Genomic DNA, 56,786 nt, shown 5'->3' on the forward strand with positions numbered 1-56,786 from the left:
TCGAAGCTCGCCCCGACCGCGTCGCGCGCCTCCTCGACCGCCGCGTTCAACTCGGCCGTGCTGGCCAGCGCGACCGGAGATGTGGTAGCTGTCTTCATGGTGCTGCTCTCCGTTTGGATTGGACACCCCGAGCCTACGGCTCAGCGAGAGCAACGCCACCCCTCACCCCACGAAGTTCAACATCGGGCGGGACATTCCCCGAGGAAGGTTAAAGCCCATAACGCTGAAAAGCGTCTTCTCGCACCGCAAGACGATGCGGCGGAGGTTCGATCCTTTGGAAGCAGTTTTCGACCTTGTGACGCTCGACATAAAGGTCGAGATCGAGGAATGGCTTGACCGCGCGGGATGGCTGGCTTGGATATGGGCCTGTGCTCCACGGCCTCCTTTGATCTTCTTGCGCAAGGCGGCCGAGTCATGGGCGGCATCGGCAATAATGTGGCAAACGCCCTCGAAGCCGTCGATCAGCGCGGTGGCCTGTGAGCAATTGCCACGCTGCTCGGTCGTCGGGATCAGTCTCACCGGCAACCCCAGCGCAGCGACGGCAGCGTGGATCCTGATCGGCAACCCACTATGCCGACCTCCGAGGCCGTGATTTTGAGCCCCTCTTCCGTCCGCCCCGTCCGCGAGGGCTGTGCATTTTGCATGTGGTGCTATCAATCAGGACATATTCCAAGTCGGGTTTTTTGCCTAATGGCTTGAAAAAGACGATCCCAAGCCCCGTCATGGCCCGGCGTCGGAACCGCGATGCACGCCTGTTCGCCTGACGAATTCAGTAGGCCGTCCGCGTTAACCACAGGACCGCATCCGCAACCGGCCGATTGTCCGCACGGCGGACCTTCGCGCACCGGAAGGTGCCCCTCGATCCGCACCCGTTGTTCATCGTTCAATGTCCGCAAGAGGCCTCTGTTTTTCGATCTTGAAGCACAACTCGCCTCACATGGGGCCCTGAATGCAACAAAACCTAGCCGAGCTTGGCCGCTCCGCTCAGATCGGTCGCCTGGTCCAACGCCAGCAGCGCTTCCGGCGCGGTCAGGCTTTCGACGGCGGGCTGGCGGAAGCGCAGCATCACGCGCCCCCCTCCAAGATGCGAAACCGCCCAGCCCAGAAGCTGACCCTGTGGGCCAGCCAACGCGCCGCTGGCGCGCGGCGCATCCTTGTCCTGCAGCGCCGCACACAAGGCCGCATGACCCGCACCGGCAGCGCGATTTCCGGCCCAGAGTGTCATCGCCTCGGGCAGATCGGTCGCAGCATCGCCCCAAAGCGCGCGATAGGCCTGGTTCGCCATCACCATCTTGCCACCAGGGGCAAAGACGACCAGAGCATCCTCGATCCCGTCCAGCACATGGCTGCCCAGCATCAGCTCAGCCCGGAATTTGCGGGTCAGGCTGACCTCGGACGTGATGTTCTCGAACAGGAATGCCACTGCACCATCAGGATGCGGGCGGCCTGTCACGCGATAGGTCTGGCCGCCGGGAAGGGACCAGGTCTCGACATGGTGGCCGGTCGCGGCGGCGCTTTCCAGGTTGGCCATGTGCTGACGCCAGCTGCGGTAATCCCTGGGCTCGGGGACCATGCGCTGTTCACGCAGTTGGTCGAGAAAGTCGAACAAGGTCGGGCGCGCGGTCAGAAAGCCTGTCGGCAGGCCGGTCAGGTCGATCAGCGCCGGATTGAACAATTGCAGGTTTCGCTGCCGATCAAAGATTGCAAGCCCGATCGGCAGATCGGCAAAGGTCTTGGTCAGGGTCTGCACGAATTCACGCAGGCTGCGTTCGGCACGCACCGCCGCATCGGCGGGCAGGGCGAACATCATCACCTCGTTCCCCATCCGGTGGCTGTGGCAATCATACCAGGAGACGATGCCGTTATCCTCGAGCGCGGCGCGGCGGGTCGCGGTCCCGGCGCCGGGAACGGGCTTCGGCGCGTCCAGAAGGCGCGGCAGGGGCCAGCCCAGAGCGCCGTCGGCCCGAGCCTCGGCACGGCGCAGATAGGCGGCGTTCGCCCAGGTGATGCGCTCGTCCTCGTCCTGGCGCCAGACCAGCATCGGTGTCTGGTCCAGCGCGCGGCGCAGCAGGTCCAGCTCTTCCTCCATCGCATGAAGCGACATCGAATCGACCACGATGCCCGCATGTTCGGCCTGGGGATCGGTGACGGTCAGCCGCCACATCCGGTCGCCCAGATCCTCGGCCACCAGCCGCAGGGTCGCGCTGCCCCGCCCCTCGGTCCCGGTCATTTCGATCCGGCCCAGCCGTTCAAGCTGACGCATTCGGGCGGGCGCCTCGGGGAAGCGGGGACCAAGCCATTGCTGCAGCCGCGACCAGTCGTCGCCCGGCGCGCCGATCCGGTCCAGAAGCCCGCGCGCGGGGGGCGTGGCGTCGATCAGGCGAGTCTGGCGAAACAGGAACACCATTGGCTGGATCGCCGCATCCAGACGATCGCGCGCCCCGGCGCCAGAGCCGCGGTGCACGCCTGCGACATTCCACAATCTGATCGTTGCCACCGCCAGGATCACAGACAGGGTTCCTGCCAGAACTGCCGTGGCGACCAGACCGATTCCTTCGCTCAACATGCCCAGCCCTCGTGCCTGTTGCAGACCGCTTTGCGGCGAATGTTGCACAGCTTGCTTAAGAATGGGTTAAGCGATCAGCGGTCGATATGCGGATTTTCCGCCAGAGCAAGTCGGTCTTCGGCCCGGATACGGTCCAGAGGCCAGCGGACAGAGACGATGGCGCCCGGTCCGCCATTGCCGAAACTGAGCCTTGCGCCCGACCGTTCCAGCAGCGTCTTGGCGATGAAGAGGCCAAGGCCCATCCCTTCGTAGCTGCCGCGCTGCGCCTCGGCCCGGCGCGAGAGATAGGGATCGCCAAGCCGGGACAACAGCGCAACGGGAAAGCCCGGACCATCGTCGCGAATCGTCACGCCAAGGCTGGTCCGGGTCATCTGGGACTCGACCACCACGCGGCTTTCGGCGAAATCGACGGCGTTCTGAATCAGGTTCCGCAGCGCGTGGATCACCGCCGGATCGCGCCGGATCACCGGACCGTCGGCCTTGATCTCGACCACGGGGCCGCGTTCGGCATGAGGGGCTGCGGCATCCTCGATCACGGCGCGCAGCGGGGCTGCGCGCATGTGCAGGTCGTCCTTGCCCGCCCGGCCCATGCTGCGCAGGATCTCGGCACAGCGATCGGCCGAGGCCTTCAGCGCTGCGGCATCGGCGCACAGGTCGGGGCGGTCCTGCAATTCGTCGGCCAGTTCGCCCGCGATCAGCTTGATTGTGGCCAGCGGTGTGCCCATCTCATGCGCCGCGGCCGCGACGACCCCGCCCAGATGTTGCAGCCGCTGCTCGCGCGACAGCGCCATCTGGGTGGCGAAAAGCGCGTTCGATGTCGCCTGCAATTCCGCCGTCACCCGGTGCGCGTAACCCGCAAAGAACACGACGCCGATGACCAGAGCGACCCAATGGCCCAGCGCCAGGATCGGCTCCATCCGCAGGATCTCTCCGTCGGGGCCACGCAGGGGCAGGCCGAACAAGGCCGCGACCGAGATCAGCGCCACCGTCGCCAGGCCCAGCGCCAGGACCTGCCGCCCCTTCAGCGAGGCCGCCGCAATCGTCACCGGCGCCAGCACCAGCAGCGCAAAGGGATTTGCCATGCCGCCGGTCAGCGCCATCAGCGCCGAGTTCTGCACCAGGTCGAAGCTGAGCTGCGCCACTGCTCGCCCCGGCGAGGTGCGTTTCGGCGGGCGCAGAAACAACCACAGGTTCATCGTGATCGAGGCCGCGATCAGCAGCAGGACCGGCGTCTTGACAAAGCCGATTCCCATGAGCCACGCCACGATGACCGCCGCCATCTGGCCGCCGATGGCAAACCAGCGCAGCAGCACCAGCGTGCGGATACGGATGGGTTCGGCCTTGTGCTGGTCGGTCATCACGACCGGCGCTTCAAGACTGGCCGCGGCCTGGGCGTTTTCCGTCATCGTGATGTCCCTGCGGCGGTCTGTGCCTTGATAACGGCGGCACGATCAGCCATCAATGCGCCGAATTGGCGCGCAAGGATGGTGAAAGTCATGGCTGATCGCAAGATCCTGATGTTCGGCGCTGCGGCGGCAATCGGCGTTCTGGCGGCCGGGGGGCTGTTTCTGACCCAGCAGCGCGCCGGTGATCCCCTGGCGCAATGCCGGGGCAGCGCCGTGGCCGGAGGCATGGACAGTTTCGGCACCGACTTCACCCTGACCCGCCATGACGGCCAGCGCGTCACCCAGGACGAGGTTTTCACCAAGCCCTCGCTTCTCTATTTCGGCTATACGTTCTGCCCGGATGTCTGCCCCCTTGATACGGCGCGCAATGCCGAGGTGGAGCAGATCCTGGCCGCGCGCGGCGTCGATATCCAGAATGTTTTCGTTACTGTCGATCCGCGTCGTGACACAGCCGAGGTTCTGGCCGATTATACCAGCCTGTTTTCCGACGACATGATCGGCCTGACCGGTTCGGACGAGGAAATCGCGCGCATCAATCAGGGCTGGCGAAATTACTACAAGGCCCATGACGAGGAAGATCAGCAATATTATCTGGTCGATCACATGACCAATACCTATCTGGTCATGCCCGGAAACCGGACGGTAGAGTTCTTCTCTCGCGAGGCAACGGCCGAGCAGATGGCCGACCGCGTGGGCTGTTTCGTGGATGCCCTGTCCTGAGGAACCGCGCAGGCGGCGCCCGAAAAGAGGATCGGTCGCAGCGGCCCTCTGGCACAGGGACGACGTTTTGTCGCAACTCTTTGCCTTGCAGGTCGTGGGTCACTACATCTCGTTTCTATCATTCAGAGGCGCGCGATGGACAATGTGACCCACCCGATTGGACCCGATCCCAGTCTGCTGCTGGTCGATGATGACGAGATCTTCGTGACACGCCTGGCAAGGGCGATGGAAAAGCGTGGCTTTCAGACGGAAACCTCGCTCAGCGTTTCGCAGGCCTTGCGCCAGATCGAGCGCAAGGCCCCGGCCTATGCCGTGGTCGATCTGCGTCTTGAGGACGGGAACGGCCTGGACGTGGTCGAGGCCGTGCGCGAAAGGCGCGAGGATGCCCGGATCATCGTGTTGACCGGGTATGGCGCCATCGCGACGGCCGTTGCGGCAGTCAAAATGGGCGCCACGGATTATCTGGCCAAACCCGCTGACGCGAATGACGTGACTTCGGCGCTTCTGGCCAGCGGAGAAGTTTTGCCTCCGCCGCCCGAGAATCCCATGTCTGCCGACCGTGTGCGGTGGGAGCACATCCAGCGCATTTACGAGCAATGCGATCGCAACGTCAGCGAAACGGCGCGCCGACTTCACATGCACCGCCGCACGCTTCAGCGGATCCTGGCCAAAAGAGGACCACGCTGATTCAGGCGGATGGTCAAATTACCACGTCCTGAAATATAAGAGCAGGACGTTTTGGGGGCAGCCGGTTCGGGGGCCTGAAGCCTTCAGAAAGCGGCTTGGCGGGGGGCGGCGCGGGGGGCGGCGTCTGATGGCGAAGCGTTCTTTCTGGCTGTGGCGGGCTTCGGTTCCTGCGGCCTGAACGTCGCACCGCAGTCACGCCGACCAGAACTATTTTCGTCGGGGCCCTTCCATCAGGAACTGGCGACGGGGGGCAGAGGTCTGCGGCTATTGCCAGGTGGAATACCGCATCGACCTGCCGATCACCGATATCCTGCCAATTGCGCGGGGCGAGGTTCATCCGTTCCGTGCCCGGGTTCGCCAGCAAACGGGCTTCGTGCCGAGATGGAACCTTGCCAAGGTTCTGCTGAGGCCGGACGGGCAGATCATTGTCATCTTGAGTTCCTTTGCCCAGCCGGGCGCAGAGGCGATCCCTCAGCGATTCGCGCCGCATCTGCGCGGCAGAGCCTCTACCACGGCACTGTCTGACCCTTCCAGTCGCGAAAGCTGCCCGTATCCTCGGGGGTCAAGGTCTCGATCACGCCCAACAATGCGCGCGCGCTTTCATCGGGGGTGATCGTCGGATAGCGCGCGGCATATCTTGCAGTCAGTGGCGTGGCCACCGTGCCGGGATGCAGCGCGACCAGCACGGCGCGGGGATTGCGCCGCCGCCACTCGATCGCGGCGGTGCGAATGATCTGGTTCTGCGCGGCCTTGGCGGCGCGATAGGAGACCCAGCCCCCCAGGCCGTTATCTCCGATCGAGCCGACTCGCGCCGAAAGCGAGGCCAGCACGGGCCGCCCCTCGCGCGACAGAAGCGGCGCGAAGTGGCGGATGACCAGCGCGACACCCGTGGCGTTCAGCGCGAATTGTGCGGCCATGGCATCCGGGTCCAGCGCGTCCATGGTCTTTTCCGGCTGATGCCCGTCGATCACCAGCGCCCCGGTTGCGTTGAAGATCAGGTCGAATCGGCGATCCGCCAGCGCCTGCGCATGGGCAGCAACGCTTTCGGGGCGTGTCAGGTCCAGCCCGTCACCGCTGCGCGACAGCCCCGTGACCGCCACCCCCGAGGCGCGCAGGCGATCCATCAGCGCCGCGCCGATTCCGCCCGAGGCCCCAAGGATCAATGCCCTTTCCATTCTGCCCTCTCCTCTGTCAGGATTTCAGCTGCTCGTAGGCCGTCAGCGCCCGCGCGCGCCCCTTCTCCAGCGAAATCGAGGGCATGGCCCGCCGCGTCAGGTCGATCTGCCACGAACGCGGCGCGGCGTCGGCGAAATCGCGCGCGCCCTGGCCTGTCGGTTGCATCCAATGGTCGCGATAGGCGCATTGCGGATCGAACTTGTCGCCCTGACTTTCGGGATTGAAGATCCGGAAGAAAGGTGCGGCATCCGGCCCGCAGCCCGCCACCCACTGCCAGTTCATCGCATTCGAGGCCGGATCCCAGTCGGTCAGGCAGCGCGCGAACCAGTCCAGCCCGACGCGCCAATCGGTCAGCAGGTGCTTGGTCAGGTAGCTTGCGGTGATCATCCGTACGCGGTTGTGCATCCGCCCCGTTGCGTAAAGTTCTCGCATCCCGGCATCGACCATGGCGACGCCCGTCTGGCCGCGCCGCCAACATTCCGCATCGGCATTGTCGCGCTTCCACGGGAAGCGGTCCCATTCCTCGCGCCAGCATCGCTGATCCATCTGCGGCGATTCGTGCAGCAGGTCGCGGGCGAATTCGCGCCAGGCGAGTTCCGACAGAAAGCCTTCGGCGCCCGCCCGGCCGTCCTGAAAGGCGGGCAGGGTGCGGTGCCAGACGCGCCGGGCGCTGATCTCGCCCACGGCCAGCGCATCGGCCAGACCGGATGTGGCGCGGGGCCGGAAGGGGTGATTGCGATGGGTGTGGTAATCCCGCAGCGGGCCATCCAGAAATTCCGACAGCCGTTGATGCGCCTCGTCCTCGCCGGGGCGGGTATGGCGGGCGACCACGTCCCAGCCTCGGTCCATCGCCGCCCGCGCCTCGGGCCAATCCAGGCCATCGCTGTGGGGCCAGTCGTCGGGCGAGGACAGGCGGGGCGCTTCCTGCGGCGGAGCGATGTCCTGCTGGCGCAGCGCCTTCCAGAAGGGGGTAAACACCTTGTAGGGTCCACCCGTCTGCGTGCGCAGGCTGGCCCGTTCCACCAGATCGGCCAGCGGATGCAGATGCAGGCTGGCGCCGCCGCGCTCGACCGCCGCCCGAAGCCCGTGATCCGAGGCAAAGGGAAAGCCGGTGCTGGCATGAACCTGCCTCGCGCCGGTTTCGCGCAGAACGGCCTCGATCACCTCGGCGGGGGGGCCGCGCCGGACGATCAGGCGGCTGCGGCGCTGGCGCAGACTGGCGTCCAGACGCGGCAGCGACAGGGCCTGTCGCATGGCGCTGGCCGGGTGGTCCGCGGCTTCGGCCGGATCGAGGATCACCAGCGGGATCACCGCGCCCGCCTGGGCCGCCGCGATCAGCGCGGGGTGATCGTCAAGACGCAGGACGCGCCGGAACCAGCAGATGACCGTCATGTTTGCCCCCTTCCGTTGCATCACCACGCCCGAAAGCGTCGAAAAGTTTCCCGATCACGCCCTGCTTTCGGCGGCAAGGGGATGCGTGCCATTGTCACACCGGGCTGGGCTGCTATAGCTGTCGGCCTGACAAGGCCAGCACAAGGATGCCCCACAGCGTGACCGAAACGCCGCCAGGAACCGGGCTTGTCTCGCTGGTCTCTGCCGGGCCGGGCGATCCCGAATTGCTGACGCTGAAGGCCGCGCGGCGTCTGGCCGAGGCCGAGGTGGTCCTGTTCGACGACCTTGCCTCTGGCCCCGTGCTGGATCACGCCAATCCGGATGCCGAACTGATCGCGGTGGGCAAGCGCGCGGGCCGTCCCTCGGCGCGGCAAGAGGCCGTGAACCGCCTGATCCTGGACCACGCCCGGTCGGGGCGCCGCGTCGTGCGGCTGAAATCGGGCGATGCGGGCATTTTCGGGCGGCTGGAGGAAGAGTTGGTCGCGCTGGCGCAGGCCGGTATCCCGTTCGAGATCGTGCCGGGCGTCACAAGCGCCAGCGCGGCGGCAGCAGCAGCAGGGATGCCGCTGACGCGGCGCCTGACCGCGCGGCGGCTGCAATTCGTCACCGGCGCCGATGTGACCGGCCAATTGCCGCAGGATGTGAACTGGGCGGCGCTGGCCGATCCGCAGGCCACGACGGCCGTTTTCATGGGTCAACGCAGCTTTCCCGCGCTGGTCGCGGGCCTGCGCGCGCATGGCCTGCCGGGCGATACGCCTGCCCTGTTCGCCGAGGCGGTAGGCCATCCCGGACAGCGGCTTGAGCCGACCACGATCGAGGCACTGGCCCGGCGGCTGGAGGGTGTCGTACCCGACCAGCCCGCGCTGATTCTCTATGGCCCCCTTGCCTTGGCCGAGGCGGGAAAACAGGCTTGACCCTGCAAGATCCTCCGATCTGCTAAAATGCAAGCAAAAGCGGGTCTGTTCAGCCTGCGGCGATGCCCCCATCCTGTGAGTGCCTGGCCGGTTCCGTCCGGGTTCATCACGGGCATTGAACACCATGATTGCCTATCGCCACGTGACAACCTTCGGTGTCACGCAACAACGTTGGCTGTCCAAGGTCACCGATCTGGCGATTGCTGGATCGGATGGGCGGTTCATGCTGTTCGCCGCCACTCATATCGGCGGCGGAGTGACCAGCTATGCGATCAGCGATCCCGACTTGCCGCTGCAATTGCTGCGAAACCGGGCCTATCTGGACAATTTCACCTATTCCGGCGCGCCCGAGATCACGCTGCTGTCGCTTGGCGGGCGCAACCTGCTGCATCTGGGTCAATTGGGCGGCGCGACCAATCTGGGGCTGGCCTATCGGATCGACAATGGCGCGTTGCCCAATTTTGGCACGGCCTTCCCCTCGGGCCTGCCGCCGGGCCGGATCACCGCGATCGAACAGCTGTCGCTGCCCGGGGGCGAGTTCGTGCTGATCGCGCAGGGCGGGCTGACGCTGAGTCTGCATCGCGTCGCTGCGGATGGCGCGCTGACGCGGCAATCCTCGCTGACGATCCCGATGCCGGACCGGGCCATGCCCGGCGCCCAGATCGACCGGCTGGCCGTGGCGCAGGCCGAGGGCCAGACCATCGTCGTCACGATCTCGGGGAAGGGCAATTTCCTGTCCACGCATCTGGTTTCGGATAGCGGGCATATCGGGCCGGGGAACCTGCATGTTGCGGCGCGGGGAATGGGATACGACCAGCCCTCGCAGTTGAAGGTGGTCGAGGTGGGGGGCAGCACCTTCGTCATTCTGGGCGGGGGCGGGTCAAGCTCGATTTCCGTTTTCCGGCTGGATGGGCAGGGGCGTCTGACCGGCACCGATCACATCATCGACGAGCGCACGACCCGCTTTCAATCTGTTACCGCCATGGAAAGCGTCGTGGTGGACGGCCGCAGCCTGCTTTTCGTGGGCGGTGCGGATGACGGGATTTCGGTCTTCACGCTGATGCCCGACGGGCGGCTGCTGCACCTGCTGACCATCGAGGACACGAACGGCACCACGTTGGCCAATGTCAGTGCGATCCGGGCGCTGGTGGTCGAGGGGCGGGTGATGCTGTTCGTAACCAGCGCGACCGAGACAGGGATCACGCAATTTGTCTTTGACCCCGGCCGGATCGGTCTGACGCGCCAGGTCGGCGCGGGCGCCCAGAATGGCACCAGCGGCAATGACCTGCTGTTGGCGGGCGCGCAGACCACGCGCCTGTCGGGCGGCGCGGGCGATGACATCCTGGTGTCCGGGGGGCGCCCCATCAGTCTGACGGGCGGCGCCGGGGCCGATCTGTTTGTCGTGACGCGCACGCGCGGCACCGTTACGATCACGGATTATGAACCGGGTATCGACCGACTGGACCTGTCCCTGCTGGGCAATATCCGCAGCATCTGGCAGTTGCGTTTCATTCCGACCAGCACCGGCGTCATGATCGTGGCGGGCGACATGGTGATCGACGTGCAGACCCGCAACGGCCGGTCGCTGACCATCGCCGATTTCTCGAACGAGATGCTGTTCCCGGTCGCGCATTACCTGCTGCCGGAAGTGGACCCGTCCCGTATCCGCCCCGAGGACACGCCCTCGGATATGCCCGAATGGATCTTTGGCACCGAAGGCCCTGACCTGCTGCTGGGTGGTGCCCGTCCCGAGATGATCAACGCGGGGGCTGGCAACGACACCGTCTCGGCCGGGGGTGGCAATGACACGGTGCGCGCGGGGGCGGGCAATGACGTGGTGCGCGGCGGGGACGGCAACGACCTGATCTTTGGCGGACCGGGCAACGACACGCTGTTCGGCGATGCAGGCAATGACACGCTGCACGGGGACGAGGGGAATGACACGCTCTATGGCGGCGACGGTCATGACGTGCTGTATGGAGGGGCCGGGGACGACCTGCTTTATGGCGGCAACGGCAATGACCGGCTGTTCGGCGGCAGCGGCAACGACACGCTGTCGGGCGAGGACGGAAACGACTACCTTGAGGCGTTGCAGGGCAACAACCGCCTGTTGGGCGGGCCGGGCAACGATACGTTGGTCGCGGGGGCGGGGGCCGATTACCTGAACGGCGGCAGCGGCAACGACCTGCTGCGCGGCGGCGCCGGCAATGATACGCTGTTGGGCGGGGACGGCAACGACACGCTCGAAGGCGGTGATGGCAATGATTCGCTCGAAGGCGGCGCGGGCGATGACGTCCTGTTCGGGGGGGCGGGCCGCGATACGTTGCACGGCGGGGACGGCAATGACGTGCTGTGGGGCGGGGATGGCGACGATCTGTTGTTCGACGATCAGGGCAACAACCTCTTTTACGGTGGCGAGGGGAATGACACGATCCGCGCAGGGGCTGGCCGCGACCGGATCTTTGGCGGCGAGGGGAATGACCTGGCTTTCGGCGGCGACGGCAACGATGTCATTGATGGCGGGCCGGGTGACGACACGCTGCATGGCGGGGCGGGCAATGATCGCCTGATCGGCGGGGCGGGCCATGACCGGCTGTTCGGCGGACCGGGGCATGACACGCTGTTGGGCGGCTCGGGCAATGACACCTTGATCGGCGGAATTGGCAACGATCTCTTGCAAGACCTGATCGGCAACAACCGCCTTGAGGGCGGGCCGGGCAATGACACGATCCGCGCCGGGCCTGGGCGCGACACGATCCTGGGCGGGACGGGGGCCGATCTCATCTATGCGGGCGGCGGCAGTGACCGTGTTCTGGGCGGGCCGGGCAATGACACGATCTATGGCGGTCCCGGGGATGACACGATCGAAGGCGGGATCGGCAATGACCGGATTTTCGGCGGCGCCGGCAACGATCGCCTGTTTGGCGGGCCGGGCGAGGACCGCATCCTGGGCGGTCCGGGCCATGATCTGCTGATGGGCGGGCTGGGCAACGACACCTTGGAGGGCGGTCCAGGACGGGACACATTACGCGGGGGGCCGGGCAACGACCTGCTGCGGGGGCAGATGGGGGACGATTTGCTGGACGGCGGCGACGGAAACGACACGCTGGTTGGTGGTCCGGGTTCCGATACGTTGATCGGCGGGCGTGGCCGCGACATCTTTCGCGTGCTGGACCGCAATGACAGCCGTGTCGATGCGCCCGACCTGATCCGCGATTTCACCCGCGGCGAGGATCGTCTTGACCTGTCCTTTCTGCGCGTCAGCTATGTGGGACAGGGGGGGCATTCGGGCGAACGCTCGGTCCGCTGGCAGGTCTCGGGCAACGAGACGCAAGTCTGGATCGACCTGGACGGCGACCGCCGCCCTGACATGCTGATCCGGCTTGAGGGCGTGACGGGTCTCGGCGCCGAGGATTTCCTGTTCTAGGCCTTGTCCAGCCGTGTGCAGGCCCACTGCGCGGCATCGGCCACCGTCGGATCCGGATCCTGCAGCAGCGCCGCCGCCACGGGGTGCAGCTTGGGCAGACCGGAATTGCCGATGGCATACAGCACGTTGCGGATGAAGCGGTCGCGCCCGATACGCTTGATCGGACTGCCCGAGAAACGTGCTCGAAAGGCCGGGTCGTCCAGGCCTGCCAGGTCTGCCAGCAAGGGGGCATCAATGATCCCGCGATAGCGCATCTCGGAGCCGGCCTGCGCGAACTTGTTCCAGGGGCAGACCGCCAGGCAATCGTCGCAGCCATAGATCCGGTTGCCCATCAGCGGTCGAAGCTCGGGATCGACCGGTCCCTTGTGCTCGATCGTCAGGTAGGAAATGCAGCGCCGCGCATCCAGCCGGAAAGGCGCGGGAAACGCACCGGTCGGGCAGCTATCCAGACAGCTGCGGCAGGAACCGCAATGCTCGCGTTCGGGCTGGTCGGGCGGCAGGGGCAGGGTGGTGAAGATTGCGCCCAGAAAGAACCAGCTGCCCAGGTCGCGCGACAGAAGATTGGTGTGTTTGCCCTGCCAGCCCAGTCCCGCCGCCTGCGCCAGGGGCTTTTCCATCACCGGTGCTGTGTCCACGAAGACCTTGATCTGATGCCCCGGCGCGCGCTCCAGCATCCAGCGACCCAGCTGCTTCAGGCGTTTCTTGACCAGGTCGTGATAATCGCGCCCCTGCGCATAGACGCTGACCGCCGCCCGCTCGGGCTGGTCCAGCACCGCCAAGGGATCGGTCTCGGGGGTGTAAAGTTCGGCCAACATGATGACCGAGCGCGCCTCGGGCCAAAGGGCGGCAGGGTTGGCGCGCCATGAAGTGCGTTCGGCCATCCAGCCCATCTGCCCATGATGACCCGCCTCCAGGAAAGCCGCCAGTCGCGCGGGCAGTTCGGGCAGAGCGTCGGGCCGGGTGACGCCCACCTTGGCAAAGCCGATCGCGCGGGCCTGGGCCTCGATCTCGGTGCGGGCCTGGTGCCAGCCGGTCGGCGCGGCGCCGTCCGGGGGGGTCCGGGGGGCCGGCCCCCCGGCGGTCGCGGGACGCAATTGTCCCGCCGGCGGCTTACCCGAAATCCAGCTCGGCATAATGGGGGGCCGGATGGATGCCCGGCACCTGATCGGCCAGAACGGAACGGAAGGCCGGCCGCGACTTGATCGTCGCATACCAGTCGCGCAGCGTCTCGGACCGGTCCCAGTCCACGTCCGAGATGTAATCGAGGCACGAGAAATGCGCCGCCGCCGTGAAATCGGCAAGGCTCAGCGTGTTGCCCGCCAGCCAGCGCCGTGTCTCCAGCAGGGTGGTCAGATAGTCGATATGCTCCTTGATGGCACGCAGCCCGTCCTTGACGACCCGGCTGTCGGGATAGCCCTGCCGGGTCAGCTTCTTCCAGACGCGCTCGCCCAGGATGGGCTGGGTGACTTCGGTGTTGAACTTGTCGTCGAACCAGGCGCAGAGGCGCCGGACCTCGTGGCGTTCAAGCGGCGTCTGCGGCATCAGCGCGGGCGCGGGCACGGCCTCGTCCAGATATTCGATAATGGCCTGGCTTTCGGCCAGCATGTTGCCCCGGTAGCGCAGCACCGGCAGCTTGCCCGCCGGGTTGCGCCGCTTCAGGTCGGGCGGATTTTCCCAATAGCGTTCCTCGACCAGTTCGACCTCGATCTTCTTCTCGGCCAGAACCAGCCGCACCTTGCGCGAAAAAGGCGAAAGCGCGGTGTGGTAGAGTCGCGTGGTCTGGGTGCTTGTATTCATTGACTGCTCGGAACCCCTTCGTGTCGCAACGGCGCCTTGATACGCGTGCCCCCCCGGCCTTTCAACCGCCGGACCGTTCGCGGCCGCGCGGCTGGAAGCAATCTGCCCGCCCGTCGCGCAGGATCGTGGCCGCCCCGTCCAGGATCGCCCGCGACCGGGCCGAGGCTTGATCCGTCCGCCGTGTCTTGGGCGCGGGCAGGATCGCGGCCAGCCGTGCGGCCTGCGCAGCGGTCAGCCGGTCCGGCGTTGTGCCGAAGTGATGGGCGGCGGCTGCGTGGATGCCGAAGACGCCCGGCCCGAATTCCGCGACATTCAGATAGACTTCCAGGATACGGCGCTTTGACCATAGTGCCTCGATGATCGGGGTGAGGCCCGTTTCCAGCGCCTTGCGGACCCAGCTTCGTTGCTGCCACAGGAACACGTTCTTGGCCGTCTGCTGCGTGATGGTCGAGGCTCCCCGATTCGACCCCGAGGCCACGACCTTGCGGATCTCGGACATGTCGAAACCCCAATGCAGGCAGAAATTCGCGTCCTCGGCCGCGACGACGGAACGCTGCATCACCGGCGCGATCTGGTCCAGGGGCACCCAACGGCGTTCGGCCAGCGGGTGGTCGCGCCGTTCGGCCAGCATCGTCCAGGTGACAGGCGGGTTCACAAAGGCGAAGATCGCGACCAGCCCCAGCAGGACAAGTGCCAGCCGCGATGCCAGCCAGCGCAAGGCCCGCCATCCAGCCGCCATCCAGCCGCCCCGGCGTGGGGCGGTGTCATCCGGCATATCCTCTTGCGGAACCGTGTGGGATCGGCGCAGGCGCATGAGAGCGTGTCTCACGCGCCCCGCGCCTGCGTCAAGCGTGGCGTGCTCAGCCCTGACGATGTTCGGGCAGGCGTTTCAGCTCATCCTTCGTATGGCGCGTGAGGCCGTGAACATCGCCGTTCTCGTCGCGCATCATGTCCAGATCGCGCAGCGGCACCAGGACCGGCTTGGAGCCGATCCCCAGGATTCCGCCGACATCCACGACAACGCTCATGTCGGGTCCGGCGCCGTGCGTATCGGCAATGGTGCCCACGGTCTGCCCTTCGGGGTCGTAGATCGGAGCCCCGGTCAGCACGGCCTCGGTCATCTCGTCCGGGGTCAGGCGGGGGTGATTGGCGTGGTCCATGGCATCTCCTTGTGTCTTGTCCTTTTTGTCCTGGGGCGGCCCTAACCGGGGCGCGGCGTTCTTGTTCCCGATCAGGGGGGCGAAATGCGACAATCGGCCCTGTGTTGCGCCAGCCTTTCCGCGCTATCTATCATTTCAGAAATTTCCGAAATAGCCGGAGAAACGATACATGAACATTTCTCCCCTCAGGCAGGAATTCATCCTGCACTTCGGCGAGATGGGGTCGCGGTGGGGCATCAACCGCACCGTGGGGCAGGTCTATGCGCTGCTGTTTCTGGCCGATGATCCGCTTTGCGCCGACGACATCGTGGCCGCGCTTGGCTTCTCGCGGTCGAACGTGTCGATGGCGCTGAAGGAATTGCAAAGCTGGAACCTGGTCCGGCTGCGCCACCGCCCCGACGACCGGCGCGATTTCTTCGCGACCCCCGACGATCTGTGGGAGATCGTCCGCACCCTTGTCGCCGAACGCCGCAAGCGCGAGATCGACCCCACCCTGACCAAGCTGCGCGAGCTTGCCATGACCCAGCCCGCCGAGGGCGATCTGGCCGCCCGCGCCCGCATCGACGAATTGCGCGCCGTCATCGAACAGATGACCCATTTCCATGACGAACTGAACCGTCTGGAGACCGAACGTCTGGTCGCGCTGCTGAACATGGGCGCCCGCCTCAACCGCATGATCGAAGGGGCCGGGCGCCTGATCCCCTTCCGCAAGGCAAAGGAGTAAAACAATGGATCCCCTCATCCTGTCGCGGATCCAGTTCGCGGCAAACATCTCGTTCCACATCCTGTTTCCGACCATCACCATCGCGCTTGGCTGGGTGCTCTTGTTCTTCAAGCTGCGCTTCAACAAGACCGGAGACGAGAAATGGATGGATGCCTACCGGTTCTGGGTGAAGGTCTTCGCCCTGTCCTTTGCGCTTGGCGTCGTGTCGGGCATCACCATGTCCTTCCAGTTCGGCACCAACTGGCCGGGCTTCATGGAGGTCGTGGGCAATGTCGCAGGCCCGCTGCTGGCCTACGAGATCATCACCGCCTTCTTCCTCGAGGCCGCGTTCCTTGGAATCATGCTGTTCGGCTTCCGGCGCGTGCCGGGCTGGCTGCACACGACGGCAACGGCGCTGGTCGCCTTTGGCACCACGCTGTCGGCCTTCTGGATCCTGGTGCTGAACAGCTGGATGCACACGCCTGCCGGGTTCGAACTGCGTGACGGCGTTGTGCACGCGACCGACTGGTTCGCCATCGTCTTCAACCCGTCCATGCCCTATCGCCTGGTGCACATGCTGCTGGCCTCGGGCCTGACGGTCGCGTTCCTGATCGCGGGTCTTTCGGCCCTGCGCTGGATCTGGGGCGACCGGGGGGCCGAGGTGCGCACGACGCTGCGCTTCGGCGTCATCATGGGCGCGGTGCTGATCCCGTTGCAAATCCTGGCCGGCGACTTTCACGGCCTGAACACGCTGGAGCATCAGCCCGCCAAGGTTGCCGCGATGGAAGGAAACTGGGAAACCCAGTCCCGCGTGCCGCTGGTCCTGTTCGCCATCCCCGATGAGGAAGCGCGCGAGAACCGCTTCGAGGTGGCGATCCCCGGCATGGCCTCGCTGATCCTCAAGCATGACATCAATGGTGTCGTGCCGGGCCTGAACGATTTCGTCACCGAGGACGGCGTGGTCGAGCATCCGCCCGTGGCGCCGGTTTTCTTTGCCTTCCGCCTGATGGTGGGTCTGGGCTTTGCGATGCTGGCCCTGTCCTGGTCGGCCCTGTGGTTCATGCGCCGCAAGCGCGGCGTCGAGGGTCTGCCCAAGGTCTATATCTACGCCTTCGCGGGCATGGCCTTTTCGGGCTGGATTGCCACGCTGGCAGGCTGGTATGTGACCGAGATCGGGCGCCAGCCCTGGCTGGTGACAGGCGTTCTGACCACTGCCGAATCCGTGGCCGACGTGTCGGGCGGCATGGTCCTGTCCACGTTGCTGGCCTATCTGGCGGTCTATGCCCTGCTGACGGCGGCCTATCTGGGCGCGCTGACCTATCTGGCGCGCAAGGCCAGCCATGGCGGCCGCACCACCCCCGACCCGGCGCCCCGCGATGCCGGCGTCGAAATCATGACCCCTGCGGAGTAGTGTGATGATGACCCTGTTCGGAGACCCCGCCATCTGGCTGCCCTTCGCCTTTGCGGTGCTGATGGGCATCTCGATCCTGGTCTATGTTGTCCTGGACGGCTTCGACCTTGGTGTGGGGCTGCTGTTTCCCTTCGCCGAAGCCGACGAGCGCGACCGCATGGTCGCCTCGATCGGCCCCTTCTGGGACGCCAACGAGACCTGGCTGGTCATGGCCATCGGTATCCTGCTGGTCGCCTTTCCGGCCGCACATGGCACGATCCTGACCGCGCTTTACCTGCCGGTCGCGGTCATGCTGATCGGGCTGATCCTGCGCGGCGTCGCCTTCGAGTTCCGCGTCAAGGCGCCCACGCGCCACCGGGGGGCCTGGAACCGGGCGTTCTTCGCGGGCAGTCTGATGGCTTCGCTGGCGCAGGGCTTCATGCTGGGGCTTTACGTGACGGGCCTGGTCATCACGCCTGCGACCATCGCCTTTGGCATCCTGACGGCGTTGTTCCTGACGGTGGGTTACAGCTATATCGGCGCAAGCTGGATCATCGCCAAGGCCGAGGGCGATCTGCAGCGCAAGGCCGTCGCCTGGGCGCGTGGCGGGATCTGGGGCGTGCTGTTCGGGATCGTCGCGATCTCGATGGCGACGCCGCTGGTCAGCGGACGGATCTGGGACAAGTGGTTCTCGTTCCCGGCGATCCTGTATCTGTCGCCCTTGCCGATCCTGTCGGCGGTGCTGCTCTTTGTCTTGTGGCGGGTGCTTCAGCGTCTGCCCCTGCCGGGCGACCGGTGGGCCTGGGCGCCTTTTACCATCGGCACGGGGCTGTTCATCATGGCCTTCGGCGGGTTGGCTTATTCCTTCTATCCCTATGTTGTCCCCGAGCGGATGACGATTTACGAGGCCGCCTCGGCCCCCGAAAGCCTCATCATCATCCTGGTGGGGGCGCTGATCGTCATGCCGATCATCGCGGCCTACTCGATCCTGGCCTATACCGTGTTCCGCGGAAAGGCGACGCAACTGACCTATTACTGAGCTCCGGCCCTGTCAGCCTAGCGGCCCGGCAATAGGCCGGGCCGCATTGCGTTTTCAGTTCGCGAAGGCGTCGATCAGTTCGACCACCGCCAGCACGCGCCGCGTTTCCGGGTCGATCCGATAGGCACGGTTCCCGTCGCGGTAATAGCGCCAGTCCGGGCTGGTGCGCAGGTCATGGCGGGCCGGGTCGCGGATCAGGACGTAATCGCCGATGCGCAGCACATCGCCCACGCGCGGGCCTGATGCGCCTTGGCGCGCCTGTCCTGGCGGCACACAGGGCGGGTTCTTCTTGGCCAGACCCGGCGGGCAATGCCCCGCCTGCGCCAAATGGGCGTGATGTGGCCCCTTGCCGTTTCCCTTGCCCGGACCCGCCAGCGCCGGGGGCGCGCTAAAGGCCAGGGTCGCCGCGACAAGGGTGGCGACGGAGGACATGGTCAGCCTGGTCATCTTTCTCTCCGTATCCGGACAAGCTGTGGCAAGGATAACCCCTGCGGGTCGCCACGGTCCCGTCACGCTTTCGCAATCGGCGGGGTTTTGCCGGATTTCTGGCAATCGTGCGGCGCTGTGCCTATCTTGCCGGACAGCCCATTCCAGCAAGGACAAGCCCCGCATGAACTCTCAGGATATGGCCGCTCTGCGCCTTGTGGCCAGGTCCGGGGGCGCGCTTTGCACGCTGATCGGGATCGAGGGCAGCTTTTCGCGCGCGGTGGGTGCTCATCTGGCGGTGGCATGGGGCGGGCGGATACGCGGATCGCTGGCCGATGGCTGTCTTGAACAGGAACTGGCGCTTCAGGCGCAGCGGCTGCGGGGACAGGCTCCGCGAGTCCTGCGTTATGGGCGCGGTTCGGACATCATCGACTTTCGCCTGCCCTGCGGCAGCGGGCTGTCCATCCTGATCGACCCTGCCCCGGACCGCCGCGCGATCCGCACGGTGCTGTCGGCCCTGCGCGACAGGCGGCCTGCGCTGCTGGCTCTGCCCGACCCGGCCGGAACGCAGCATGTGTGCCTGCCGCCTCTGCGGCTGGAGGTCTTCGGCGCCGAACCCGAATGTCAGGCAATGGCGCGTCTGGCTCGCGGGATGGGGATTGCTTGCGCGCTGAACCCGTCAGGCCGCCCGCCGGCCCGCCGCCCCGATCCCTGGACCGCGGTCCTGCTGCTGTCGCATGAGCACGAGCGCGACGAGCGCATCCTGGACTGGGCGCTGGACAGCGATGCCTGCCACATCGCCGCCATCGGCGGGGCCCGCGCCCGCCAGCGCCGGACCGCACGCCTGGCTGACCGGCATGACCCGGCCAGCCTGTCGCGCCTGCACAGCCCCGCCGGCCTGATCCCCGCCGCCCGCGATCCCGCGACGCTGGCCTTGTCGGTGCTGGCCGAGGCCGTGGCCGCCCATCAGGCGCATGTCACGGCCGCGACGACCTCGCAAGGGGCCACCTTGACCGGGGGTTAAGGCTATGGTCCTTGCAGCAGAAGGCCCGGACAGGAGACGCGGATGAGCCAGAGCACGCTGCCGGTATCGGCATTCCTCATCTGCCAGAACGAGGAAAAGGTGATCGAGCGCTGCATCCGCAGCGTCGCCTTCTGCCGCGAGATCGTGGCCGTCGATTCCGGCTCGACCGACCGCACGATCGAGATCTTGCAAGCCCTGCGCGCCGAGGGCCTGCCGCTTCGCATCATCCACGAGCCCTGGCGCGGCTTTGGCGCGCAGAAGCAATTCGCGCTGGACCATTGCACGCAGGATTGGTGTTTCAGCATCGACAGCGACGAACGGGTCAGCCCGCGCCTGTCGCGTGCCTTTGCGGGGCTGCTGGACGATCCCGCCGTCGATGGCTGGCGGATCACCCGCTACGACTATATCAACGGTTACGGCTACGTGCCCCCCGCCGCGCGGGAACGCTATCACAACCGGCTGTTCCGGCGCGGTAAGGGCCGCTTCGACACGGATGCGCTGGTCCACGAGGGCATCCTGATCGAAGGCAAGGTTCGCAAGGCGCGCGAGGGCGGCCTGCTGCATTACAGCCCGATCCCGCTGCATGACCAGATGCTCAAGGAAAACCGCTATTCCAGCCTCAAGGCGCAGATGCGTCGGCGCGATGGCAAGGGCGCGCGGCCGTGGAAGATGATCGCCAGCCCGCCGGTCTTTTTCCTGCGCTGGTATCTGGGGCACGGGATGTGGCGCTGCGGCTGGCCGGGTTTCATCCACTGCGCCAAGGGGGCGGTCTATTCCTTCCTGACCGAGGCCAAACGCTACGAGGCCGAGGCGGTCGAACGTGTCCCGGTGATCGAGCCCGTCGAGGGGCTCGATCGTTACTAGCGCCGCTCAGGCCGGATCCTTGGCATAGCGCAGATAGGGCAGCTTGATGTCGAGGGGGCCGAACTTCTCCTCGGCGGCCCTGTCGTCAAGCGACAGTGCCACGATCACGTCCTGACCCGGCACCCAGTTCGCGGGCGTCGCCAGCGGCACGCCGTCGGTCCTGCGAACCGCATCCAGCGCGCGCAGGATCTCGGCAAAGTTGCGGCCGACCGACATGGGATAGGTCATCGTCAGGCGCACCTTCTTGTCGGGGCCGATGATGAAGACGGTGCGAACCGTCGCCGAATCGGCAGGCGTGCGGCCCTCGGTCGGCAGGTAGTATTCGGCGGGCAGCATGTCATAGGCCTTGGCTACGGTCAGGTCGCGATCGTCAATGATGGCGAAATTGGCGGGCACGCCCGCGACCTTGGCAATATCGGCCTTCCATTTGCGGTGGTCGTCCACGCTGTCCACCGAAACGCCAAGAACCTTGGTGTTGCGGGCCTCGAATTCCGGGGCCAGTTGCGCAACAGCGCCGAATTCGGTCGTGCAAACCGGCGTGAAATCGCGCGGATGACTGAAGATGATGGCGTAGCTGTCGCCGATCCATTCGTGAAAGCGGATCGTGCCTTCGGTCGATTCGGCCGTGAAGTCGGGGGCGATGTCGTTGATGCGCAGGGACATGGTCTGTCCTTTCGGTTGGTTGCTTCGGGCTGAACATAAACCGCCCGCGCAGGAATACCAGAGCGGGGCAAGGTGCCCCGCGAATGGGCAAGTTGCGCTGGAACCGGCCTTGCGGTGGACGGCTTGCGGTGACAGGCTTTGCACGAAACGAAGATGGAGGGTCACATGGCCGAAGTGATGGACAAGCGCAGCTTCTATATCGACGGCAGCTGGGTGGCACCCGCCGCGCCGCGCGACCTGGAAGTGATCGACCCCTCGACCGAGGAACCGGTGGCGGTGATCTCGCTGGGCGATCAGGCCGATACCGACCGCGCCGTGGCCGCCGCCAAGCGCGCCTTTCCGGCATGGGCCGCGACGCCGCCTGCCGAGCGTCTTGCCCTGGTCGAGAAGATCCTGGAAATCTACGAGCGCCGTGCCCCCGGCATGGCGCGCGCGATCACGATGGAGATGGGCGCTCCGGCCGACATGTCGCTGGGCGATCAGGTCGAGTCGGGCAGCTATCACATCCGCAACTTCATCACTGCCTTCCGCGATTTCCGCTTCATTCGCCCGCTGGGCGATCACGCCCCCACCAGCATGGTCGCGTGGGAGCCCGTGGGCGTGGTCGCTCTGATCACGCCGTGGAACTGGCCGATGAACCAGGTCACGCTGAAGGTCATCCCGGCATTGCTGGCGGGCAATGCCTCGGTGCTGAAACCCTCCGAGATCGCGCCGCTTTCCTCGATGATCTTTGCCGAGATCCTCGACGAGGCCGGGGTGCCCGCAGGCGTCTTCAACCTGGTCAATGGCGACGGCGCCGGTGTGGGCAGCCAGCTTTCGGTCCATCCCGATGTCGAGATGATCAGCTTCACCGGCTCGACCCGGGCAGGCATCGCGATCAGCAAGGCGGCCGCGGACAGCCTGAAGAAGGTCTGTCTGGAACTGGGCGGCAAGGGCGCCAATCTGATCTTTGCCGATGCCGATGACAAGGCGGTCGTGCGCGGCGCGCGCCATTGCTTCTACAACAGCGGGCAGTCCTGTAATGCACCGACCCGGATGCTGGTCGAGCGTTCGGCCTATGATCGCGCCGTCGAGATCGCCGCGCAGGTCGCCAACGAGACCGCCGTTGCCAGCGCTCACCAGCCGGGCCGCCATATCGGCCCCGTCGTCAGCAAGCAGCAATGGGACAAGATCCAGGGCCTGATCCAGGCGGGGATCGACGAGGGCGCGCGTCTGGTCGCGGGCGGGACGGGCCTGCCCGAGGGCGTCAATCGTGGCTATTTCGTCCGGCCCACGGTCTTTGCCGACGTGACGAACGACATGACCATCGCGCAGCAGGAGATATTCGGCCCGGTCCTGTCGATTATCCCCTTTGACAGTGAGGAAGAGGCCGTTCGCATCGCCAATGACACGCCCTACGGCCTGACGAATTACGTCCAGTCGCAGGACGGCGCCCGCCGCAACCGCCTGGCGCGGCGATTGCGGTCTGGCATGGTCGAGATGAACGGCGTCTCGCGCGGGGCGGGTTCGGCCTTTGGCGGGGTCAAGATGTCGGGCCGTGCGCGCGAGGGCGGCGTGATGGGGCTTGAGGAGTTCATGGACAGCAAGGCGATCAGCGGCTGGGACACGGACGCCTGATTGCCTGCCCTGACGGGCAGGCGAAGCCGGGGGGACTTAACGTCCCCCCGGACCCCCCTGCGGGATATCTTCGCCAAGGCAAAGGGGCTTTGTGGCGCGCCAGGCCCAAGGGGGCGAGGCGGGGCATGGCCCCGCGCGAAAGATGGTCCCCTCAATGGGGACCGGCTTTCGCTGCCACCGCCCGGCAGGGCAATTTCGCAAGCTGTTCGTCCAGGGCTGTGGTGGCGGAGGCTCAGCCGATTTCCGCCAGGAAGATGTAGCCCGCGCCGTAGATCGTCTTGATCAGGCGCGGGTTCTTGGGGTCTTCGCCCAGTTTCGTCCTGAGCCGCGAGATGCGGACATCCATCGCGCGGTCGAAGCTGTCGCCCGCGGCCCCACCGAGGGCTTCCAGCATCTGGGCGCGGGTGATCAGGCGGCGGGGATTGTCGGTAAAGAGCCGCAGCACTTCGGCCTCGGCATGGCTGAGGGGTGTTTCCGTGCCGTCGGGCGCGGTCAGCATGTAGCGGTCGAAATCGGCCTGCCAGCCCGCGAAGCGGATATTCTGGGCGCGGGCTGTCTGGCCCTGGGCCGGGCGGCGCAGGCGGGCGCGGATGCGCGCCACGACCTCGGCGGGTTCGAAGGGCTTTATGATATAGTCGTCCGCGCCCAGTTCGAGCCCCGTCACGCGGTCCTGCACCTGCGCGCGACCCGAGATGATGATGATGGCGGCGCCCGTGTCGCTGGCCAGGCGGTGGACCAGTGCCAGCCCGTCGCGGTCGGGCAGGCCCAGGTCGATGAGGCAGGCATCGGGGGTGATGCGGCGCAGCGCGGCCTCGAATTCGGTGGCGCGGGCGAAGGATTGGGTGCGGAAGCCTGCATCTTCCAGCGCCGCCGACAGCAGGCGGCGGATGTCCGGCTCGTCGTCGAGGATCGCGATCAGGGGCGTGTCGGTCATGGCAGGGCCTTTGTTGCGGCGGCCAGCGCGGCGGCGAGCCGGGCGGGCGGGAAGGGTTTCGTCAGCACCGGCCCGTCGGCCCTGTCGCGAAGGGCGTCGCCCGCCGGCAGCGAGGTCATCAGCACCAGCGGAAGGCCGCGTCCGGCCAAGTCGTGGCCCAGCCCGTCGCCCAGCTGGATGTCGGACAGGATCAGCGTCAGGCCCGGCAGGTCAGACAGCGCGCGCGCCTCGGCCAGCGACGCGGCTTCGATCACCGAGTGGCCCAGCCCGGTCAGCTGGTCGCGGACTTCGGCCCGGATCGCGTCGTCGTCCTCGGCCAGCAGGACCATCTGCGGTGCGACTGGCCGCCAGGGCAGGCGCAGCGTCACCCGCGCGCCGCCTTCGGGGTTGTTGTCCAGCCGCAACGTCCCGCCCGCCAGCTTGGTCTGGTCATAGACCATGGACAGACCCAGCCCCGTTCCACGGCCCTTCTTGGTGCTGTAGAAGGGTTCGGTCGCGCGTTTCAGCGCCTCGGGGGTGAAGCCCGGCCCGGTATCCGAGACGGTCAGCTCGAGCCAGTCGCCATTCTGGCGTGCGCTGAGCGTGATCCGTCCCGGTCCGGCCATCGCCGCATCGGCGTTCAGGATCAGGTTCAGCAGCGAATCCTGAAGCGCGCCGGGGTCCAGAAGCACCTGACTTTCGGGCAGGTCCAGATCCAGCTGCAGTTCCGTCCCTTCGGACAGGCTGGGGCGTGCCAGCCGCGCAAGTTGCGGCAGCAGGCGCGACAGCAGCGTGGGTTCGGCCGTCAGATCGCGCGGGGCACTGATTCGCGACAGCCCTTCCAGAAGCGCGACGCCACGGCGGGCCGCGGCCAGGGTCGCCTGGACATCCTCGGCCGCATCCGCAGGCAGGTCGCGAGCGGCCAGGCGGGATTGCAGCCCCAGGATGATGGTCAGCAGGTTCCCGAAATCATGCGCCATGCCGGAGGTCAGCTGTGCGGCCAGGTTGCGGCGGCTGGCATGGGCCAGCGCCTCGCGGGCCTGCACCTCGGCCGAGACATCGGTAGAGAGGATATAGACGCCCTGGCCCTCGCGGTCGGGCGTCAGGGCGATACGGATGCGCCGCCCCGATCCGGGATGCGTGATCTCGAAGACCTGCGCATCGCCGGCCAGGGCGCGGCGCATGCGGGGTTCAAGCATCGCGAAGGTTTCCGGACCATGCGCCTGTTCCACCGTCTTGCCGACGATGTCGCTGGCCGCACCGGGAAAGACCGAGGCCAGCCTGCGATTCGAGAAGGTATAGCGGAACTGTGCGTCGATATGGGCGATATGGGCGGGGACCATCTCGGTCACCTGCCGGGTTCGGGCCTCGGTCCGGGTCAGGATGCGCTGCGCCTCGGACAGGGCGGCGTTGGTGGCGGCCAGCTTGCGGTTCGCCGCCGCCAGCCGTTCGGCATGGTGCAGCACCTGTTCGGACAGGGCGTCCGAGCGCGCCCGCAGCAGCGCCTCTTGCTGCTTGATGTCGGTGATGTCGGTATAGACCGTAACCCAGCCGCCCTGCGACAGGGGCGCCCCCTCGACCGCGACCCATCGTCCGTCGGCACGTTCGCGTTCGAAGTAATGCGGCCGGAAGGCGCGGGCCTGTTCGACGCGGAAGGCAACCGCCGAATCGGGGTCCGGCTGAGGGCCATATTCGCCGCGCAGGACCAGAAAGCGAATCGTGTCCTCGAACCGCGTGCCGGGGCGGGTCAGCGCATCGGGCAGATCGAACATCGCCTGATACTGGCGGTTCGCCACCCGCAGCCGCAGATCGGCGTCAAAGATCGACAGGGCCTGACCGATCAGGTTCAACCCCGACCGGATCAGTTCCGCCTCGATTTCCGCCTGTGTCAGCGCCGTGTCGATCACCGGCTGGTGCATGGCCCCGTCCCCTCTGGCTGCCCCCTTGTCGGGGATAGCACCCTGCGTCACGCGCCGAAAGCGCCGTAACATTTCGTTGGAATCCGGCAAAACTGCGGCAAGGATTGCGGACAAGACTGGGCCCGTTCGCACAAGGGCGGGGAGGCCCGGCGAACAGGCGCGATCCGCGCATGAGGGAGGAAACATGGCAGAGCGGCTGACGCCTTCGGGCGAATTGCGATCTGTGCCTGCGCTTCTGGCGCGGAATGTGGCCCGTTTCGGCAACCGGCCCGCCTATCGCGAAAAGGAATTCGGGATCTGGCAAAGCTGGACCTGGGCTGAGGCCGCAGACGAGATCCGGGCCTTGGCCCTTGGGCTTCTGGCGCTTGGACTGAAGCCCGGCGACCATATGGCGATCGTCGGCCGGAATCGCCCGGCGCATTACTGGGGCATGATTGCGGCGCAGATGTGCGGCGCAGTGCCTGTGCCGCTGTATCAGGACGCGGTCGCCGACGAGATGGCCTATGTGCTGGAGCATTGCGGCGCGCGCTTCGTTCTGTGCGGCGATCAGGAGCAGGTGGACAAGGTGCTCGAGGTCAGCCAGACCGTCCAGGGCATCGAGCAGATTGTCTATACCGACAAGCGCGGGCTGCGGAAATACGATCATTCCAGAATGAACGCGTTGGCCGATGTTCAGGCCGAGGGTCGCGCCGCCGCGCAGCGTCTTGGGCCTGAACTGGACCGGCGCATCGCCGCGCTGGATTACGATTCGACCTGCGTGATGCTTTATACCAGCGGCACGACCGGCAAGCCCAAGGGCGTGGTCCTGTCCAATCGCAACATCATCGAGACCGCGAAGAACAGCGCCGAATTCGACCGGTTGGACCACCGAGAAGAAATCGTGGCCTATCTGCCGATGGCCTGGGTGGGCGATTTCATCTTTTCGATGGGCCAGGCGATGTGGTGCGGCTTTACCGTGAACTGCCCCGAGGGCGCGCATACGATGATGACCGACCTGCGCGAGATCGGGCCAACCTATTTCTTTGCGCCGCCCCGCGTCTTTGAGGGCCAGCTGACCAGCGTCATGATCCGCATGGAGGATGCCGGCCGCATCAAGCGGGCGCTGTTTCGCCATTTCATGGGCGTCGCGCGCCGCGTCGGCCCCGCGCTTCTGGACGGCCGCCCGGTCGGCGCGATGGACCGGCTGTCTTACGCGCTTGGCAGGCTTCTGGTGATCGAGCCGCTGAAGAACGCGCTTGGCTACAGCCGGATCCGCGTGGGCTATACGGCCGGCGAGGCGATCGGCCCCGAGATCTTCGACTTCTACCGGGCGCTTGGCATCAACCTCAAGCAGCTTTACGGCCAGACCGAAGCCTCGGTCTTCATTACCCAGCAGCCCGACGGTCAGGTTCGGTCGGATACGGTGGGCGTGCCCTCTCCGGGTGTCGAAGTCCGTATCGCCGAGTCGGGAGAGGTGTTCTATCGCAGCCCCGGCACTTTCGTCGCCTATTACAAGAACCCCGAAAGCACCGCCGCGACCAAGGATGCCGAAGGCTGGGTCGCCACAGGCGATGCGGGTTTCTTCGACAAGGAAAGCGGCCATCTGCGGATCATCGACCGCGCCAAGGATGTGGGCCGCATGGCCGACGGCTCGATGTTCGCGCCCAAATACGTCGAGAACAAGCTGAAGTTCTATCCGAATATCCTCGAGGCCGTGGTCATCGGAAACGGGCGCGATTTCTGCACCGCGATGATCAACATCGACCTGACCGCCGTGGGCAATTGGGCCGAGCGGAACAACATCGCCTATGGCAGCTATCAGGAACTCGCCGCGCATCCGCAAGTCTATCAGACCATCCGCGAGCATGTGGCCGAGGTGAACCGTTCGGTCGCATCGGACCCGATGCTGTCGGGTTGCCAGATCCATCGTTTCCTGGTGCTGCACAAGGAACTGGACCCCGATGACGGCGAGATGACACGCACGCGCAAGGTGCGCCGCGCCGTCATCAACGAAAAGTTCGCCGACCTCGTGACCGCGCTCTATGACGGATCGACCAGCGTCCATACCGAAACCGAAGTGACATACGAGGATGGCCGCAAGGGCAGCATCAAGGCAACCTTGCGCATCGAGGATGCCCCGGTCTTCGGCGACAAGCGCCAGCAGAAGGTTGCCGCGCAATGAACGATATGACCAGCCAAGGTTACGTCACGCCTGATGGCCGCCAGATCGGCGGCACGCTGATGGAGCTGAAGAACATCACCTTGCGCTTCGGCGGCGTGGTGGCGATCAAGGATATCAGCTTCGACATCCGCCAGGGCGAGATCCGCGCGATCATCGGTCCGAACGGAGCGGGCAAGTCCTCGATGCTGAACATCATCTCGGGCTTCTACACCCCGCAGGAGGGAGAGGTCTGGTTCAAGGGCTATCGCCGCGGGCCGATGAAGCCCTATCAGGTCGCCCGGCTGGGCATCGCCCGCACCTTCCAGAACATCGCATTGTTCGACGGGATGTCGGTTCTGGACAACATCATGACGGGGCGGCTGAACCGCATGAAGGCGGGCTTTCTGGCCCAGGCGATGTGGTGGGGCAGCGCGGCGCGCGAAGAGGACGAAAATCGCGAGGCTGTCGAGAAGATCATCGACTTCCTCGAGATCCAGAACATCCGCAAGACGCCTGTCGGCCGGCTGCCCTACGGCCTGAAGAAGCGCGTGGAACTGGCCCGCGCGCTGGCCGCCGAGCCGAAGCTTCTGCTGCTGGACGAGCCGATGGCCGGCATGAATGTCGAGGAAAAGGAGGACATGTCCCGCTTCATCCTCGACGTGAACGACGAGTTCGGCACCACGATCTGCCTCATCGAACACGACATGGGCGTGGTCATGGACCTGTCCGACCGGGTCGTCGTGATGGATTACGGCAAGAAGATCGGCGACGGCACGCCCGCCGAGGTCCGCAGCAATCAGGCGGTGATCGACGCCTATCTGGGGGTGGCCCATGACTGAACGCGCCACTGATGCAGCCAATCGGGGGACCGAATGATGGACCAGCTAATCTTTGCGGCCGAAGTGGTGCTGAACGGGCTTATGGCCGGCGTGATGTATGCGCTTGTCGCCCTGGGCTTCGTGCTGATCTTCAAGGCCTCGGGCGTCTTCAACTACGCCCAGGGGGTTATGGCGCTTTTCGCGGCGCTGACGCTGGTCGGCATCCAGAACGGGCAGGTGCCCTTTGCGCATCTGATCAACGCGGCCTTCGGCACCTCGCTGCACCATTTCGGCTGGACGGTGCCTTCGGTGCTGGCGATCCTGCTGACCGCCGGGGTCATGGTGCTGCTGGCCTTCCTGATCGAGAAACTGGTCCTGCAGCACCTTGTCGGTCAAGAGCCGATCATCCTCTTCATGGCGACGATCGGCCTGGCCTATTTCCTCGAAGGTCTGGGCGACGTGATGTGGGGCGCCGACATCAAGACGCTGGATGTGGGTCTGCCGCAAGGCATCTCTGACACGGTCGAGCAAGTGACGGCCAACTGGTTCGGCTACGGCTTCTTCATCGACCGGCTGGACATCTGGGCAACTGTTATTGCGGCACTGCTGGTCGCAGCCCTGGTGGCCTTCTCCCAATACACCAAGCAAGGCCGCGCCATGCGCGCCGTGGCCGACGACCATCAGGCCGCCTTGTCGGTGGGCATCTCGCTGCGCTTCATCTGGGTGATGGTCTGGTCGATCGCGGGCTTCGTCGCGCTGGTCGCGGGGATCATGTGGGGCACCAAGTCGGGCGTGCAGTTCAGCCTCTCGCTGATCGCGCTCAAGGCGCTGCCGGTCCTGATGCTGGGCGGCTTCACCTCGATCCCCGGCGCTATCGTGGGCGGGCTGATCATCGGCGTGGGCGAGAAACTCTTCGAATTCGCCATCGGCCCGATGGTCGGCGGCGCGACCGAGAACTGGTTCGCCTATGTCCTGGCCCTCGTCTTCCTGGTCTTCCGACCGCAGGGCCTGTTCGGCGAACGCATCATCGAGCGGGTGTGACCATGGAGCTTCTTCGTTGCACAAATACCCCGGGGGTGCGGGGGCTGGCCCCCGCCGACGGCGCTGAAAGGAACAGCCGATGATCTATCGCGAGGCAGGAGACTTCAAGACCAGCTACCGCGACGACAGCCAGACCTTCCCGATTCGGCTGGACCGTTGGGGCTACTACATCACGCTGGCGGTGGCTTTCGGGATCATCCCCTTCGTCATCAACGATTACTGGGCGAACGCGGTGCTGGTGCCCTTCCTGATCTATGCGATCGCGGCGCTCGGGCTGAACATCCTGACCGGCTATGCGGGCCAGGTCAGCCTGGGGACGGGCGGCTTCATGGCAGTGGGCGCCTATTCGGTGTACAAGCTGATGACCGCCTTCCCAGAGGTAAACATCGTCATCCACATCCTGCTGGCGGGCGGCATCACGGCGATGGTCGGCGTCATGTTCGGCCTGCCCAGCCTTCGGATCAAGGGCTTCTACCTTGCCGTTGCGACGCTGGCCGCGCAGTTTTTCCTGGTCTGGCTCTTCAACAAGGTGCCGTGGTTCTACAATTACTCGGCTTCGGGGCAGATCAACGCGCCGACGCGCACAGTGCTGGGCCATGCCGTCACGGGTCCGGCCGCCACGGCCCCGGCGAAATACCTGATCTGCCTGGTCTTTGTCTTCGTCCTGGCCTGGGTGGCGCGCAACCTCACGCGCGGCACGCTTGGCCGCAAATGGATGGCGATCCGCGATATGGACATCGCGGCCGAGATCATCGGCGTGAACCCGCTTGGCGCGAAGCTGTCTGCCTTCGCGGTCAGCAGCTTCTTCATCGGCATCGCCGGCGCGCTTCTCTTTGCGGTCTATCTGGGCGCGGCCGAGGTCGGCGAGGCCTTCGGGATCAACAAGAGCTTCCTCGTGCTGTTCATGATCATCATCGGCGGGCTAGGCAGCATCTTCGGCAGCTTTGCGGGCGCGGCCTTCCTGGTCCTGCTGCCGGTCCTGCTGAAGAACCTGCTGGTCGGCGGGCTTGGCTGGCCGACCGATCTGGCCGCCCATATCGAATTGATGATCGTGGGCGCGCTGATCGTGCTGTTCCTGATCGTCGAACCGCACGGCCTCGCGCGGCTCTGGAGCCTGGCCAAGGAAAAGCTGCGCCTCTGGCCGTTCCCGCACTGACTTTCACTGCAAGAACCGGGCAACCGGCATCATCTCTGGGAGGAGACCCCGCAATGAAACTGAGCTTCACCACCCTGGCCGCCGCCATTCTGGCCGCCAGCCCCGTCCTGGCCGATCTGGTCGTGCCGAACATGTCCTATCGGACCGGCCCCTACGCGGCCAACGGCATCCCCTATGCGGACGGGTTCAACGACTACTTCACCCTGCTGAACGAGCGTGATGGCGGCATCGGCGGCGTGCGGGTGTCGGTGCCGGAATGCGAGACGGCCTACAACACCGAAAAGGGCGTCGAATGCTACGAGGCGCTGCGTCCGCAGAACCCGCTGGTGCTGAACCCGCTGTCCACCGGCATCACCTATCAGCTGATCCCGCGCGTCGCCGTGGACGGAATCACGCTCTACACGCCGGGCTACGGGCGGACCTCGGCCAAGAACGGCTCGGTCTTCGAATGGGTCTTCAACGCGCCCGCCAATTACTGGGACGGCGCCTCGGTGGCGATCAAGCACATCCTCGATCAGGAGGGCGGCGACCTGTCGGGCAAGAAGATCGCGCTGGTCTATCACAACTCGGCCTATGGCAAAGAGCCGATCCGCACGCTTGAGGAATTGTCACAGAAGCACGGTTTCGAACTGAGCCTGCTGCCTGTCGATGCGCCGGGCCAGGAACAGAAGTCGCAATGGCTCCAGATCCGCCGCGACCAGCCCGATTACGTGATCATGTATGCCTGGGGCGTGATGAACCAGGTCGCCATCCAGGAGGCCGTGAACATCCGTTTCCCGATGGACAGGTTCATCGGCATCTGGTGGTCGGGCTCGGAAAACGACGTGCGTCCCGCGGGGGCCGGGGCCGACGGCTACAAGGCGCTGACCTTCCACGGGGTGGGCCGCGACTACCCGCTTTACGACGACATGCAGCAATATGTCTTTGATGCGGGCAAGGCCTCGGGCGCGGGTGACCAGATGGGCAGCGTGCTCTATTCGCGCGGCGTCTATGCCGCCGTCGTCATCGCCGAGGCGATCCGCACCGCGCAGGAACTGGCCGGCACGCCCAACGTGAATGCAGCCCAGGTCCGCGACGGGTTCGAAGCGCTGAACATCACCGCCGAGCGCATGGCCGAGCTGGGCCTGCCCGATTTCGGCCAGCCCATCAGCCTGTCTTGCGAGAACCACGGCGGCGACGGCCTTGTCCGGCTTCAGCAATGGAGCGCAGGCGACGGGCAGTGGTCGCTGATCACCGACTTCATCGAGCCGGATGCGGATATCCTGAACCCGCTGATCGAGGCTGACAGCGCCGCCTTTGCCCAGGAATCGGGCATCACGCCGCGCTGCAATTGACGCCTTGGCCGGCGGCGGCCCCGCTGCCGCCGGTCCCACGCCATCACGGGGGATGCCCATGTTCGACACCGAACACCGCGAGACGCTTCTGGATGTGAACAATATCGAGGTGATCTACAACCACGTCATTCTGGTGCTGAAAGGTGTCAGCCTGTCGGTGCCCAAGGGCGGCATCACTGCGTTGCTGGGCGGTAATGGGGCGGGCAAGACCACCACGCTCAAGGCGATCTCGAACCTTCTGGCTTCGGAACGGGGAGAGGTGACGAAGGGCAGCATCACCTATCGCGGCAAGCCAGTCGCCGCCGCCGATCCTGCCGCCCTCGTGCGGCAGGGCGTCATCCAGGTGATGGAGGGCCGCCACTGCTTCGAGCATCTGACTGTCGAGGAAAACCTGCTGACCGGCGCCTATACCCGCCGCGACGGGGCCGCCGCGATCAAGCGCGACCTGGATATGGTCTATGAATACTTCCCCCGCCTGAAAGAGCGCCGCAAGAGCCAGGCCGGCTATACCTCGGGCGGTGAGCAGCAGATGACCGCGATGGGCCGCGCGCTGATGTCGCGCCCCGAGATGATCCTGCTGGACGAGCCCTCGATGGGTCTGGCCCCGCAGCTGGTCGAGCAGATCTTCCAGATCGTGAAGGCCGTGAACGAGGGCGAGGGCGTCACCTTCCTTCTGGCCGAACAGAACACCAACGTCGCGCTGCGCTACGCCCATTACGGCTACATTCTCGAGAATGGCCGGGTGGTGATGGACGGCCCCGCCGATCAGCTGCGCGAGAACCCCGATGTCAAGGAATTCTACCTGGGCATGTCGGATGCGGGACGCAAGTCCTTCCGCGACGTGCGCAGTTACCGCCGCCGCAAGCGCTGGCTGGCCTGAGGAGCCCGGGATGGCATATTACGACGCATTGGAAACCCGTGATGCCGAGGCACGGGAGCGGGATCTGGCAACCGCTCTGCCCGCCGCGATCCGCCGCGCCAAGGCCGCGCCCGCCCTGGCCGAGGCCCTGGCCGCGGTCGATCCCGACGACGTGACCGACCGTGCAGCGCTGGCTGGCCTGCCCGTGATCCGCAAGGCGGATCTGTCGGCTGCACAGAAGGCCCGGCCCCCTTTCGGCGGCTATGCGGCCCGACCTGTGACACAGTTCGACCACATTTTCCAGAGCCCCGGCCCGATCTACGAGCCCGGTATGCGCGAGGGCGATTGGTGGCGTCTTGGGCGGTTTCTGCACGCGGCGGGCGTGGGGCGGGGCGACATCGTGCAGAACTGCTTTGGCTATCACCTGACGCCTGCCGGGATGATGTTCGAATCCGGTGCGCGCGCGGTGGGGGCGGCGGTCCTGCCCGCGGGCACCGGCCAGACCGACCTGCAGGTTCGCGCCGCTGTCGATATCGGCACGACTTGCTATGCCGGGACGCCCGATTTCCTCAAGGTGATCCTGGAACGGGCCGACGAGACGGGCGAGGTTCTGTCGATCCGCAAGGCGGTCGTGGGCGGGGGCGCGCTGTTCCCTTCGTTGCGGCAGTTTTACACGGATCGCGGAATCGCCACGCTGCAATGCTACGCCACCGCCGATCTGGGCAACATCGCCTATGAATCCGAGGCGATGGAGGGCATGATCGTCGATGAGGGCGTGATCGTCGAGATCGTCCGCCCCGGCACCGGCGATCCCGTCCCCGAGGGCGAGGTCGGCGAGGTTCTGGTCACCACGCTGAACGCCGACTATCCGCTGGTGCGATTCGCGACGGGAGATCTGTCGGCGGTGCTTCCGGGCACCAGCCCTTGTGGTCGGACCAACATGCGTATCAAGGGCTGGATGGGTCGGGCCGATCAGACCACCAAGATCAAGGGCATGTTCGTGCGCCCGGAACAGGTCGCCGCCCTTGTCGCCCGCCACCCCGAGATTGCCCGCGCGCGCGTCATTGCCGACCGTGATGGCGATATGGACGTGATGATCGTGCAGGTCGAGACGACGGCGGATTGCGCCGATCGGATCAGCCTGTCAGTGGTGGACATGCTCAAGATGAAGGGGCGCGTGCAACTCGTCGCGCCGGGCAGTCTGCCCAATGACGGCAAGGTCATCGAGGACCGCCGCAGTTATGGTTAAGCCTTGCCGAATGGATCGTATTTGATCCGTTAACTTGTCTGGCCGCCGGGTCGGCGCGACATTGCAGCTCGACCAACAGAGGCTGCGATCATGGCGACGGGCAAGGACGGAACGAAGATCATCGTCAGGCGTGACGGTGGCAGCGGCGAAGCCGGCCATCATGGCGGAGCGTGGAAGGTCGCCTATGCTGATTTCGTGACGGCGATGATGGCCTTTTTCCTGCTGATGTGGCTGTTGAACGCGACCACGGAGGCGCAGCGCAAGGGGCTTGCGGAATACTTTTCGCCCTCGGTGACGCGCACGCCGGGCGCTTCCGGCAACGGAATCGAAGAGGGTGTCCGCCATGCGATCGAAAAGGATCTGCCAGACAGCGAGAATGCCGCGCAGTTCGAGGAACTGGCGCAGCAGGTGCAGGACGTGCTGACCGGGACCGGCGGCGAATCACAGCAGATGACCAATCTGCTGAAGCATGTCGTGACCCGCATGACTGACGAAGGGCTTGTCATCGAATTGTCCGACCTGACCGATGCCCCTCTTTTCGCGCCGGACAGCACCGCAGCCGAACCCGTTCTGGTCCAGCTTGCGCCGATCATCGCGCGTGCCTTGGGCCATACGCGCAACCGCATCGCCATTTCCGGCCATGTCCGCGCCTATCCTGAAACGCTGGTGAATTCGCCGGTCTGGCCCCTGTCCGAAGGTCGCGCTCATACAGTCCGCCAGCTTCTGGAGGGCGCCGGGCTGGACCAACGGCGGATGCACCGCGTGTCAGGCTATGCTGACCGCAAGAATCGCAGCGGCAACCCGATGGATCCGTCGAACAACCGGATCGAGGTTATTTTACTGAGATAGGCCGGTGGCCTGGCGCGGATTATCCGAATCTTAAACCTTGTCGGCCAATCTCCGGGGGACAAGCTGAATCGAAAGGGTCCGTCATGTCCATGTCCTCTGCCATGAATGCCGGCGTCGCCGGGCTCGCGGCGAATGCCTCGCGTCTGGGAACCATCTCGGACAATATCGCGAACTCTTCAACCTTCGGCTACAAGCGGATGGAAACCGAATTTACCTCGGTCGTGTTGAACCAGCAGCGCGTGGCGGGGATCTACTCGGCGGGCGGTGTGCGCGCCACCACTTCGCGCGTGATTGATACCGACGGCTCGCTGGTCACGACCTCGAATCCGCTGGACATCGCGATATCGGGACGCGGCTTCCTGCCCGTCACCTCCATCGTCGATCTGAACAACAATTCGGCGAATCTGCCCTTCATGATGACCCGGACCGGGGCCTTCGACACGGATGCGAACGGTATCCTGCGAACCAGCAGTGGTCTGGTCCTTCTGGGTTGGCCAGTTGATGCCAATGGTAACATCCCGACCGTCTCGCGTGACACGATGGGCCAGTTGGAGCCTGTGCGGATCCAGGCAAACCAGACCTCGGGGGATCCGACGACGCGGATCTCGCTTGGTGTGAACTTGCCCGCCAGCGAAACCGCTGCTGGCGCGACGGGCGTGACCCTGCCGATGCGTGTCGAATATTACGGCAACCTTGGCACGGCCGAGTCGCTCAGCTTCACCTTCTCGCCCGACACGACAGCGACCGTCGGAACCTCGAATACCTGGACCATGGTCATCAGCGACAGCGCGACCGATGCGGCGCTGAACCCGATTGCCAGTTACCGGATCGTCTTTGACGGCTCGCAGGCGCATGGTGGCAGTATCTCATCCATCACGACCCTGACAGGACAGGCCTACGACCCCGCGACAGGCAACATCCCGATCCAGGTCGGCGGCGGAATGCTGGACCTGTTCGTCGGAACCCCCCTCGGCAATGCAGGCCTGCGGCAGTTCGCCTCAAGCTTCTCGCCGACCAACGTGATCAAGAACGGATCGGCTGCGGGCAACCTGCTTGGGGTCGAGATAGATGCCGACGGTTTCCTGACAGCTTCCTATGACAGCGGTTTCACGCGGCGGCTCTATCAGGTTCCGCTCGTTGACGTGCCCAACGCCAACGGACTTGCGACTTCAGATGGCCAATCCTACCGCATTTCGCCCAATTCAGGCAGTTTCTTCCTGTGGGATGCGGGCGACGGCCCGACGGGAACGATCCTTGGTTACGCGCGCGAGGCGTCCACGACTGACATTGCGCAGGAACTCACAAACCTCATCACCACCCAGCGCGCCTATTCGTCGAATGCAAAGATCGTTCAGACCGTGGACGAGATGTTGCAGGAAACCACCAATATCAAGCGCTGACGCCTGATGGGAGACGCAGATGAGCATCACCCGCGCCTTGTCGAACGCCATGTCCGGTCTGACCGCCACCGCACGCGGGACCGAGCTGGTATCGGCCAACATCGCCAACGTCATGACACCGGGCTATGCGCGGCGCGAATTGGCAATCAGTCCACAGGCCATGGGCGGCAATATGGGGGGGGTGCGGATAGATGGCGTGGTGCGCGCCGTGAACCTGTCCTTGCTTTCGGAAAGTCGCTTGGCAAGTGCCGGTCAGGGGGAGGCCGCGACAAGGGCAGCCTTTCTGTCCCTGATCGAAAATGTGATCGGAATACCGGGACAGGCGGATGGCCTGGCTTCGCGCCTGTCGGATTTTCACTCCTCGCTGGTCTCGGCCGCCGCGCGGCCGGATGACGACCTGCGTCTGCAGCAGGTACTGTCCTCCGCCACGGCGCTTGCGCGCGCCTTTGCGACGACGACCGATGCCCTGCAATCCGCCCGGACAGAGGCCGACCGTGCCATCGCCTCGGAGATCGCGACGTTGAACGACGGATTGCAGCAGGTCGCGACCCTGAACCGTCGGATTTCTGCGCTGGAAGCTACTGGCAAGGATGCCGCTTCCTTGATGGATGAGCGGCAGAGGGTCGTGGATCGCCTCGCGACCATAATTCCGGTGAAAGAGGTAGCGCGCGAGGGCAGCAAGATCGCGCTTTTCACACGAGAGGGGCTTGCCCTACTTGACGGAACGCAGCCTTTGCAGCTGGGCTTCGCGTCCTCGCCGGTGATTGGCGCGCAGTCCGATGTTGGAAGCCCGCTTTCGCTGGTTTCAGTGGACGGAACCGAACTGGCGCCTGCGCAGATGAGCCTGCTGGGTGGCGGTAGTCTTGCGGGGCATTTCGCGATCCGCGATCAGATTGCGCCCGTGCTCCAGCGCGATCTTGATCTACTGGCGCTGGACCTCCTGTCAAGGCTGTCAGAGGCTACGGTCGATCCGACCCTGGGCGGGGGGGCCGGGCTTTTCACCGATGCGGGCGGCGTGGCCACGGCTGCCGGGGTGACCGGCCTCGCGGGCCGCATCACGATCAACGCTGCGGTTGATCCGTCGCAGGGGGGAGCGCTGTGGCGGATGCGTGCGGGCATGGGCGCACCGACGTCCGGCCCTGTGTCTGAGTCCGCGCGCCTGAACGCGATGGCGGCAGCGCTTGATGCCGTGCTTCCGGCGGCTGGTGGTCCCGTGACGGGCGCAAGGGCGTCCTTAGCGGATCGGATGGCCGAGTTCAGCGCGATCGTAACAAGTCGACGGGTCGGCTCCGAGGCAGAGCTGGCCACGAGGAACGCTCGATTGAACACGATCGGCGAACGCATGTTGACCGGCAGCGTGGACAGCGATGCCGAAATGCAGAAGCTGCTCCAATACGAGCAGGCCTATGCCGCCAATGCAAGGGTGATCCGCGCCTTGGACGACATGATCGACCAGCTTCTGAGGATCTGAGATGACCATTTCAACGATCGGAGATCAGGCCCGCTTTTTCGCGCAAAGCCTTGCTACAAACCGGCTGAAGCAGTCGTTGCAGGCCCTGACACAAGAAATGTCCAGCGGCGAGGTCGCCAATATCGGGACCAGGTTGCATGGCAACACGCGCCTGCTCGGCACAATCGAGGCGCGGATTGGCGCATTGCAGCAGTTTCAGCGCAACGCGCTGGATGCCGCCATTTTGCTGGACGGGGTTCAGCACGCGCTTGATGGTGCGCGCGAAGTTGCTTCGGGACTCGGCATCGAACTTGCGACCGAGCTTTTCGCCCATGACGCGCTATCGCTGCGCAACCGTTCGGACCGTGCCGCCACAGCGCTGAACCAAGTCGTCGAGCGGCTGAACTTTGCCGTAGGGGGGCGCTTTGTGCTGTCGGGTCTGGCCAGCGACCTGCCGCCTCTGGTGTCAGGCTCGCAGATTGTCTCCATGCTGTCCGCGGTCACGGCCGGGTTGACCAGCGCGGATGACGTGCGCCAGGCCGTCAGCGCGTGGTTCGACGCCCCGCCGGGCGGGGGCGGCTTTCTGGATCATGCCTATCACGGCACGGTCGGCGAGCCGCAGATCATCCCGGTCTCGGGTGACAGAGCCATCGCTCTCCACAGCTCGGCCGCAGCACCCGAACTTCGCGACCTGCTCAAGGCGCTGTCACTTGCCGCACTGCCCGCACAGGGAGCGCTGGCGGGAAGCCCGGCCGAGCAGCGGGCACTGATCCTCGACGCGGGCTCCGCGATGATCGAGGCCGACCGCAATATTGTCGCGGAAATCGCACGCGTTGGCCTCTTGCAGCAGTCGGTCGAACAGGCTCAAGTCGCGAATGCTGCGGCCTTGACGATCCTCGGGGCACGGAGAAACGACATGCGTTCGGCCGATCCGTTTGAGACCGCAGCCGCCCTTTCCGAGGTCCAGAGTCAGATCGAGGCCATGTATGCGGTCACGGCACGGCTGTCCAAGCTCAAGCTGGTGAACTTCCTCAGATGATCAGGTTTCTTATTTCCACGCTTGTCGTGCTTGTTCTGGCCGGCTCCGCCACTGCGGTTCCGGTCAGGATAAAGGATCTCGCAGACTTCGACGGGGTCCGAGGCAATGACCTCGTCGGTTACGGCCTAGTGGTGGGTCTTGATGGCAGCGGGGACAGCTTTCGCAATGCGCCCTTCACCGAAGAGATGCTGGCCAGTCTCCTGGAGCGTCTTGGCGTGAACGTCACCGACGAAGCGCTTCGATCCAAGAACGTGGCGGCAGTGATCGTAACGGCGACGCTGCCGCCCTTTGCACGGTCAGGCAGTCGGATTGACGTGAATGTCTCGGCGATCGGTGATGCCAAAAGCCTGCTAGGCGGCACACTTGTGATGACGCCTCTGAAGGCCGCAGACGGGAACATCTATGCCGTCGCACAGGGCTCGATCATCGCCGGCGGTGTTTCAGCCGCGGGCGAAGGTGCGCGCGTTGTCGATGGTGTGCCCACGACCGGCAAGATCCCGGTCGGCGGTCGCGTCGAACGCGAAGTCGAGTTCGACTTTGCCGGGATCGACACGATCCGCATTGCGCTGCGGAATGCCGATTTCACCACAGCCACGCGGGTCGAGGATGCAATCAACCGCGACTTTCAGCGCCAGCTTGCTGTCACGCTGGACAGCGGGACGGTGCTTGTGAATTTTCGCAACTTGGGCGCGGTCAATCCGGCCCGAGTGGTCGGCCGGATCGAGAACTTGCAGATCGAGCCCCAGGACCGGGCAAAGGTTGTCATCGATCACAAGTCCGGCACGATCGTGGTCGGCGAAAGCGTTCGCATCTCGCGGGTGGCGGTTTCGCAGGGTGGCTTGACCTTGAGGGTGAGCGAGGCGCCCGTCGTGTCCCAACCCAATCCTTTTGCAGCGGGGGAAACGGTCACCGTTCCCCGCTCGCGTGCCGAGATCGAGAACCGGCCGGGCATCGGCTTTGTCGAACTGTCGTCCGAGGTCAGTCTTGGCGATTTGGTGGATGGGCTCAACGCATTGGGTGTTCGGCCTCGCGACATGATCGAAATCCTCAAATCCATCCATACGGCAGGGGCGCTGCATGCTGACTTGATCATCGAATAGGCGATCATCGCCGCCGCGACGTTTCCGGACATGGCAGGCTTACGGGCGATGCAAGAGATCGGATCTCACAGACTTCAAGCCAGTCGGGCGGGACTGAATCTCTGCGCGGTCACAGTGTTCGGCCCCGGCATCTTGTGGAACGGGTTTCCCCGCCATCACATGCGCCTTGGCCGCCTAAAGCCGCGCTTGGCCCTGCCGTGGAACATCCGTCCGATCTGTCTGTTATGACGGCCGATCCGCAACCTGAACCCGGCGGGCTCGATGCAGGAGACAGCGCATGACCGACTATCCGCACCCCCCTTTTCCCGAACAGCAACAGGATCTGCCCGGCAGCTTCCGCAAGATGGACCCCGTGCCCGACCACGGTGAGGACAGCTGGCGCGGCTCGGGCCGGCTGGAGGGGCTGGTTGCTCTCGTTACCGGCGCCGACAGCGGCATCGGACGCGCTGTCGCCATTGCCTATGCCCGTGAAGGTGCCGATCTGGCGTTGGTCTGTCTGAACGAGACCGAGGACATGCAGGACACCGCGCGGCTGGTCCGCGAGGCGGGCCGCGAATGCCTGGTGATCCGGACCGATCTGTCCGAAGCCTCCAATTGCCGCGACGCGATCACGCAGACCGCAAAGCGCTTCGGTCGTATCGACATTCTGGTGAACAACGTCGCCCACCAGCGCAGCTTTGCCAGGATCGAGGATATCGACGACGAGGAATGGCGTTACACCTTTGCCACCAATATCGACGCGATGTTCTACCTGACCAAGGCGGCGCTGGCATACATGGGCAAGGGCGCCTCGATCATCAATACATCGTCGGTCAATGCCGACCAGCCCAACCCGGAGCTGCTGGCCTATGCGACGACCAAGGGCGCGATCCAGAACTTTACCGCCGGTCTGGCGCAGATGCTGGCCGAGCGTGGCATCCGCGCCAATGTCGTGGCCCCCGGCCCGGTCTGGACCCCATTGATCCCTGCCAGCTTTCCGGGCGACAAGGTCAGCACCTTCGGGCAGAACTACCCGATGGGCCGCCCCGCTCAGCCGGTCGAGCTTGCTTCGGCTTTCGTCATGCTGGCCGAGCCGATGTCCAGCTACATCTCGGGCGCGACCATCGCCGTCACGGGCGGCAAGCCGATCATCTGAGGGGCGCGCTGGACGGATTCGCCTTGCGCGGCGCCGGTCCGGGCGGAGGCGCGCCGCGCCTGGTTCCCGCCATGGCAGGCGGGCGCATCTTCGACCCGCCCGGCGCCCTTCCGCGGCCTGCCCAGCCCCCTGCATGACGCGGCCGGGCGCCGCCACGTTGCGCCCGCCGCTTTTTGCTGGAATGCGCGCGCCGTTTCTGGTCTGAGAGGACGAGGCCGGCGCAACGCAGTCCGGCAAGTGGTCCGAGGCAGCAGACGATGAGCATTCACCTTTATCCCAACGATCTTCCCGATGATCTGGACCTCGGTCCGGTCGTAGCCATCGACACCGAGACGATGGGTCTGGATCCCCGCCGCGACCGTCTGTGTCTGGTGCAGCTGTCGTCGGGCGATGGCGAGGCTCATCTGGTCCAGATTGATCGTGGCCAGACCGAGGCGCCGAACCTGACGCGCCTGCTGACCGATCCCCAGGTGCTGAAACTGTTCCATTTCGGTCGTTTCGACATTGCCGCGCTGGAAAACGCCTTCGGTGTCGTGACCTCGCCGGTCTGGTGCACCAAGATCGCCTCGAAGCTGGTGCGGACCTATACCGACCGGCATGGTCTGAAATATCTTCTGAACGAGCTGGTCGGCGTCGATGTCAGCAAGCAGCAGCAGACCAGTGACTGGGGTGCCGCCGATCTGAGCGACGCGCAACTGGAATACGCGGCGTCTGACGTGCTGTATCTGCACCGCCTGAAAGAGGCGCTGGAAGAGCGTCTGAAGCGCGAGAACCGGCTGGGTCTGGCGCAGGCCTGCTTTGACTTTCTGCCCGCGCGCGCCCATCTGGACCTTCTGGGCTGGAGCGACGAAAGCGACGTTTTCCGGCATTGAACGAACGGATCGGCCCGGACAGGATTTGACGACCAGACGCAGGAGCAGGCGCGTGACGGATTACATCGAAACGGCGCGGCGGGTCATCGCCACCGAGATCGCGGGCCTGAAGGCGCTGGCTTCGACCCTGGGCGACGAGTTCTCGCGCGCGGTGGCGATGATGCTTGAGGTGCGGGGTCGGGTAATCGTCTCGGGCATGGGCAAATCGGGCCATGTCGGACGCAAGATCGCGGCCACTTTGGCCTCGACGGGGACGCCGGCGCAATTCGTCCACCCCGCCGAGGCCAGCCACGGCGACCTGGGCATGGTGACCAAGACCGATCTGGCGCTGGTTTTGTCCAACAGCGGCGAGACTCCGGAACTGGCCGATCTGATCGCCCATACGCGGCGCTTCAAGATCCCGCTGGTGGGCGTGGCCTCGCGGCCCGGCTCGACGCTGCTCAGGCAATCGGACGTGGCGCTGGTCCTGCCACAGGCACGGGAAGCCTGCGGCAACGGGATCGTGCCCACGACCTCGACCACGATGACGCTGGCGCTTGGCGATGCGCTGGCCATCGCCCTGATGGAGCATCGCCGCTTCACCCCCGAGCATTTTCGCACATTTCATCCCGGCGGCAAGCTGGGCGCGCTTCTGGCGAAGGTCGGCGACCTGGCCGGCCGCGACCTGCCTCTGGTCGCGCAGGACGCCCCCATGTCCGAGGCGCTTCTGGTCATCAGCCAGAAAGGCTACGGCGTCACCGGCGTCACCGATGAGGACGGACGCCTGGTCGGGATCATCACCGATGGCGACTTGCGCCGCCACATGGAGGGCCTGTTGTCGCGCCGCGCCCACGAGGTGATGACCCGCAGCCCCCGCGTGATCGAGCCCGAGGCTCTGGCCGCGGCCGCCCTGGCCGAGATGCAGGCCCGCAAGATCACCTGTCTTTTCGCGGTCGAGGATGGTCGCCCCGTCGGCATCCTGCACATCCATGACTGCCTGCGCGCCGGGTTGGTGTGACGCATGGACCGCACGCGCGTCGTCCGGTCGTTGCGTGTAATCCTGCCTCTGGCGGCGCTGGCGATGCTGTCCACGCTGTTCTTGTTCTCGCGCGGGTCCGAGACCGAATCGCGCATTCCCTATGCGCAGGTCGATGCCGAGGCAATGGCCCGCGATCCGCGCCTGGTCGCGCCCGAATATGCCGCTGTCACCGAGGACGGCACCCGGATCAGTCTGATGGCCAGCACCGCGCGCCCCGACGGCGAGCGCGCCGAAGCCGAGGCGCTGCGACTGGACTGGCAGCGCCCCGACGGCTTGGGCGCGATGCTGGTCGCGCCGAACGGCGGGCTGGCCGATGGCCGCATCCGGCTGGACGGCGGGGTCCGCATGACGACCAGCACCGGCTGGCAGATGGACGCGCCGCGCATCGACGCGGCCACCGACCGATCCGAGATCATCGCCGATGACGGGATCGAGGCCAAGGCGCCCTTTGGCCGGATCAGCGCCGGCCGGATGCGGCTTGAGCCCGGCGATGACGGCGAAACGGGTGCCGCGGTCTTGAATTTCTCGGGCGGCGTGCGTCTGATATACCAGCCCTGAGCCGCCCGGAGGATGACGAAGATGCTGCGCTATCTGCCCGCTCTGGCCCTTGTGGTCGCGCTTCCGGCCTGGGGCCAGAACCTGACCTTCGGGGGAATGCGCGCCGATACTGCCGCCCCGGTCGAGATCGCCGCCGACGCGCTGGCTGTGAACCAGTCCGATGGCACGGCGGTCTTTACCGGCAATGTCGTGATCGGGCAGGGCCCGATGCGGCTGTCGGCGCGCCGCGTGGACGTGACCTATGCCGAGGGCGGCACGAGCCGCATCCGCCTGCTGCGTGCCGAAGGCGACGTGACGCTGGTCTCGGGCGAGGATGCGGCCGAGGCGCAAGAGGCGCTTTACGATGTCGAAGCCGGGCAGGTCACGCTGATCGGCGATGTGATCCTGGCGCAGGGCGGCAACGTGCTGACCGGCCAGCGGATGGAGGTCGATCTGGCCACTGGGGCTGCCCGCGTCGAAGGCCGCGTCCGCACCATTCTGCAACCTGGCCAGCAGGGCGGGGGGAACTGATGCCCGACGCGCCCCGGGACGGTCTTCAGGTCCGCAAGCTGCGAAAATCCTACCGCAACCGGCTGGTCATCCGTGAGGTGTCGGTCGATCTGCGCCGGAGCGAGGTCGTGGCGCTGCTGGGCCCGAACGGCTCTGGCAAGACGACGTGCTTCTACTGTATCGCCGGGCTGGTCGTGCCCGATGCGGGGCAGGTCATGATCGACGGCCAGGACGCGACGCGCCTGCCCATGTTCCGTCGCGCCCGCATGGGCATCGGCTACCTGCCGCAGGAAATGTCGATCTTTCGCGGCCTGACGGTCGAGCAGAACATCATGGCCGTGCTGGAGGTTGCGCTGGACGACCCCCGCCACCGCCGCGACCGGCTCGAGGAATTGCTGGCCGATTTCTCGATCACCCATCTGCGCGGCGCGCAGGCCCTGGCCCTGTCGGGCGGCGAGCGGCGGCGGGTCGAGATCGCGCGCTGCCTTGCCTCGAACCCGGCCTTTCTGCTTCTGGACGAACCTTTTGCGGGCGTCGATCCGATTGCCGTGGGCGAGATCCGCGCGCTGGTCCATGACCTGAAGTCGCGCGGGATCGGCGTGCTGATCACCGATCACAACGTGCGCGAGACGCTTGGCATCGTGGACCGCGCCTATATCCTGCATGACGGGCATGTGCTGATGTCGGGCACGACCGACGAGATCGTCGCCGATCCCCGAGTCCGCGAGGTCTATCTGGGCGAAGGCTTCCGCATGGCCTAGGCGTGCCCCCGTGCGCAAGGCACCGCTTTTTCGATCACGCCGCCGTGGCTGGCCGTTGACACAAGGGGCGCGCTGTCACCAAATTGAGATATGCAGGGGTGGCCCCGGCCCCCCTGCGCGCACCCCGCGCCGGCGCGTGGCAACCGCAAGGTCGCCCCTGCGGGGCGCGGGCAACCGAAGAGGAGGCATGATGCGCTACACGATCAGCGGAAAACACATCGATGTCGGGGACGCCCTGACCACGCATGTCAAATCCGAACTGGGCGAGACGATCGAGAAATACTCGCAGCGCCCCACCGATGCGACAGTCACCTTCTCCAGGGACGCACATCAGTTCACTTGCGACGCGGTGGTGCATTTGTCCACCGGCCTGACCGTTCAGGCCAAGGGCGCCGCGACCGAGATCTATGCCGCCTTCGAATCCTGCCGCGAGCGGATGGACAAGCAGTTGCGGCGCTACAAGCGCCGGCTCAAGGACCATCACAAGGGCCGCGTCGAGCCTGTTGTCTTCGGCGAGGCCGGCAGCTATGTGCTGGCCGCCGACGAGGATGAGTGGGAATCGACGGGCGACAGCCTCGAACCCATCATCATCGCCGAGATGGAAAGCCGCGTCCCGACGCTGTCGGTGGGCGACGCGGTGATGCAGATGGAACTGGCAGGGGCGCCGCTTCTGGTGTTCCGCAACGAGAAACATGGCGGCGTGAACGTCGTCCACCGCCGCGACGACGGCAATGTGGGCTGGATCGACCCGCGCGGAAACGGCTAGTCCGCCTCGCGCCGCAGACAAAGGAAACGCCCCCGTCCCCGTGGCGGGGGCGCCTATCTTGGGAAAGTCGCGACCGCATGCAGATTGCCGAAATCCTCAAGCCCGGAGCCGTCCGCTCACTTGGACAGCTCACATCCAAGAAGCGCTTGTTCCACGAGCTTGCCGAACTGGCACAAGCCGAATACGGGCTTCCGGCCCCCGAGGTGCTGGATGCGCTTCAGGAACGCGAGAGCCTGGGGCCCACAGGCGTCGGACAAGGTGTCGCGCTGCCCCATGCGCGGCTGCACGGGCTTGACAAGGTCGCGGGTCTCTTCATCAGGTTGGACAAGCCGCTGGACTTCGACGCGGTGGATCGCCAGCCCGTCGATCTGGTCTTCGCGCTACTGGCCCCCGAAACAGGGGGCGTCGATCACCTCAAGGCGCTGGCTCTGGTTTCACGCACGCTGCGCGACTCGGACCTGCGCGCCAAGTTGCGCGCCAATGACGACCCGGTTGCGCTGCACGCGGTCCTGGCTGCCGCACAGGGCATCCGGGCGGCCTGACGGGTTCCAATCGGTCCGATTCGGTCCTATACTGTCACCCCGCGACAGGAGGATCGACCATGAGGAAGCATGTGACCGACCGTCCCCGCAGCACAGGCACCGCGCGCTTGCGCGCCTTCGTCCGTCAGGACCGCGAGGCCGGCCCCCATCCCAGTATCACCAGCTTGCACAAGCGGCCGCGGACGCATGTCGGAAGCCGACGCGCGGTCGAATATGCCCGCATTCTGCGCGGCCATTCCGCCTGACGGCACCAGGACGATAGAAGAAGAGAGACTGTCTGCCCCCTAGGGCCTTTCGCCTCCCCCCGAAGATATTTTCGTCCAAGGCAAGGAAGAAACCTGTCTTTGCCTTGGTCCAAATATCCCGGGGGAATCGCAAAGCGATGGGGGCAAAGCCCCCTTCCCCGTCTCAGGCCCGCACCAGCGCCTCGTAATCCTCGGCGACCTGGCGCGTGATCCGGCCCACCTGAAAATGCCAGTCCCCGATCTGGCCGACCGGAGTGACCTCGGCTGCAGTGCCGGTCAGCCAGCACTCGCTGAAGCCCTCCAGTTCCTCGGGCAGGATGCGGCGCTCGTGGACGGTGTAGCCCTTGTCGCGCAGCATCTGGATGATCGTCTGTCGGGTGATGCCGTTCAGGAAACGGTCGGCCAGAGGCGTGTGGATCTCGCCGTCCTTGACGAAGAAGATATTGGCGCCGGTGGCCTCGGCGACATAACCCTCCCAGTCCATGAACAGCGCGTCCGAACAGCCCTTGGCCTCGGCGGCATGTTTGGACATCGTGCAGATCATGTAGAGGCCGGCGGCCTTGGCGGCAGTGGGGATGGTCTCGGGCGAGGGGCGTTTCCACTTGGCCACATCCAGCTTCGCGCCCTGCCATTTCGCGTCGCCGTAGTAGCTGCCCCATTCCCAGGCACAGACGGCCATGCGGACCGGGTTTCGCGCCGCCGAGACGCCCATATCAGGCCCCGAGCCGCGCCAGGCGACGACGCGCAGATAGGCGTTCTCGAAGCCGTTGGCGCGCAGCACCTCTTCCTTGGCGGCGTCGATCTGGTCGGCCGTGTAAGGGATCGGCATGTCCAGCAGGCGGCCCGATTCGATCAGGCGCAGCGAATGTTCGCGGCTCTTGAAGATTTTGCCATTGTAGCAGCGTTCGCCCTCGAAGACCGAACTGGCGTAGTGCATGGCATGGGTCAGGATATGCACCTTCGCCTCGCGCCAGGCGACCAGTTCGCCATCCATCCAGATCCAGCCGTCCCGATCGTCATATGCCGCCGTCATGTTCATTCTTCCTCCGCCGCCCGATTCGCACGATTCTTGCGCCTGACAGGGCAGAACAGCCCATTTGTTACGCAAGATGCTTGACGGCTAGCAATCAGCGGTTAGAAAGTCAACAACGCTGCCATATCGGCGATCCAGGATACGAGGATGTCAGGAATGCAGGAAAAGGCGCGGATTCAGGCCATGGTGGGCGAGGATCTTCTGTTCCTCACCGACGATCAGCTGCGCCGCGGGATCGAGGCGATGTTCTTCGCCTATCGCGCCTTTACCGCCGATCCCGACCTGATCCTGGCCGATCTGGATTACGGCCGCGCCCACCACCGCGCGCTGCACTTCATCAACCGCGATCCGGGCCTGACCGTGACTGCGCTGCTGGCGGTTCTGGGTGTCACCAAGCAGAGCCTCAACCGCGTGTTGCGCACGCTGATCGACGACGGACTGGTGGAAAGCCGCGTTGGCCGGCGCGACCGGCGCGAGCGGCAGCTTTATCTGACCCCGCAGGGCACCGCGCTGGAACGGCGGCTGTCGGAATCGCAGCGGGCGCGGATGCGGGCGGCCTACCGCAAAGCTGGGCCGCAGGCGGTGGCGGGTTTCCGGCAGGTGCTGGAGGCAATGATGGACCCCGAGACGCGGGCGCAGTATCAGGCTCTGAAGGAATTGCCCGAGGACCGCTGATCCGCCATGACCGCCCCCGATGCCCATATCCTGATCGTTGACGATGACGAGCGTATCCGTTCGCTTCTGGGCAAGTTCCTGCGGAAAAGCGGCTATATGGTCAGCCTGGCGCGCGATGCGGCGCAGGCGCGGCGGCTGCTGGCGGGATTGGAATTCGACCTGATCGTGCTGGACGTGATGATGCCCGGCGAGGATGGGCTTGCGCTGACGCGCGACCTGCGCCGCCGGATCGACACGCCGATCCTGCTGCTGACCGCCAGGGGCGAGACCGAGGACCGTATTGCCGGGCTGGAATCCGGGGCCGACGACTACCTGCCCAAGCCCTTCGAGCCGCGTGAATTGCTGCTGCGGATCGCCGCCATCCTGCGGCGCGTGCCGGTGGTCGAGATGACGCAGCCCAAGTTCCTGACCTTGGGCGCGCTGCGCTATGATACCGAAAAGGGCGAATTGTGGCAGGGCGACCAGCCGCTGCGCCTGACCGGAACCGAGGCCGCTCTGATGCGGCGGCTTGCCGCCAGCCGGGGCCAGCCCGTCAGCCGCGCCGAGCTGGTCGAGGATCTTGGCCGCGGCACCGGCGCCGAGGGCGAGAACAGCGAACGTGCGATCGACGTGCAGATCACCCGCCTGCGCCGCAAGATCGAGACCGACCCGCGCGAGCCGCGCTATATCCAGACCGTGCGCGGCACGGGCTACATGCTGGTGGTGGACTAGGGCGGCCGTTCGCCCTAGCCTCTGGCGGTGATGGATCAGGCGACATATCAGGGAATCGCGCTGGACGCCCATACGGCGCTGGCTTTGCTGGAATGGCAGCTTGAGATGGGCGCCGATACGCCGCTGCTGGATGATCCGGTGGACAGGTTCGACCTGCCCGCGCAGGCCGCGCCGAGCATTCCGATGGCCCCGCCGGTTGCCGCGGGCGCGGATCAGGATGACCTGCCCGCCCGCATCGCCGAGGCCGAGGCGCTGGCCTCGGCGGCCGACACGCTTGATGCCCTGGCCGCCGCACAGGAGAGTTTCGACGGGATCGAGTTGAAAAAGGGTGCCCGCCGCTTCTGTTTCGCCGATGGCCGGGCCGGGGCGCGCGTGCTGATCCTGGGCGAGGCGCCGGGCGATGAAGAGGACCGGCAGGGCCGCCCCTTCGTGGGCCGGGCCGGGCAGTTGCTGGACCGGATGTTCGGCGCCATCGGGCTGGCCCGCGATGCGGCCGATGTGGAACACGCGCTGTATATCACCAATGTCCTCGGCTGGCGTCCGCCGGGCAATCGCGACCCCAGTCCCGATGAAATTGCCGTGAGCTTGCCCTTCGTGCGGCGCCATATCCAGTTGGCGCAGCCCGATCTGGTCGTGCTGATGGGCAATGTCGCGACCCAGGCCGCCATCGGCCGGCGCGGCATCCTGCGCCTGCGCGGCCAATGGGTGCAGGCTTTCGACCGTCCCGCCCTGCCGATGACGCACCCCGCCTATCTGCTGCGCAACCCCGCCGCCAAGCGCGAGGCCTGGGCGGACCTTCTGTCGCTGTCCGCGCGTCTGGAAGCCCTTTCCGTTTAGGTTCGGTTTCCGCATCATGGGCTAACCGGAACGTCCAACAGATGGACCTGTACGTATGCGATTCCTGACGCGCAGCCTTGCCGGGCTGTTTCTGACCTTCATCACGCTCGGCCTGCTGTTTCTGGCGGTGTTCCAGCTCTGGCAGGCCGCCGAACAGCGCCGCGCGGGCGGGGGGGCGGGGTTCCGCCCCGCCGAGCAGGTCTTCACAGCCCGGCTGATCACGCTGGAGCCAGGCCAGATCACCCCGCAGATGCAGGTCTTCGGCACGATCCAGTCGCGCCGCCAGCTTGAACTGCGCGCGGGCGCCGCGGGGCAGATCGTGTTCCTCGACCCCGCCATGCAGGAAGGCGGCGCAGTCACGGCGGGGCAGGTTCTGGTCCGCATCGACCCCTCGGCGGCGCAGGCCGCCCTGGACAGCCGCGAGGCCGAACGCGACGACGCGCAGGGCAATCTGGCCGACCGCCGCCGCAGCGTGGCCATCGCCGCCGAGGATCTGGCCGCGGCTGAACGGCAGTATGAATTGCGGCAGGCCGCCGTCGCCCGTCAGCGCGATCTGGCCGGGCGCGGACTTGGCACCAGCACCGAACGCGAGGCGGTCGAATTGGCCGCCTCGACCGCCGAGCAGGCGGTGATCAGCCGCCGCGCCGCCCTGGCCGATGCCGAAAGCGCCGTCACCGCCGCCGAGAATGCGCTGCGCCGTGCCGAGATCGCGCTGGCCGAGGCCCGCCGTGCCTTGGCCGATACCGAATTGCGTGCCGGTTTCGATGGCCGCGTCACCGCTGTCAGCGCAGTCGAGGGCGGTCTGGTCGGCATGAACGAACGGCTTGCCACGATCATCGACCCCGCCGCGCTGGAGGTGCAGATCCCCCTGTCGCTGGACCAGTTCGCCCGGCTTCTGACAGGCGGGCGCGCCATCGAGGGGGTGCCCGTCCGCGTGGTGCTGGAGGGAACCGCCGGGCAGGTCGTGATCGAGGCCGTGCTGGACCGTTCCGCCGCCTCGGTGGCCGAAGGGGGCGCAGGACGTCAGGTCTTTGCCCGCCTTCTGGATACCGAAACGCCCCTGCGGCCTGGCGATTTCGTGCGCGTCCAGATCGCCGAGCCGCCACTGGAACAGGCCGCGCAGATCCCGGCCTCGGCCGTGGGGGGCGACGGCGCGGTGCTGGTCGCCGATGACGAGGGGCGGCTGTCCGCGACTCCGGTCGAGGTGCTGCGCCGTCAGGGCGACGACCTGATCGTGGCGGTCCCGGCCTCGCTGTCGGGGGCGCGGATCGTGGCCGAACGCGCGCCGCAACTGGGCACCGGCATCCGCGTCCGCGATGTGGGCGCGCGCCCATCCCCGCCCGGTGACGACGCCACCGCACCCGCCGCAGGGCGCGGCGATCCGCCTCCCGAGGGGCAGCAGGCGCGCCGCGAAGGGGCCGGCCGTGGCTGATCGCCGGGGCCTTCTGTCGCTGTTCGTGCGCCACCGCACGCTGGCCAATCTGGTGCTGGCGGTCATGGTGATTGCGGGGCTCTACAGCGCACCGAAACTGCGCGCGCAGTTCTTCCCCGACACGGTGGTGCAGCAAATCGACGTTTCCGTCCGATGGGAGGGCGCGGGCGCGGATGATGTGGACCAGTCGGTCGTCGCGGTTCTGGAACCCGCGCTGATGGGGGTCGAGGGCGTGGCCCTGACCTCGTCGCAGGCGGTGCAGGGCTCGGCCCGGCTGCGGTTGGAATTCGAGCCGGGATGGGACATGTCCCGCGCCATGGCCGAGGTCGAGACGGCCATCGCGGGGGCGGGCAACCTGCCCGAAGGTGCCGAAGAGCCGCAGATCACCCGCCGCGCCTGGCGCGACAGGGTGGCGGATGTGGTGATCTCGGGGCCGGTCGGGTTGGACCAGCTTGGACGCATTGCCGACGACATGTCGAACCGGCTTTACGCCCGGGGCGTGACGCGGCTTTCCGTCACCGGCATCTCGGCCCCAAGGACGCTGGTGCAAGTCCGCATGGCCGACCTGATCCGCCACGACCTGACGATGGAGCAGGTCGCCTCGGTCATCGGGGCGGCGGCGGCGCCGATCCCGGCGGGCGACCTGGCCTCGGGCGCGGCGCGGGTGCGCACGGGGACCGAGACGCGCGATCCGGCGGGCGTGGCGGCGCTGGTGCTCAAGGCGCTGCCCGACGGCACGCAGTTGACCGTGGGCGATGTGGCCGATGTCACCGCCGAAGGGATCGACCGGGGCACTGCCTATTTCGTCGCGGGCAACCCCGCCGTGATGCTGGCGGTCGAGCGTAGCGCCTCGGGCGACGCGATCGCGATGCAGCGCGAGGTCGAGGCGGTGGTGGCGCAGATGCAGCCCAGCCTGCCCGCAGGCGTGCAGATCGACCTGGTTCGGGCGCGAGCCGAACTGATCTCGGCCCGGCTGACATTGCTGCTGGACAATGCAATCCTGGGTCTGGCGCTGGTTCTGGGGCTGCTGTTCCTGTTCCTCAATGCCCGCACGGCGATCTGGGTCGCGGCGGGCATCCCCGCCGCCCTCCTGGGCGCGGTCGCGCTGATGTATGCGGCGGGCATGACGATCAACATGATCTCGCTTTTCGCGCTGATCCTGACGCTTGGCATCATCGTGGACGATGCGATCGTGGTGGGCGAACATGCCGATTACCGTCACCGCAAGCTGGGCGAACCGCCGCAGGTCGCCGCCGAACGCGCCGCCGCGCGGATGGGCGCGCCGGTCGTGTCCTCGACCCTGACCACGATCATCGCCTTTGCCGGGCTGGTGACGGTGGGCGGCCGCTTCGGCGAGATGATCGGCGACATTCCCTGGACGGTGATCATGGTGCTGATCGCCTCGCTGGTGGAATGCTTCCTCGTCCTGCCGAATCACATGGCCCACGCGCTGGCCCATTCCGCGCGGGAACGCTGGTATGACCGCCCCTCGGCCTTCGTGAACCGCTGGCTGGACCGCTTCGTCGCGGCGGTGGTGCGCCCGGTGGCGCGGCTGGTCCTGGCCTGGCGCTATCCGGCGCTGGCCTTTGTGGTCGTGGCGCTGTCCTGGTCGGCGGCCACGCTGATGACGGGCAAGGTGCCCTGGCGGTTCTTCGACGCACCCGAACAGGGCAGCGTGACGGGCAATTTTGCCATGCTGGCCGGATCCAGCCGGGCCGATACCGAGCGCGTCATGGCCATGGTGCAAGAGGCCGTGGACGGCGTCGCCGCCCGCTACGAAGCCGAATACGGCATCAATCCGATCACCCATTCCATGACGCTTCTGGGCGGCAATTCGGGCCGCCCCCTGCCCGGCGCGGAAACCAAGGAGGCCGACCTTCTGGGCGCCATCCAGATCGAGCTGATCGACCCCGATTTCCGTCCCTATTCCAGCTTTGAATTCGTCGCCGCCCTGCAAGAGGCGATGCCCACCGATCCCCGGCTGGAGGTGATCAGCTTCCGCGGCTTCCGGTCGGGGCCGGGGGGCGATGCGATCTCGGTCCGGATGACGGGGGCGAACGCGACCGTCCTGAAGGATGCGGCCGAGGCGCTGAAGCTGCGCCTGTCGGCTTTCCCCGAGGTCTCCGCGCTGGAAGACAGCATGGATTACGACAAGGACGAGCTGGCCCTGCGGCTGACCGCGCGCGGCGAGGCGCTTGGCTTCACCACGCAGGGCCTTGCGCGTGAATTGCGCCAGCGCCTGGGCGGGATCGAGGCCGCGACATTCCCGGTCGGCACGCGGTCGGGCGCGATCCATGTCGAATTGCCGGCCGAGGAACGTCAGGGCGATTTCCTGGACCGGATGATGATGCGCGCGGCCTCGGGGCAATGGGTGCCCCTGGCGGATATCGTCACCGTCGAGACGGCGGCCGGCTTCTCGGTCGTGCGGCGCGAGAATGGCGAAAGGATGATCTCGGTCACGGGGGACATCTCGGATGACGACCCGGCGCGGGCGGCGCAGATCACGCAGGCGCTGCAGGCCGAACTGATGCCCGACATCGCTGCCGAATTCGGCATCAGCTACACGATTACCGGGCTTGCCGAACAGGAACAGGAATTCCTGGGCGACGCGATCCTGGGCTTCGGCCTGGCGCTGGCCGGGATCTACATGGTGCTGGCCTGGATCTTTGCCAGCTGGACGCGGCCGCTGGTGGTCATGTCGGTCATTCCCTTCGGCCTGATCGGCGCGATCTGGGGGCATTACATCTGGCAATTGCCGCTGACGATGTTCTCGATCGTGGGGCTGATCGGCATGTCTGGCATCATCATCAACGATTCCATCGTGCTGATCTCGACCATCGACGAATATACCCGCAAGCGCGGCCTGCGCCCGGCCATCGTCGCGGCGGTCTGCGACCGCTTCCGGCCGGTTCTGCTGACCACGGCGACCACAGTTCTGGGCCTTGCGCCGCTGCTTTACGAACGCTCGTCTCAGGCGCTGTTTCTCAAGCCGACGGTGGTCACGCTGGTCTATGGGCTGGGCTTCGGAATGCTGATCGTGCTGCTGGTCGTGCCGGCGGTTCTGGCCATCGGCGCCGATCTGGGCCGGGCGCGGCGGGCCTATCGCCGCAGCCGCAGGGCGCAGCCGGTGGCGGGCGTGATCCGGGCGGCGACCGGCGGGGCTGTGCTGGCCTTTGCGCTGACGCTGCTGCCGGTGGCGCTGTTGCCCGCGATCGGGGTGGCGCTGCCCGGCTGGTGGCCGGTGGCGGGGTCGGTCGGTGCGGCGCTTGGCGCCTATGTGCTGGCGCTGCTGGCGGTGGTCCTGGGCGCGGGGCTCTGGGCCCTGCGCCGGGCACCTGCGATCAGGGGCTGAGTCGGCAACCCAGACTTTCGACCGCATCCTTGGCGCTGACCACGGTCAGCCGCAAGGCCGAGGGGTCAAGCGGAAAGGGCGCGGCCTCGGGGCCGACCATCTCGGCCACGGCGACGGGACCATCGGCGCGCATCTCGATCTGGGCGCCTGAGACCCAGAGGTCGGGCTTGCCCTCGACCTCGATCGCGGCCAGTTCGGGCGCCTCCGAGGGCAGCGCCATCTCGACGCGCAACCCGTCGGCGATGGCCTCGATCCGGCATTCGGGCAGATGCTCGACCAGACGCGGCGTCTCGGCCAGGGCGGCCTTGATGCGGCTGTCGGGCAATGTGCCGGGCGGCGGTGCGCTGAGGTCAAGCTGGGCTGGCACGCAGATATTGTCGCACAGGCCCAGCTCGATCTGGCTGTGCAGCGTGACGGGACGAGTGGCGTCGGCGGGGCTGGCAGTGAAGGGCAGGACCAGGTGGTCGTGATAGCCCAGTTCCTGCGTGTCTCCGGACCGGATCGCCTCGGGGGCAGGCCAATGGAAGACCACATCGCGCAGATTTTCCGATCCATCCCAGGAAAAGCTGGGCGGCAGGCCGCTATCGCCGGGGCTGCGCCAATAGGTTTTCCAGCCCGGCTTCAGCACCAGTTCCAGCGCGGCGATCCGGTTGCCCGCCTCGTCGATCCAGCCGGGCAGCAGCCGGGCATCGACCAGGCCAAGCGGCAATTCGCTCTCGGTCGGGCGCATCTGGGCTGGGGCAGGCAAGGCCAGCGCGCCCGTCAGGGCAAGGGAAAGGGCACAAGACAGACGGAGCATGACCCCGACATAGCGCCGCCCTCGTCGCTCCGGGAAGTCACAAAACCGCGCGATGCTTGCATCAAGGCGCTCTCATGCCGATCTTGTGATGAAAAGGAGACGCAATGACCGCCGCAGACAAGACCCAGAACCTGACCGGCAAGATCCTGATCGCCATGCCGGGCATGACCGACCCGCGATTCCAGCGTTCGGTCGTGCTGATCTGCGCCCATTCCGACGAGGGCGCGATGGGGCTGATCCTGAACCGCCCTCTGCCCGAGATCCGGTTTGACGATCTGCTGCGGCAGTTGGGAATCAAGGCCGATGACGGCGCCGGGGCGATCGAGGTCCGCTTTGGCGGTCCGGTCGAGCCGGGGCGGGGCTTTGTGCTGCACACGGTGCCCGAACATGGCTGCGACCCCGAGGGCCGGTTGCGCATATCGGGCAGGCTGGCGATGACCACGACGCGCGACATTCTTGAAGACATCGCCTCGGGCGACGGTCCGCGGCCGGCGGTTCTGGCGCTTGGCTATTCCGGCTGGGGGCCGGGACAGCTCGAGGCCGAGATGCTGGCCAATGGCTGGCTGACCGGCGAAGGCGCCGAGGATCTGATCTTTGCACCCTCGCACGAGGACAAGTGGACCCGCGCGCTGAAGGCACAGGGCATCGACCCTTCGCTTTTGTCAGGCGCGGCAGGCCGGGCCTGACTGGCATCCCGCGGCTCAGCCGAATTCGGGGAAGAATTTCTCGGACGGGGTGAAGATCTCGCAGCCATCGGCGGTGACGCCGACCGAATGCTCGAACTGCGCCGACAGCGACTTGTCGCGCGTCACCGCTGTCCAGTCATCGGCCAGGATCTTGGTCTCGGGCCTGCCCAGGTTGATCATCGGTTCGATGGTAAAGATCATGCCCTCTTCGAGGACCGGACCCTTTCCGGGGCGGCCGAAATGCAGCACGTTCGGGGGCGCGTGGAACACCTTGCCGATGCCGTGGCCGCAGAAATCGCGCACGACCGACATGCGATGGCTTTCGGCATGGGTCTGGATCGCGTGGCCGATATCGCCGAAGGTCGCGCCGGGGCGGACGGCCTCGATCCCTTTCATCAGCGCGTCATGCGTCACCTGGATCAGGCGCTGCGCCTTGAGTGGGGCGCGGCCTGCCACATACATGCGGCTGGTATCGCCGAACCAGCCCTCGACGATCACCGTCACGTCGATGTTCAGGATGTCGCCGTCCTGCAGGATCTTTTCGCCCGGGATGCCGTGGCAGACCACGTGATTCACGCTGATGCAACTGGCGTGCTGGTAGCCGCGATAGCCGATCGTGGCCGAGGTGACGCCCAGT

General features: G+C 66.0%; 53 protein-coding genes (1 of these 53 running past the window's edge). 37 read left to right on the top strand and 16 right to left on the bottom strand.

Annotated features, from left to right (window positions below; genetic code table 11):
* Positions 1-162 precede the first annotated feature (162 nt).
* From KY389_RS00005 to KY389_RS00015, 3 genes are all read right to left on the bottom strand, one after another.
* A complete protein-coding gene (locus KY389_RS00005) occupies positions 163-657 on the bottom strand; it encodes a transposase (protein WP_281426497.1) in 495 nt (164 codons plus the stop codon).
* A gap of 304 nt (positions 658-961) precedes the next feature.
* Complete coding sequence (locus tag KY389_RS00010; RefSeq protein ID WP_219828665.1) at positions 962-2,563, bottom strand: PAS domain-containing protein; 1,602 nt, start codon at positions 2,561-2,563, stop codon at positions 962-964.
* Between the two features lie 77 nt (positions 2,564-2,640).
* The gene (locus tag KY389_RS00015) at positions 2,641-3,972 is read right to left on the bottom strand and encodes an ActS/PrrB/RegB family redox-sensitive histidine kinase (RefSeq protein ID WP_219828666.1); all 1,332 of its coding nucleotides are present in this window, start codon (positions 3,970-3,972) and stop codon (positions 2,641-2,643) included.
* Between the two features lie 90 nt (positions 3,973-4,062).
* Here KY389_RS00015 and KY389_RS00020 point away from each other — a divergent pair, with 90 nt between their 5' ends.
* Both KY389_RS00020 and KY389_RS00025 read left to right on the top strand, forming a co-directional pair.
* Positions 4,063-4,692, top strand: coding sequence for an SCO family protein (locus tag KY389_RS00020; protein ID WP_246587856.1), 630 nt, complete (start codon positions 4,063-4,065; stop codon positions 4,690-4,692).
* Between the two features lie 135 nt (positions 4,693-4,827).
* Positions 4,828-5,379, top strand: a complete 552-nt coding sequence (locus tag KY389_RS00025) for an ActR/PrrA/RegA family redox response regulator transcription factor (protein ID WP_219828668.1) — start codon at positions 4,828-4,830, stop codon at positions 5,377-5,379.
* Positions 5,380-5,885: 506 nt separating this feature from the next.
* Here the strand turns inward: KY389_RS00025 and KY389_RS00030 are convergent.
* Entirely contained in the window at positions 5,886-6,554 is a 669-nt protein-coding gene (locus KY389_RS00030; protein ID WP_219828669.1) for an SDR family NAD(P)-dependent oxidoreductase, read from the bottom strand.
* A gap of 16 nt (positions 6,555-6,570) precedes the next feature.
* Positions 6,571-7,947, bottom strand: a complete 1,377-nt coding sequence (locus KY389_RS00035) for a cryptochrome/photolyase family protein (RefSeq protein ID WP_219828670.1) — start codon at positions 7,945-7,947, stop codon at positions 6,571-6,573.
* Positions 7,948-8,105: 158 nt separating this feature from the next.
* Between KY389_RS00035 and cobA the strand changes: the two genes are divergently transcribed.
* Together cobA and KY389_RS15605 are read left to right on the top strand one after the other, a co-directional pair.
* Positions 8,106-8,861 carry a uroporphyrinogen-III C-methyltransferase gene (cobA, locus tag KY389_RS00040; RefSeq protein ID WP_343222857.1) on the top strand — a complete coding sequence of 252 codons (756 nt, stop codon included), beginning with the start codon at positions 8,106-8,108 and terminating at the stop codon, positions 8,859-8,861.
* Between the two features lie 124 nt (positions 8,862-8,985).
* Complete coding sequence (locus KY389_RS15605) at positions 8,986-12,288, top strand: M10 family metallopeptidase C-terminal domain-containing protein (RefSeq protein WP_219828672.1); 3,303 nt, start codon at positions 8,986-8,988, stop codon at positions 12,286-12,288.
* Here KY389_RS15605 and queG read toward each other — a convergent pair.
* The 4 genes from queG to KY389_RS00065 form a co-directional block, all read right to left on the bottom strand.
* On the bottom strand, positions 12,285-13,295 hold the full coding sequence (gene queG, locus KY389_RS00050; RefSeq protein ID WP_343222871.1) for a tRNA epoxyqueuosine(34) reductase QueG: 1,011 nt from the start codon (positions 13,293-13,295) through the stop codon (positions 12,285-12,287). The two genes, KY389_RS15605 and queG, sit on opposite strands and share 4 nt — an antisense overlap.
* A 103-nt stretch (positions 13,296-13,398) precedes the next feature.
* The gene (gene fzlA / locus KY389_RS00055; protein WP_219828674.1) at positions 13,399-14,085 is read right to left on the bottom strand and encodes an FtsZ-binding protein FzlA; all 687 of its coding nucleotides are present in this window, start codon (positions 14,083-14,085) and stop codon (positions 13,399-13,401) included.
* 61 nt (positions 14,086-14,146) lie between these two features.
* Positions 14,147-14,860 carry a monofunctional biosynthetic peptidoglycan transglycosylase gene (gene mtgA / locus KY389_RS00060; RefSeq protein WP_246587866.1) on the bottom strand — a complete coding sequence of 238 codons (714 nt, stop codon included), beginning with the start codon at positions 14,858-14,860 and terminating at the stop codon, positions 14,147-14,149.
* 85 nt (positions 14,861-14,945) lie between these two features.
* Positions 14,946-15,245: a PRC-barrel domain-containing protein gene (locus KY389_RS00065; protein ID WP_219828675.1), complete on the bottom strand. Its 300-nt coding sequence runs from the start codon at positions 15,243-15,245 to the stop codon at positions 14,946-14,948.
* Between the two features lie 169 nt (positions 15,246-15,414).
* Between KY389_RS00065 and KY389_RS00070 the strand changes: the two genes are divergently transcribed.
* Genes KY389_RS00070 through KY389_RS00080 form a run of 3 tightly spaced genes read left to right on the top strand, consistent with a single transcriptional unit; the run spans position 15,415 to position 18,377 of the window.
* The gene (locus KY389_RS00070) at positions 15,415-15,969 is read left to right on the top strand and encodes a GbsR/MarR family transcriptional regulator (RefSeq protein WP_219828676.1); all 555 of its coding nucleotides are present in this window, start codon (positions 15,415-15,417) and stop codon (positions 15,967-15,969) included.
* A gap of 4 nt (positions 15,970-15,973) precedes the next feature.
* Complete coding sequence (locus tag KY389_RS00075) at positions 15,974-17,359, top strand: cytochrome ubiquinol oxidase subunit I (protein ID WP_219828677.1); 1,386 nt, start codon at positions 15,974-15,976, stop codon at positions 17,357-17,359.
* A 4-nt stretch (positions 17,360-17,363) separates the two neighbouring features.
* Positions 17,364-18,377, top strand: a complete 1,014-nt coding sequence (locus KY389_RS00080) for a cytochrome d ubiquinol oxidase subunit II (RefSeq protein ID WP_425517125.1) — start codon at positions 17,364-17,366, stop codon at positions 18,375-18,377.
* A 54-nt stretch (positions 18,378-18,431) separates the two neighbouring features.
* Here the strand turns inward: KY389_RS00080 and KY389_RS00085 are convergent, their stop codons facing one another.
* Positions 18,432-18,824, bottom strand: coding sequence for a hypothetical protein (locus tag KY389_RS00085; RefSeq protein ID WP_219828678.1), 393 nt, complete (start codon positions 18,822-18,824; stop codon positions 18,432-18,434).
* Between the two features lie 163 nt (positions 18,825-18,987).
* Here KY389_RS00085 and KY389_RS00090 point away from each other — a divergent pair, with 163 nt between their 5' ends.
* Together KY389_RS00090 and KY389_RS00095 are read left to right on the top strand one after the other, a co-directional pair.
* Positions 18,988-19,827, top strand: coding sequence for an XdhC family protein (locus tag KY389_RS00090; RefSeq protein ID WP_219828679.1), 840 nt, complete (start codon positions 18,988-18,990; stop codon positions 19,825-19,827).
* Between the two features lie 42 nt (positions 19,828-19,869).
* Positions 19,870-20,691: a glycosyltransferase family 2 protein gene (locus KY389_RS00095; protein WP_219828680.1), complete on the top strand. Its 822-nt coding sequence runs from the start codon at positions 19,870-19,872 to the stop codon at positions 20,689-20,691.
* A 6-nt stretch (positions 20,692-20,697) separates the two neighbouring features.
* Here KY389_RS00095 and KY389_RS00100 read toward each other — a convergent pair whose 3' ends face one another.
* Positions 20,698-21,354, bottom strand: coding sequence for a peroxiredoxin (locus KY389_RS00100; RefSeq protein ID WP_219828681.1), 657 nt, complete (start codon positions 21,352-21,354; stop codon positions 20,698-20,700).
* 165 nt (positions 21,355-21,519) lie between these two features.
* Between KY389_RS00100 and KY389_RS00105 the strand changes: the two genes are divergently transcribed.
* Entirely contained in the window at positions 21,520-22,971 is a 1,452-nt protein-coding gene (locus KY389_RS00105) for an aldehyde dehydrogenase family protein (RefSeq protein WP_246587858.1), read from the top strand.
* A gap of 232 nt (positions 22,972-23,203) precedes the next feature.
* On the opposite strand, the gene KY389_RS00110 is transcribed toward KY389_RS00105, so the two are convergent.
* Complete coding sequence (locus KY389_RS00110; protein ID WP_219828682.1) at positions 23,204-23,905, bottom strand: response regulator transcription factor; 702 nt, start codon at positions 23,903-23,905, stop codon at positions 23,204-23,206.
* On the bottom strand, positions 23,902-25,803 hold the full coding sequence (locus KY389_RS00115; RefSeq protein WP_219828683.1) for a PAS-domain containing protein: 1,902 nt from the start codon (positions 25,801-25,803) through the stop codon (positions 23,902-23,904). Before KY389_RS00115 ends, KY389_RS00110 begins: the two co-directional genes overlap by 4 nt.
* Positions 25,804-25,987: 184 nt before the next feature.
* On the opposite strand from KY389_RS00115, the gene KY389_RS00120 reads away from it, so the two are divergent.
* The 21 genes from KY389_RS00120 (at position 25,988) to KY389_RS00220 (ending at position 46,624) form a co-directional block, all read left to right on the top strand.
* Positions 25,988-27,964, top strand: a complete 1,977-nt coding sequence (locus KY389_RS00120) for an AMP-binding protein (RefSeq protein ID WP_219828684.1) — start codon at positions 25,988-25,990, stop codon at positions 27,962-27,964.
* Positions 27,961-28,782 (top strand): ABC transporter ATP-binding protein, encoded by an 822-nt coding sequence (locus tag KY389_RS00125; protein ID WP_219828685.1) that lies wholly within the window; start codon positions 27,961-27,963, stop codon positions 28,780-28,782. The genes KY389_RS00120 and KY389_RS00125 overlap by 4 nt, the downstream gene beginning before the upstream one ends.
* A gap of 33 nt (positions 28,783-28,815) precedes the next feature.
* Positions 28,816-29,802: a branched-chain amino acid ABC transporter permease gene (locus KY389_RS00130; protein ID WP_219828686.1), complete on the top strand. Its 987-nt coding sequence runs from the start codon at positions 28,816-28,818 to the stop codon at positions 29,800-29,802.
* Between the two features lie 79 nt (positions 29,803-29,881).
* Positions 29,882-30,958 carry a branched-chain amino acid ABC transporter permease gene (locus KY389_RS00135; protein ID WP_219828687.1) on the top strand — a complete coding sequence of 359 codons (1,077 nt, stop codon included), beginning with the start codon at positions 29,882-29,884 and terminating at the stop codon, positions 30,956-30,958.
* A 53-nt stretch (positions 30,959-31,011) separates the two neighbouring features.
* Entirely contained in the window at positions 31,012-32,292 is a 1,281-nt protein-coding gene (locus tag KY389_RS00140; RefSeq protein WP_219828688.1) for an ABC transporter substrate-binding protein, read from the top strand.
* Positions 32,293-32,350: 58 nt separating this feature from the next.
* Positions 32,351-33,172, top strand: coding sequence for an ABC transporter ATP-binding protein (locus KY389_RS00145; RefSeq protein ID WP_219828689.1), 822 nt, complete (start codon positions 32,351-32,353; stop codon positions 33,170-33,172).
* A 10-nt stretch (positions 33,173-33,182) separates the two neighbouring features.
* Complete coding sequence (locus KY389_RS00150; protein ID WP_219828690.1) at positions 33,183-34,400, top strand: phenylacetate--CoA ligase family protein; 1,218 nt, start codon at positions 33,183-33,185, stop codon at positions 34,398-34,400.
* Between the two features lie 90 nt (positions 34,401-34,490).
* On the top strand, positions 34,491-35,249 hold the full coding sequence (locus tag KY389_RS00155; protein ID WP_219828691.1) for a flagellar motor protein MotB: 759 nt from the start codon (positions 34,491-34,493) through the stop codon (positions 35,247-35,249).
* A gap of 83 nt (positions 35,250-35,332) precedes the next feature.
* Positions 35,333-36,649, top strand: coding sequence for a flagellar hook protein FlgE (locus KY389_RS00160; RefSeq protein ID WP_219828692.1), 1,317 nt, complete (start codon positions 35,333-35,335; stop codon positions 36,647-36,649).
* A 19-nt stretch (positions 36,650-36,668) separates the two neighbouring features.
* Positions 36,669-38,120 (top strand): flagellar hook-associated protein FlgK, encoded by a 1,452-nt coding sequence (gene flgK / locus KY389_RS00165; protein WP_219828693.1) that lies wholly within the window; start codon positions 36,669-36,671, stop codon positions 38,118-38,120.
* A gap of 1 nt (position 38,121) precedes the next feature.
* On the top strand, positions 38,122-39,138 hold the full coding sequence (locus KY389_RS00170; RefSeq protein WP_219828694.1) for a flagellin: 1,017 nt from the start codon (positions 38,122-38,124) through the stop codon (positions 39,136-39,138).
* Positions 39,135-40,238 (top strand): flagellar basal body P-ring protein FlgI, encoded by a 1,104-nt coding sequence (locus tag KY389_RS00175; RefSeq protein ID WP_219828695.1) that lies wholly within the window; start codon positions 39,135-39,137, stop codon positions 40,236-40,238. The genes KY389_RS00170 and KY389_RS00175 overlap by 4 nt, the downstream gene beginning before the upstream one ends.
* Before the next feature lie 277 nt (positions 40,239-40,515).
* Complete coding sequence (locus KY389_RS00180; protein WP_219828696.1) at positions 40,516-41,373, top strand: SDR family oxidoreductase; 858 nt, start codon at positions 40,516-40,518, stop codon at positions 41,371-41,373.
* 257 nt (positions 41,374-41,630) lie between these two features.
* The gene (locus KY389_RS00185) at positions 41,631-42,245 is read left to right on the top strand and encodes a ribonuclease D (protein WP_219828697.1); all 615 of its coding nucleotides are present in this window, start codon (positions 41,631-41,633) and stop codon (positions 42,243-42,245) included.
* A 52-nt stretch (positions 42,246-42,297) separates the two neighbouring features.
* On the top strand, positions 42,298-43,242 hold the full coding sequence (locus KY389_RS00190; RefSeq protein WP_219828698.1) for a KpsF/GutQ family sugar-phosphate isomerase: 945 nt from the start codon (positions 42,298-42,300) through the stop codon (positions 43,240-43,242).
* A gap of 3 nt (positions 43,243-43,245) precedes the next feature.
* Complete coding sequence (locus KY389_RS00195; RefSeq protein ID WP_219828699.1) at positions 43,246-43,821, top strand: hypothetical protein; 576 nt, start codon at positions 43,246-43,248, stop codon at positions 43,819-43,821.
* Between the two features lie 21 nt (positions 43,822-43,842).
* Positions 43,843-44,331, top strand: a complete 489-nt coding sequence (gene lptA / locus KY389_RS00200) for a lipopolysaccharide transport periplasmic protein LptA (RefSeq protein WP_219828700.1) — start codon at positions 43,843-43,845, stop codon at positions 44,329-44,331.
* Positions 44,331-45,071: an LPS export ABC transporter ATP-binding protein gene (lptB, locus tag KY389_RS00205; protein ID WP_219828701.1), complete on the top strand. Its 741-nt coding sequence runs from the start codon at positions 44,331-44,333 to the stop codon at positions 45,069-45,071. Before lptA ends, lptB begins: the two co-directional genes overlap by 1 nt.
* Before the next feature lie 190 nt (positions 45,072-45,261).
* Positions 45,262-45,837: a ribosome hibernation-promoting factor, HPF/YfiA family gene (hpf, locus tag KY389_RS00210; RefSeq protein ID WP_219828702.1), complete on the top strand. Its 576-nt coding sequence runs from the start codon at positions 45,262-45,264 to the stop codon at positions 45,835-45,837.
* A gap of 77 nt (positions 45,838-45,914) precedes the next feature.
* Positions 45,915-46,379 (top strand): PTS sugar transporter subunit IIA, encoded by a 465-nt coding sequence (locus tag KY389_RS00215; RefSeq protein WP_219828703.1) that lies wholly within the window; start codon positions 45,915-45,917, stop codon positions 46,377-46,379.
* 59 nt (positions 46,380-46,438) lie between these two features.
* Positions 46,439-46,624, top strand: coding sequence for a hypothetical protein (locus KY389_RS00220; protein ID WP_219828704.1), 186 nt, complete (start codon positions 46,439-46,441; stop codon positions 46,622-46,624).
* Between the two features lie 163 nt (positions 46,625-46,787).
* Here KY389_RS00220 and KY389_RS00225 read toward each other — a convergent pair whose 3' ends face one another.
* Positions 46,788-47,657, bottom strand: a complete 870-nt coding sequence (locus tag KY389_RS00225; RefSeq protein WP_219828705.1) for a branched-chain amino acid aminotransferase — start codon at positions 47,655-47,657, stop codon at positions 46,788-46,790.
* A 156-nt stretch (positions 47,658-47,813) separates the two neighbouring features.
* Here KY389_RS00225 and KY389_RS00230 point away from each other — a divergent pair, with 156 nt between their 5' ends.
* From KY389_RS00230 to KY389_RS00250, 5 genes are read left to right on the top strand one after another with little or no spacing between them, the layout of a single operon-like run.
* The gene (locus KY389_RS00230; RefSeq protein ID WP_219828855.1) at positions 47,814-48,332 is read left to right on the top strand and encodes a MarR family winged helix-turn-helix transcriptional regulator; all 519 of its coding nucleotides are present in this window, start codon (positions 47,814-47,816) and stop codon (positions 48,330-48,332) included.
* 6 nt (positions 48,333-48,338) lie between these two features.
* Positions 48,339-49,043 (top strand): response regulator, encoded by a 705-nt coding sequence (locus KY389_RS00235; RefSeq protein ID WP_219828706.1) that lies wholly within the window; start codon positions 48,339-48,341, stop codon positions 49,041-49,043.
* Positions 49,044-49,073: 30 nt separating this feature from the next.
* The gene (locus KY389_RS00240; RefSeq protein ID WP_219828707.1) at positions 49,074-49,880 is read left to right on the top strand and encodes a uracil-DNA glycosylase; all 807 of its coding nucleotides are present in this window, start codon (positions 49,074-49,076) and stop codon (positions 49,878-49,880) included.
* A 55-nt stretch (positions 49,881-49,935) separates the two neighbouring features.
* On the top strand, positions 49,936-51,312 hold the full coding sequence (locus KY389_RS00245; RefSeq protein ID WP_219828708.1) for an efflux RND transporter periplasmic adaptor subunit: 1,377 nt from the start codon (positions 49,936-49,938) through the stop codon (positions 51,310-51,312).
* Positions 51,305-54,664 carry an efflux RND transporter permease subunit gene (locus tag KY389_RS00250; RefSeq protein ID WP_343222862.1) on the top strand — a complete coding sequence of 1,120 codons (3,360 nt, stop codon included), beginning with the start codon at positions 51,305-51,307 and terminating at the stop codon, positions 54,662-54,664. Before KY389_RS00245 ends, KY389_RS00250 begins: the two co-directional genes overlap by 8 nt.
* On the opposite strand, the gene KY389_RS00255 is transcribed toward KY389_RS00250, so the two are convergent.
* Complete coding sequence (locus tag KY389_RS00255; protein WP_246587860.1) at positions 54,654-55,463, bottom strand: protein-disulfide reductase DsbD domain-containing protein; 810 nt, start codon at positions 55,461-55,463, stop codon at positions 54,654-54,656. The two genes, KY389_RS00250 and KY389_RS00255, sit on opposite strands and share 11 nt — an antisense overlap.
* 104 nt (positions 55,464-55,567) lie before the next feature.
* On the opposite strand from KY389_RS00255, the gene KY389_RS00260 reads away from it, so the two are divergent.
* Positions 55,568-56,149 carry a YqgE/AlgH family protein gene (locus tag KY389_RS00260; RefSeq protein WP_219828710.1) on the top strand — a complete coding sequence of 194 codons (582 nt, stop codon included), beginning with the start codon at positions 55,568-55,570 and terminating at the stop codon, positions 56,147-56,149.
* A gap of 15 nt (positions 56,150-56,164) precedes the next feature.
* Here KY389_RS00260 and map read toward each other — a convergent pair whose 3' ends face one another.
* A protein-coding gene (gene map / locus KY389_RS00265) for a type I methionyl aminopeptidase (protein WP_219828711.1) crosses the window boundary here: on the bottom strand, positions 56,165-56,786 show its 3' portion. 176 nt of this gene lie beyond the right edge of the window; only the last 622 of its 798 coding nucleotides appear in the window; its start codon lies beyond the right edge, outside the window; its stop codon occupies positions 56,165-56,167.

The sequence above is a fragment of the Paracoccus bogoriensis genome (assembly GCF_019431455.1).
Taxonomy (GTDB): Bacteria; Pseudomonadota; Alphaproteobacteria; order Rhodobacterales; family Rhodobacteraceae; genus Paracoccus; species Paracoccus bogoriensis.

Bases quoted from the DNA above. Each gene is read 5' to 3' on its own strand.
- KY389_RS00015 (WP_219828666.1), bottom strand. From the start codon at position 3,972: ATGACGGAAAACGCCCAGGCCGCGGCCAGTCTTGAAGCGCCGGTCGTG.
- KY389_RS00020 (WP_246587856.1), top strand. From the start codon at position 4,063: ATGGCTGATCGCAAGATCCTGATGTTCGGCGCTGCGGCGGCAATCGGC.
- KY389_RS00025 (WP_219828668.1), top strand. From the start codon at position 4,828: ATGGACAATGTGACCCACCCGATTGGACCCGATCCCAGTCTGCTGCTG.
- KY389_RS00030 (WP_219828669.1), bottom strand. From the start codon at position 6,554: ATGGAAAGGGCATTGATCCTTGGGGCCTCGGGCGGAATCGGCGCGGCG.
- KY389_RS00035 (WP_219828670.1), bottom strand. From the start codon at position 7,947: ATGACGGTCATCTGCTGGTTCCGGCGCGTCCTGCGTCTTGACGATCAC.
- KY389_RS15605 (WP_219828672.1), top strand. From the start codon at position 8,986: ATGATTGCCTATCGCCACGTGACAACCTTCGGTGTCACGCAACAACGT.
- fzlA (WP_219828674.1), bottom strand. From the start codon at position 14,085: ATGAATACAAGCACCCAGACCACGCGACTCTACCACACCGCGCTTTCG.
- mtgA (WP_246587866.1), bottom strand. From the start codon at position 14,860: ATGCCGGATGACACCGCCCCACGCCGGGGCGGCTGGATGGCGGCTGGA.
- KY389_RS00065 (WP_219828675.1), bottom strand. From the start codon at position 15,245: ATGGACCACGCCAATCACCCCCGCCTGACCCCGGACGAGATGACCGAG.
- KY389_RS00070 (WP_219828676.1), top strand. From the start codon at position 15,415: ATGAACATTTCTCCCCTCAGGCAGGAATTCATCCTGCACTTCGGCGAG.
- KY389_RS00075 (WP_219828677.1), top strand. From the start codon at position 15,974: ATGGATCCCCTCATCCTGTCGCGGATCCAGTTCGCGGCAAACATCTCG.
- KY389_RS00080 (WP_425517125.1), top strand. From the start codon at position 17,364: ATGATGACCCTGTTCGGAGACCCCGCCATCTGGCTGCCCTTCGCCTTT.
- KY389_RS00085 (WP_219828678.1), bottom strand. From the start codon at position 18,824: ATGACCAGGCTGACCATGTCCTCCGTCGCCACCCTTGTCGCGGCGACC.
- KY389_RS00090 (WP_219828679.1), top strand. From the start codon at position 18,988: ATGAACTCTCAGGATATGGCCGCTCTGCGCCTTGTGGCCAGGTCCGGG.
- KY389_RS00095 (WP_219828680.1), top strand. From the start codon at position 19,870: ATGAGCCAGAGCACGCTGCCGGTATCGGCATTCCTCATCTGCCAGAAC.
- KY389_RS00100 (WP_219828681.1), bottom strand. From the start codon at position 21,354: ATGTCCCTGCGCATCAACGACATCGCCCCCGACTTCACGGCCGAATCG.
- KY389_RS00105 (WP_246587858.1), top strand. From the start codon at position 21,520: ATGGCCGAAGTGATGGACAAGCGCAGCTTCTATATCGACGGCAGCTGG.
- KY389_RS00110 (WP_219828682.1), bottom strand. From the start codon at position 23,905: ATGACCGACACGCCCCTGATCGCGATCCTCGACGACGAGCCGGACATC.
- KY389_RS00115 (WP_219828683.1), bottom strand. From the start codon at position 25,803: ATGCACCAGCCGGTGATCGACACGGCGCTGACACAGGCGGAAATCGAG.
- KY389_RS00120 (WP_219828684.1), top strand. From the start codon at position 25,988: ATGGCAGAGCGGCTGACGCCTTCGGGCGAATTGCGATCTGTGCCTGCG.
- KY389_RS00125 (WP_219828685.1), top strand. From the start codon at position 27,961: ATGAACGATATGACCAGCCAAGGTTACGTCACGCCTGATGGCCGCCAG.
- KY389_RS00130 (WP_219828686.1), top strand. From the start codon at position 28,816: ATGATGGACCAGCTAATCTTTGCGGCCGAAGTGGTGCTGAACGGGCTT.
- KY389_RS00135 (WP_219828687.1), top strand. From the start codon at position 29,882: ATGATCTATCGCGAGGCAGGAGACTTCAAGACCAGCTACCGCGACGAC.
- KY389_RS00140 (WP_219828688.1), top strand. From the start codon at position 31,012: ATGAAACTGAGCTTCACCACCCTGGCCGCCGCCATTCTGGCCGCCAGC.
- KY389_RS00145 (WP_219828689.1), top strand. From the start codon at position 32,351: ATGTTCGACACCGAACACCGCGAGACGCTTCTGGATGTGAACAATATC.
- KY389_RS00150 (WP_219828690.1), top strand. From the start codon at position 33,183: ATGGCATATTACGACGCATTGGAAACCCGTGATGCCGAGGCACGGGAG.
- KY389_RS00155 (WP_219828691.1), top strand. From the start codon at position 34,491: ATGGCGACGGGCAAGGACGGAACGAAGATCATCGTCAGGCGTGACGGT.
- KY389_RS00160 (WP_219828692.1), top strand. From the start codon at position 35,333: ATGTCCATGTCCTCTGCCATGAATGCCGGCGTCGCCGGGCTCGCGGCG.
- flgK (WP_219828693.1), top strand. From the start codon at position 36,669: ATGAGCATCACCCGCGCCTTGTCGAACGCCATGTCCGGTCTGACCGCC.
- KY389_RS00170 (WP_219828694.1), top strand. From the start codon at position 38,122: ATGACCATTTCAACGATCGGAGATCAGGCCCGCTTTTTCGCGCAAAGC.
- KY389_RS00175 (WP_219828695.1), top strand. From the start codon at position 39,135: ATGATCAGGTTTCTTATTTCCACGCTTGTCGTGCTTGTTCTGGCCGGC.
- KY389_RS00180 (WP_219828696.1), top strand. From the start codon at position 40,516: ATGACCGACTATCCGCACCCCCCTTTTCCCGAACAGCAACAGGATCTG.
- KY389_RS00185 (WP_219828697.1), top strand. From the start codon at position 41,631: ATGAGCATTCACCTTTATCCCAACGATCTTCCCGATGATCTGGACCTC.
- KY389_RS00195 (WP_219828699.1), top strand. From the start codon at position 43,246: ATGGACCGCACGCGCGTCGTCCGGTCGTTGCGTGTAATCCTGCCTCTG.
- lptA (WP_219828700.1), top strand. From the start codon at position 43,843: ATGCTGCGCTATCTGCCCGCTCTGGCCCTTGTGGTCGCGCTTCCGGCC.
- lptB (WP_219828701.1), top strand. From the start codon at position 44,331: ATGCCCGACGCGCCCCGGGACGGTCTTCAGGTCCGCAAGCTGCGAAAA.
- hpf (WP_219828702.1), top strand. From the start codon at position 45,262: ATGCGCTACACGATCAGCGGAAAACACATCGATGTCGGGGACGCCCTG.
- KY389_RS00215 (WP_219828703.1), top strand. From the start codon at position 45,915: ATGCAGATTGCCGAAATCCTCAAGCCCGGAGCCGTCCGCTCACTTGGA.
- KY389_RS00220 (WP_219828704.1), top strand. From the start codon at position 46,439: ATGAGGAAGCATGTGACCGACCGTCCCCGCAGCACAGGCACCGCGCGC.
- KY389_RS00225 (WP_219828705.1), bottom strand. From the start codon at position 47,657: ATGACGGCGGCATATGACGATCGGGACGGCTGGATCTGGATGGATGGC.
- KY389_RS00230 (WP_219828855.1), top strand. From the start codon at position 47,814: ATGCAGGAAAAGGCGCGGATTCAGGCCATGGTGGGCGAGGATCTTCTG.
- KY389_RS00235 (WP_219828706.1), top strand. From the start codon at position 48,339: ATGACCGCCCCCGATGCCCATATCCTGATCGTTGACGATGACGAGCGT.
- KY389_RS00240 (WP_219828707.1), top strand. From the start codon at position 49,074: ATGGATCAGGCGACATATCAGGGAATCGCGCTGGACGCCCATACGGCG.
- KY389_RS00245 (WP_219828708.1), top strand. From the start codon at position 49,936: ATGCGATTCCTGACGCGCAGCCTTGCCGGGCTGTTTCTGACCTTCATC.
- KY389_RS00255 (WP_246587860.1), bottom strand. From the start codon at position 55,463: ATGCTCCGTCTGTCTTGTGCCCTTTCCCTTGCCCTGACGGGCGCGCTG.
- KY389_RS00260 (WP_219828710.1), top strand. From the start codon at position 55,568: ATGACCGCCGCAGACAAGACCCAGAACCTGACCGGCAAGATCCTGATC.